Raw genomic sequence first — 48,810 nt, 5'->3', positions numbered from 1 at the left:
CGCCGGCCCCCAAAGGAGGCCGATGCCCCCAACCCGACGTCCATACGCCTTCTCTGCAAAGGCCTCATACGTGGCAGATCCTGCATCCAGGACAGCGTTTCGGCGATATCGAAATAGGGCTCGTGACGGCCCCACAGCATGAGCGCCGGCGGTTGCCATTTTTCTAGATAGCCGGCGATCGCATCGAAACGCGCGGCGTGGTTCTTATAATCGGCGATGAGCGCGCGGTGGGTCTCCATGCGGCCGGGAAGATTCATCACCCTCCAGTCCTCGACCCAGGGTTCGCCTTTGATTGTGGCGGCGACCTCCTCCGGCAGACCGCCCGTATATTGCTCGCGCGTGAATTCAAAGGTCAGGTCGGGGGTTGCGGCCGCTTCGTTCTCTTTTGTCGGTTCTGACCAGAACTTCAATGCGGCGTCCCACTGGGGCCCGAAGCCGGTACGATGTGCGTTTGCGTTCTGGATGATGAGGCCCGAAAGCAGCTCGGGCGCTTGCATGGCGATCTGCAGGCCCACAGCGGTGCCCAATCATGCACGTAGATGAAGCGACGCCCGATCACGAGGTGGGCCAGCAATTCGGAAATTGCCTCGCTGATCTCGGCGAAGGAGGGTGCCGGTGGAACATCGGACTGGCCATGGCCCGGGAGGTCGGGCGCGATCACATAGGCGACGCGCGCCAAGCCAGGGATTACATCGCGAAATGTTCGCGATGAGCTCGGAAAGCCGTGCAGGAGGAGCAAAGCGGGGTTGGATGGATCGCCCGCAGTGACGTAGGCAAGCTCGGTTCCACCGGAGAGACGCATTCGTCGTTGGGCGGGCGGGCTCATGTCGAGATTCCGTTTTGCTGTCTAGAACTGGAGTTCAACTCAGACGAGCGGCGCGAGTTCCCGAAGTTGCCGAAGAGCGTCGGCCGGTCTTCTCATGGTCGGGCTGTCCGCGCGGCGACCGGCCTGGGCGAGTACTGTTCTGAGATGCTTTTGGCGCACCAAGGACGAGGATGACGGTATCGCGACCTTGCGGCGACGAGGATTATCGCCGCCAGAAGGGCTTGGCGATCTCTGCCTCGACCTGCCGTCTCGTCAGACCGATATCGTCGATCAAATGAGGATTGTCCTTCGACATTTGCTCAAGTTCCCAGCGAAAGCGCTTCCGCTCGTCCCAGGCCGCGACAATGCTTCGCAGGGTCGCCAGGCTGTAGTGCCGACGCGACATTTCCGCTGGCTCCACGGGCGTTCCCGGCCGCGCTGCCTGATGCCGGACCGATGCAAGAGTATCGTTCATAGCAACCTCCATATGGTTTGAAGGTCCGGGGACCCTCGACCTGAAAGAGGCTGAATTCTGCAGGATACGAACAGCGTCGTAATTAAGCTCTCCCAAATAGTTCTCAAAACTTCCAAACGGGCTATAAATGCGCCGCATGCAGGGATCGCGCTTTGCCTTTGGTCCGTTCGTGCTTGATTCCGGTGCGGGAACGCTGCTTCGCAACGATGTTCCCGTTGCCGTTGGCTACCGCGGGCTAAAACTACTTGCGGCGCTCGTTGGACGGCCCGGCGAAATCCTTGAGAAGGCCGAGTTGATGGACGCGGCGTGGCCGGGCACCGCCGTCGAGGAAGGCAACCTCACCGTCCAGATCGCGCAGCTGCGCAAGCTGCTTGGTCCGGCCGCGGACGGCGGCGAATGGATCTCCACGGTTCCGCGCGTCGGCTACCGCTTCACTGGGGCCGTCGAACAGCTCGGTGGCGCGAAGCGAAAGCCTTTGCCGCTGCCCGATAAACCATCGATAGCCGTGCTGCCCTTCGTCAATCTCAGCAACGATCCCGAGCAGGAATCCTTCGCGGATGGGTTGACCGAAGATCTTATCACCGACCTGTCCAGGATCTCCGGCCTGTTCGTCATCGCACGCAACTCGGCCTTTGCCTACAAAGGAAAGGCGATGGCCGTGCGCGAGATCGCTGAGGACCTTGGCGTGCGCTATCTGCTGGAGGGGAGCGCAAGACGCGCTGCAGGGCGCGTGCGCATCAACGCCCAGCTGGTCGACGCGGTGAGTGGCGACCATCTATGGGCGGAACGCTTCGATCGCAGCCTGGAAGACATCTTTGCCGTTCAGGACGAGGTCACCGGCAAGATCGTGGAGGCGTTGCTCGGCCGGCTGCGCGCACCGCCGCCGCGCAACCGGCCCAAAAATCTCGAGGCTTACGATCTCTGCGTGCGGGCGCGCAAGCTGATGGATGATTCGCCGCAGACGGCGCGCGAAGCGCATCTGATGCTCACCCGCGCGGTTTCGCTCGATCCGGAATATGCCGAGGCCTATCGCTGGCTTGCCATAAACCACTGGATGGGATGGGTGCATTCCGGCGGACCAACCGGAACATCCCGTAGGGTTGCTTTGGAACTGGCGCGCAAAGCCGTGGCGATCGATCCCAACGATGCCGGCTGCCGCTGGGTTTTGGCTTACCTGCTTGCCTATGAGCGCAGCTTCGCCGAGGCGGATGCGGAATTTGCCAAGGCGATCGAGCTGGACCCGAACGAGGCCGATGCCTGGGCGGCGTTATCCGACATCGCGGTCCTGGCCGGACGGGTCGAGGAGGGCCTTGAGCACATTCGCAAGGCATTCCGGCTGAACCCGTTTCCGGCAAGTTGGTATTATCTGGCGCTCGGCCAGGCGCAATATGCGGCCGGCGCATACGAAGCCGCTGTGGAGACACTGCGCAGGGACGAGACTTATCGTACGAGCTCGCGCCGTTTCCTGGCGGCAAGCCTTGCCCAATTGGGCCGGCTCGACGAGGCGCGCGCAGAGGTCGAACTGTTCCTCGTCGGCAACCCGCATTTCACCACCCGCCACTGGGCCACGACGGAGCCATTCCGCGATGCCGCGACGCTCGAGCATTTCGTTGATGGCTTCCGCAAGGCCGGTCTTCCGGAGTGACGCGCCGGCGTGACCTCCTAAACGCTTTCGCACCGTTCGTGCGACCTATTCCTCAAAGCGACTCGTGGCGTCACGATCGCGCTCGTATCGTCTCGTGTGCGGAAACGGCGGCAACCAGGACTCGCCACGAATGATCCAGCTTTCGTAGGTCGGCATCAGTTGGTCAGGGGCATCCAGGGATCCCAGGTTCACTTCGATTTCGTCGGCGGTGCGACCGAAAATTGTAGAGCCGCAGCGGGGACAGAAAAACCGCCCGGCGTAGTCGCGCGTCTCGCCTTCGACCGTCACCGCATCCTGGGGGAACACCGCGGAAGCGTGGAAAAGGGCCCCATGATGCTTGCGGCAGTCGAGACAATGACAAATGCCGACCCGGTATGGGAGTCCCGACGCCACAATTCGGACGTTGCCGCACAGGCAACCGCCAGTGAATCGGTCCATGCTGCATCTCCTCCAAATCAAGCGGTCGGAATGGCTACAACGAACGGCATTGTCATTGCAATTGCCCCGCTGCGGGCGGGGAACGTCGTCTAGCGGGCCTCGCCGACCCTTGCCGCCCTCTTGTTGGAACGAATCGGTCCTTTCGCTCTTGACAAATATAATCGTCAAAGGCATTGACAGGAAAGCTTGTCAATGTGAGGGCTGCATGCTCGATATCGAGGTCATAGATCGGCCGAGCGCGGCCGCCGCCGCGTTGGAGCCGGTTCGGAGTCAGCTCCTCTCGGAACTGCGGGAGCCCGCCTCGGCCGCTGCCCTCGCCACACGCCTCGGTCTCAAGCGGCAGAAAATCAATTACCACCTGCATGCTCTGGAGGAGCACGGGCTTGTCCAAGTTGCAGACACGCGCAAGTGGGGTGGCTTGACCGAGCGGCTCATGGTGGCGAGCGCCACAAGCTATGTCGTCTCGACGAGCGCACTGGGTCCTGTCGGCGCCGATCCGGACCGCACCGCCGACCGCCTGTCGGCAAGCTACCTCATCGCGCTCGGCGCTCGGCTGGTGCGGGAGATCGGGGCCCTCCAGCGCGCTGCCACCGATGCCGGCAAGCGCCTGGCGACCTTGGCGATCGACACCGAAATCCGCTTCCGCTCCGCCGCCGACCGCGCCTCGTTCACGCGTGAACTGGCTGAGGCCATCACCACGCTGGCGGCACGCTATCACGACGAAACGGCGCCGCAGGGACGGTCCCATCGTCTTGTCGTGACGGCGCATCCTTCACCTTCCAATCCGCAAGGAAAGGACGTTCAATGCCAGTAAAAAAAGATTCTGCCGGCAATCGCTCGGTCGAGGCGCAAGTGGATGTCCCCGGTACACCGGAGGACGTCTGGAACGCGATCGCAACGGGACCTGGAATATCTCAATGGTTCGTGCCGAGCGAACTCGAAGGCCGCATCGGAGGAACCACCGTTTCGCATTTCGCTGCCGATGGAAGCATGGATTCTGTCGCCACCATCACGGCTTGGGAGCCGCCCAAGCGGTTTGTCGCAGAAGCACCGGGTCAGTCGGGAACGGTAGCGACGGAATGGACCGTCGAGGCGAAGTCCGGCGGGCTTTGCACCGTTCGCGTTGTCCATCGGTGGTTCGCGACTTCTGATGATTGGGATGATCAGTTCGAAGGCCACAGCTACGGATGGATCGCCTTCTTCCGCCTGCTCCGCCTCTACCTCACGCACTTTCCCGGGCAGCACGGCTCGGCTTTTCAGCTCTTGGTCCCGTCCTCTCAAGCTTTAGCCGATGCATGGCGAAAGCTGGTTGAACCCTTGGGCCTGGCGAATGCGACTGAACAACGGCGCGTGGCTTCGGACACGCGGGCATTCGAGGGTGTCGTCGAACGAACAGGGCCGCAGGACCATCCCGAGCTGGTGGTCCGGCTGGACCGGCCCGCGCCGGGCTTCGCGCACCTCTTCGCCTTGCCGATGGGCGGGATGACATTCCTGTCCGTGCGGTTTTTCCTCTTTGGCGACGATGCAGCGAGCGTTGCAAAACGGGAGGAGCCAAGGTGGCGAACCTGGCTTGAAAAGCACTTTCCAACTCCGAGCGAGTAGCGCTCCAGCGGAAACGTAGTTGTCAGTTTCATCAACGCTGCGCGGCATTAAATCTACCCTACAGCACACCCGCCATGGCAGCCGACGAAGCTTTCCGAGCTATGATTACCGTCTTAGTGCGGGCAGGCCGCTGTGGTGCTTTTGCGCAGTATGCTCCACTCCTGCAAGCAGATCATAGAGCCATGCCACACCCGCATCCATCATCGCGACCTTGGGAGCGACGGCGTTGAGCCGGAAGCCGGGCAACGGCAACGGGGCATCGAGGCTCAGGACGCCGAAACGCGCCGCATGCATGGTAACGAACCGCCGCGGCAGGGCCGAGATGAGATCGGTCTCGGCGATGACCGCAAGCGCGAACATGAAGTTGGGAACAGTCAACGCAATCCGTCGTGCCCGGCCTTGCTTGGCCAGCTGTTCATCCACGAAGCCATAAGGATCGCCACTGTGCGAGACCACCAGATGCTGCATGTCGCAGTATCGCTCCAGGGTCGGATCACGCGCGAACGGATGTCCAAGGCGCATGGCAATTACAAAGTCTTCTTCGTAGATGCAGCGCTTTTCGAAGCGAGGCGGGATGTCATCGGACGGAATGATCGCGATATTGATGGCGTGCGCCTCGAGATCGACAATCGCGCTTCGCCACACGCGGGCCGGAGAGGGCAAGAGCTGACGCACGCCGACGTCGATGCGTGGCGCAATCCGGCTGAGTTTGGCGAGAAGCGGGCGCAGGATCACGGCTGAGACACCGTCCGGCGCGCCGATTGCGAACCGGCGCACCGCCGTGGAGGGGTCGAAGGGTGCGGCAGTCGCCATGACGCTGCGCACGCGCGCCAGAATATCGGCGATCGGCGCGGCCAGTTCCGTCGCACGCGCCGTTGGCACGACGCCCTTGGGTGTTCTTAGGAACAGCGGATCATTGAGGAGCCGGCGCAACCGGCCGAGCCCGTGACTGACAGCCGATGGAGTCAGATTAAGCCGGTCCGCAGCCCGGCCCACGTGGTGCTCTTCGAGCACGGCCTCGAAGAGGACGAGGAGATTGAGATCGGCGCGTGAAAGATCAATTCCGTTCAGCATATTACTGAAATCATATCATTGGCTTCATCAAGATCAACATGCAATTTTGCCGGCTGAGCGGTGCATCGCTCGGACGAACGCAGCCTTGAGCGGGAAAACAGCCATGTCGGTGATGATGATTTCCGAGGTCGGCGGACAGTCGCCGCAAGGGTATGATGGCATGCTCGCCCTCGTGGGTGGCGCTTTGAGGCAGGCGCCGGGTTTCATCATGCACGTGTCGCACCCGGTGGCAGCCGGCTGGCCGATCGTCGAGGTGTGGAACTCCCAGGAAGACGCGACGCGCTTCTTCGCTGCTCATATCGCGCCGAATCTGCCGGATGGCATCCGGCCGAAGCTGTCCTTCCAGCCGCTGCACAGTCTTTTGAAGCCCTGACGGAAAATGCCGGCCGGTTGAAAGATGTGAGATCGCATCGGCTCGACCGACGCCAGCGGGCTGCGCCTGCGGATTGGTACAAACATAGGAGAAATTCTCATGCCAGTTTCACGACGTTCAGCACTCGCTGCAGCGGGCGCCGGTCTCGCGTCGCTTGGGATCACGAAAGCTACGAGCGACTCTGCCGTTGCCCATCAGGTCTCCATCGCCGACGAGGAGATTGCCAAGCTCATCAGGCAGACCGCCGAAGCCAACGCGGCGCTGATGCGCGGCGACATCGCCCGATACCGTGCGTTGATTGCGCTCACCGATGACTTCACGCTTATGTCGCCTTTCGGCGGAAAGCCGACACGCGGCGTGGAGATGACAAGCGAACGCTGGGAGGCAATGGGGCGTTTCTTCAAGAACGGCACGCTGGAACAAGAGCTGGTTCAAGCCTATGCCGCGGCCGACATGGTGGTTCTCGCGGTCATCGAGCGCGGCCGCGGCGAAGTCGGCGGTCTGCCGGCCCAGGACTGGCCGCTGCGCGTCACCTTGGTCTATCGCCGCGAAGGATCCGAATGGCGGCTCGCGCACCGGCACGCTGACCCGCTCGCCGGGGGTATCAGCCTGGAGCAGGCGGCGGCGCTGGCCCGCTGACCCGCCGCTGAGGGTCCACGCCAGACCAACGTTGCAATCTCCCAACGCTCTGACAGCTCCGCGCGTTCTGTTTCAGGCTGCCGTTTCGACCGGTAGGCCGGCGGCCTTCCATTCGGGATAGCCGTCCTCGAGCCGACGGACGAGGTAGCCCCGCTCCCGCAAGGCGGCGACCGCTTCGAACGACAGAACGCAATAAGGGCCGCGGCAATAGGCGATCACTTCCCGATCCGCCGGTAACTCGCCTAAGCGACGCTCCAACTCGGCCAGCGGGATGTTGAGGGCGCCTGGAAGATGCCCAACCCCAAATTCATCCTCGGGCCGCACGTCGAGAACCGTGACCATGCCGTCATGCAGCCTCGAGACGAGGTCGTCTCGCGACACCGGTTCCATCGCATCGCGAGCGCGGAAGTAGTCGGCCATGACGCGGCCGATTTCGGCCACGTTTCGCTCGCTGACGCGGCCGAGCGCCTTGATCAGCGCCACCACCTCGGCGTCGCCGGCGAGGCTATAGAGCACGTGCTTGCCGCGGCGCTGCGTCTCGACAAGCCGCGCCCGCCGCAGGATCTGCAGATGGCGCGACGTATTGGCGAAACTCAGATGGGCTCGCGCGGCGAGGTCCTCGACGCTGCGTACCCCTTGCGCCAGATGCTCCAGCAGCTCGAGCCGATGCGGATGGCCGAGCGCCTGGGCCACTTCGGCAAGGCTCGCATAGATCGCCTGTTTCGGTCCGGTGCTTGACACGGCTTCTCCTCAGTGAAACATTCAGCGGAATGATTGAATGTTATAGCCCTTCGTAGCGAGGCGCGCAAGACCATGATCCTCCGCCAGTTTCTTCACACCGATCCAGCCGGCGTCTCGTACCTGTTCGGTTGCCACAACGAGGCCCTCCTGATCGAGGACGAGGGCGCGTTCATCCGCTTCATGCTCGCCGAGATTCCGCCGGTACCGCCCAAGGCCGCGGCACTCCGGGCCGCCAATTCCGGCTTGGCTGCGGCGGCGGCCTGAGCCATGGAGGAAGCGGCATCGGTTCCAGGCAAGACGGGTTCATCCGTCAGGCTCGGCCTCAGGGAGAACTGGCCGCAATTCGCGCTGCTCGTCGTGATCAACGCCTTTGTCGGCGGCATGGTCGGGATAGAACGGACGGTGGTGCCGCTGATCGGATCGGAGGAGTTCCACGTCACATCGACGACGCTCATCGTCTCCTTCATCGTCAGCTTCGGCGTCGTCAAGGCCCTCGCCAATCTGGTCTCGGGCCAGCTTGCCGACGCCTGGGGCCGCAAGCGCGTACTCGTTTTGGGATGGCTGGTCGGCCTGCCGGTGCCGTTCATGGTCATCTGGGCGCCGACCTGGGAATGGGTGATTGCGGCCAACGCATTGCTCGGCATCAACCAGGGGCTCGCCTGGTCGATGACGGTGATCATGAAAGTCGATCTCGTCGGGCCGAAGTCGCGCGGCCTTGCCGTCGGCCTCAACGAGTTCGCCGGCTATCTCGCCGTTGGGGTGACGGCGTTGCTGACTGGCTATCTCGCCTCGCAATACGGACTTCGGCCAGTGCCGATCTATCTCGGCATCGGCTATGCGGTCATCGGTGCCGCACTGTCGATCCTGCTGGTGCGCGACACGCGCGACCACGTTCGGCTGGAGGCTTCATCCCACGCGCAGCAGGCCGCGCCGATCAGCTTTCGGCAGGTCTTCGCGCTCACCTCGTTCGGGGATCGCAACCTGTTCGCCGCCTCGCAGGCCGGCCTCGTCAACAATCTCAACGACGGCATGAGCTGGGGCATTTTCCCATTGTTCTTCGCTTCCTTCGGTCTCGGTGTCGAGCGCATCGGCATCCTCAAGGCGATCTATCCCGCGACATGGGGTATCTTGCAGATCGTCACAGGCCCCCTGAGCGATCGCTGGGGGCGCAAGGGCCTGATCGTCGCCGGCATGTGGGTTCAGGCCGCCGGTCTGTTTCTCACCGCGGCGACGCACCGGTTCGAGTGGTGGATCGTCGGCAGCCTTCTGCTCGGCCTCGGCACGGCAATGGTCTACCCGAGCTTGATCGCAGCCGTCTCCGATGCCTCGCATCCGACCTGGCGCGCTCGCTCACTCAGCGTCTACCGGTTCTGGCGGGATCTCGGCTACGCGATCGGTGCGCTCTCCGCCGGCCTCATCGCCGACAGCTTCGGGCTGTCATGGGCGATCGCATCGATTGCCGCACTGACGTTTCTCTCAGGAGTAGTCGTGGCTGTCGTGATGAGCGATGTCTCGCGCTCGTCTGCAGATCCGTCCTCAAGGAGGGCAACATGACAGCGGCAGATCGCTGCCCGAGCAATTGATCCGGCGCAAATTTCGCCACGCCTTTGGCTTACATTGAAATTTGACCGCGACCGGCGGTTTTCCGGCAGTAGGGAAAGAGCTGAAAGCATCTCCGGCCGCAGAGCCGCCAGCGAGTTGGAACGAGCTCTGCCGAGCCCCATGAGAGGAAGGAGGATATTATGACGTTGATTGCACTGATGCGCGCGGCCGCGCTCGCCGCCATTGTCGCCGCCATTGTCGCCGCCGGCGCGACGGCTATAGCCGCCGCGCAAACGACCGCAGCCGATCCGCACCATACGACGGTCGCGCAGGCGCCGTCTCCCGAGCCTGGAGGTATGGCGGGACAAGACCAAGGTGCACAGCCCGCTCAACCCGGCATGATGGGCCAGGGCATGATGGGCCAGGGCATGGGCCACGGCATGATGGGCGGCGGGATGATGCAGCCCGGCATGATGGGCGCAATGCCGATGATGCGCATGCGCGGGCACATGATGAAGATCATGTTCGCCATTGCCGACACGAACGGCGACAGCGCGCTTTCCTTCGAAGAGATCACCGCCATCCATAAGAGAATCTTCGATAAGGTCGACGCGAACAAGGACGGCAAAGTGACAACCGAAGAGGTTCAGGCATTTATGCGGGAATAGCCGCGCGCAAGCTGATTGCTGGGCACGACGGCCTCCGCGCGGCCGCGACGTTCGCCGCCGGAAAGGTGCGGGTATACCGACAAGCCGCGAACGAGGCTCCTGGGCATGACATCGATCTATCTCGACTACAACGCCAGCACGCCGATCGATCCTTCGGTCACGGCTGCCATGCGGCCATATCTGGATGAGGCTTTCGGCAATCCGTCGAGCGGCCATTGGGCGAGCTTGCCGGCGAAGGCTGCACTGGAGAAGGCCCGCAGCCAGGTTGCGGCGCTGCTCGACTGCGCACCCGACGAGATTGTGTTCACAAGTGGCGGCAGCGAGGCCAACAACCTGGCGATCAAGGGCACGTTCTTCGCGCTGAGGCACAAGGGCGAGCACATCGTCACCACCACGGTCGAGCATCCGGCCATTCTCGCCCCTTGCCGGTTCCTCGAGCAGCTCGGCGCGGCAGTGACCTATGTGCCGGTCGACAGCACGGGCCGGGTCGATCCCGAGGATGTGCGTCGTGCCGTCACGCCGCGCACCATCCTGATCAGCGTCATGCACGCCAACAATGAGGTTGGCACGATCCAGCCGATCGAGGAGATCGGTGCTATTGCGCGGGAGCATGGGGTCCGATTTCACACCGACGCGCGCAGTCGGTCGGCAAGATTGCAACCAAGGTCGACACGCTTGGCGTCGATTTGCTGACCATCGCCGGCCACAAGCTTTACGCGCCGAAGGGTGTCGGTGCGCTCTATGTCCGAGGCGGGCTCGGGCTCGAGCCGCTGATCCATGGCGCCGGGCACGAACATGGCCGGCGCGCCGGCACCGAGAGCGCCTTGCTCGCGGTCGGCCTCGGCGCCGCCTGTGCGCTCGCCGGCGACCTGGAGCCGATGGCGCGCGTCCGCGCGTTGCGGGATCGCTTTTGGGACGCGCTGCAGGAGAGTTTCGGCGACCGTGTCGCACTCAACGGGCACCCTCAGCACCGCCTTCCCAACACGCTCAGCGTTTCGTTCGTCGGCATGATCGGTGCCGAGGTGCTTTCGCGTCTCGAGGGCGTCGCGGCGTCGACCGGTTCGGCCTGTCACGCCGGCCGGGTCGAGCTCTCCCCAGTGCTCACGGCCATGGGCGTGCCCGAGAAGATCGGCATGGGCGCCGTTCGCTTCAGTCTTGGTCGAGCCACGACCGGCGCCGAAATCGACGCCATCGTGGATCGGCTTCGAGCCGTTGCGTCATAAGGCCTGTCGCGCCGGCGGCTCTTTCGCCGCTGCGGCTTCCTCTGGACTGAGGGCGCCCGGCCGGAGCTTGAACAGAATCAGCAGCGGCCCGGCGACGAAGATGGAGGAATAGGTCCCGGCGAGGATGCCGAAGATCATCGCGACCGTGAAGGACTGGATGACTTCGCCGCCCCAGATCGAAAGCGCCGCCAGCGCGAACAGCGTGGTCACGCCGGTCAGGACCGTTCGCGCCAGCGTCTGGTTCATCGACAGGTCGAGCAGCTCGGCAATCGGCATCCTTTTATAGCGGCGCAGGTTCTCGCGGACCCGGTCATAGACAACAACCGTATCGTTGATGGAGTAGCCGACAATGGTCAGGATCGCGGCTATCGAGGTCAAATTAAACTCTATGCCGGCGACGACATAGAAGCCGATCATCAGGATCACGTCGTGGAACGTCGAAATGATGGCGCCGAGCCCGAACTGCCATTCGAACCTGATCCAGATGTAGACGAGCATCGCCAGCAGTGAGGCGAGCACGCCCATTGTGCCGTTGAACGCGAGTTCGGAGGAAACCGTCGGACCGACAACCTCGATGCGGCGGAACTCGTAATCGGTTTCGAGTGCGCTTCTTACTTTTTCCACGGCGGATTGTTCGGCAATGTCGCCGCCCCCCTGGGTGCCGATGCGGATCAGCACGTCGCGGGTCGAGCCGAACTCCTGCACCTGCACCTCACCCAGTTCGAGGCCCGTCAGCCGCTGACGGATGTCGCCGATGTCGGCCTGCTGGCCCTTCGCCTGCACCTCGATGCTCGAACCGCCGCCGAAGTCGATGCCGTAGTTCATGCCGACCGTGAAGAACAGCACGGCCGAAGCGATCGACAACAGCAAGGACAGCGTGAAGGCGTATTTTCGGAATGCCATGAACGGCACGCGCGTGTCGTCGGGCACCAGCCGCATGACACCGTTGGGCATCGTTTTCGGCCGCTGCCGGCGAAGCCAGAACGCGACCAGCCAGCGCGTCAGCGTGAAGGCCGTGAACACGGTGGTGACGATGCCGATGGCGAGGGTGACGGCGAACCCCTTGATCGGCCCCGAGCCAAGGAAGAACAGGATGACGGCCGCAATCAGTGTCGTCACATTGGCGTCGACGACGGTCGCCAGCGCCTGTCTGAACCCGGAATCCATCGACTGCACGATCGAGCGCCCTTGGCGGTTCTCTTCGCGGACGCGCTCGAAGATGATGACGTTGGAATCAACCGCCATGCCCATCGTCAGCACGATGCCGGCGATGCCAGGCAGCGTCAGCGTCGCGCCGAGAATGGACAGGACGGCGATAATCAATGCGACGTTGGCCAGGAGCGCGATGTTCGCGATCAGTCCCAGTCGCCCATAGGCGAACAGCATGAAGCCGACGACCAGGAACCCGGCGACGATTGACGCGAACTGGCCCGCCTCGATCGAATCGCTGCCGAGGCTCGGACCGACGGTGCGTTCCTCGACGATGGTGAGGTCGGCAGGCAGCGCGCCGGCGCGCAGCAGGACCGCAAGGTCGTTCGCGCTCTCTACCGTGAAACTGCCGGATATCTGCCCAGTGCCGCCCAGGATTGGTTCGCGGATCTGAGGCGCGGAGATCACCTCGTCGTCGAGGATGATGGCGAACAGGCGCCCGACATTGGCCTGAGTAGCCTGACCGAAGCGGGTGGCGCCGCGGCCGTCGAAGCGAAACGAGACCACCGGCTCGTTGGTGCGCTGGTCGAAGGTTGCCTGCGCGTCGACGAGGTTTTCGCCGGAAACGATGATCCGGTTCTCGATCAGATGCGGAACCCGCGGCTCGTCCGTCGAATACAACACCGTCGAGCCCGCAGGCGGGCGGCCGGAGATCGCCTCCTCGACGGGAATCGACTGGTCGACCATCTGGAAGGTCAGCTTGGCGGTCTGTCCGAGGATATCCTTCAGCCGCTGCGGATCCTGCAGGCCCGGCACCTGGACCATGATGCGTTCCGATCCCTGGCGCTGGATGATCGGCTCGGTCGTGCCGAGCTCATTGACGCGCCGGCCCACCACCTCGATAGATTGAGTGAGCGCCGCGGCGATCCGGTAGTCGATCCCGGCTTCGGTCAGCGTAAAGCGCAGCAGGCCCGGTTCCGGCTCGGCCATCTCCATCTCGGTCACCGAGCCGCTCATGAAAAGGCCGGTCGAGATCGGCTGCGTCAATCTTTCGAGCGCGGTCTTCGCAGCTTCGATCTGGCCTTGGTCGCGAATGCGGACCTGGATGGAATTGGCGGTGCCGGTAAGCCCGGTATAGCCGATCTGGGCATCGCGCAGCGATGTGCGGACCTCGTCGCGGGCCGATTCGAGGCGTTCGTTGGCGAGATCCTGCCGATCGATCTGGAGCAGGATGTGCGAGCCGCCCTGCAGGTCGAGGCCCAGCGTCAGCTGCCGCTTTGGCAGCCAATTCGGCAGCGATGCCAGGGTGGAGGCGGGAACCAGGTTTGGAGCTGCGTACAGGATACCGGCCAGGACCGTCAGCCAGATGAGAATGGTCTTCCAGCGCGAAAAATGCAGCATGTTCTTGTCCGTTCAGCCCATATCGGGCGGAAACCGCCTCCGACAAGAGCTTTGGCGTTCCGATCGGCGAGCAACTCGACGAGAGCCCGGGAACGCGATGTGAAAGTTTTGGGAGTCGGCGGCCGCGGTCGCGCGGCCAGGATCATGCCGGGAGAAACGGAGGCGCGCGCGCATCAAAGGCGCGGATCGGCGACAGTTTCGCCCGGTCCTCAGACCCGATACCAATCGGTGCGGCTGACGCGGTTTCGAACGGCAGGCGCAAATCCGGGATAATGCAAACGGGCTTGCCGTTTCCCGCAATGGCAGGCGTTCCCGTCTTGAAACGGGAAGTCTCAGCTGCAACACGGCGCGCAATGTCGCGGACAAGGATGGTCGCGACCGGTTTGGACGCAGCGAGCCTCATTTGCTCTTTAGCTACATCATGTCCGACCTGGTCGGCTGTTGCCGCAGGAATGGTCCAGACCAAAAAGAGCAACGACGCGAGCAGCCGCAGACCAGCGCTCACGCTGAGCAGAACGCCGGGCCTAGCCCGTCTTCGGCCGCTTCGTCTCATCTCATCGGTATGGCTCTCATACACTGCGATTGATACGCTTTCGCCTTCTTTGCCTCAGTAAGCGGCAGGCCGCACTCTTTGTCTAACTACAGCACTTGCATTGCGAATTGAAGCGCACCTTTCACGAACTCAAAGGTCAAGTGTTGGCCGATGCGCTTCCGTTTCGACGAGGAGCACAAAGGAGGCGGCCGCTCCAGAGCACCACCCTTCTCGATGTAGCTTGATGCCTCGAACAGGGCTCATCTGCCTAGCTTCCCTGGCTTTCTCGGGGAACGTTCAGGCTGCGCGCCGGGACGCGGCCTAACGTGCCCACCTCCGACATTCCAGCCAGACCATTTTGGAGACGCTCATGGCCGACACCTGGTGGCGCACGGGCTGGCACGCGCCGGTCGATCGGCTTGATGGCGAAGGCTTATGACACCGAGGATCTCACCAACGGCCCAAAAAAGCCGATGATACGTGTTATTCGCTTCTGGCCAGCGTCGAGGAAGGCTATGTCCACACCCTCAGGGAAGGACGATGCATCAGGCATCGCAAACTTCCACGCAAAGCGTGCGATCCCATGATGAACATCCACGTCACTTGTCCGTAAGATGCGGGCACCGGGATGCTTGGCCAGAACTCTTGCGATGTGCGCGAGCAGTTCTTCCGCGCCAGTCGCATGGACTGCAGGATCCGTGTATGTCGCGCCATCGCTCCAGATCGGTAACAGCAACGCCCGCCGTCGCTCGGCGCTCTCATCGGACCAAGCAGCACAATACGAATCGATGAGAAGCGTCAAAGGCATTCTATCCCCCTATTGTAGATCACGGGTCTGCCTCGGCTCACACTCGCCTTCTTCGTTGCCGCAACCAGCTCATCGTTAAAGGCCCGCTGGCTGACGACAGGGCGCCTAAGGCCGAAAACTGCATAGTGAAAATCCGCTCAGCCAGTCACCCTTCCCGCAATCCAGGTCGGAGAGATCTCATCTGGATTTTCCCAGAAATTGCGATAACGCTGCAAAATCATCATGTAGGTGGCCAGCTGCAATCGCCCGTTGGAAGATCGCGTCGTAACCGTCCACCACAGAGCGGTCGATCTTGCGCGCCTCCATCAGCTCCAGGAGATGCTGGAATGCGCCGTAATGCGGGGAGATCGACGAGAGCGTCTCGTCGTCGCTGGCAAACCGGCCAGCATCCGTTCGCTTGATCAGGTCGGCGACAAGCCCGTCAATAACAGGCGCTATTGCGGTCCACTGCCGTCCCAACTCGCCGAGGTCGATCTCTTCGGCCTGACACACGGCGATCGCATGCAGCGTTCCAAACAGCGCGCCCCACATGAGCGCAAGCAGCGCGCTATCAAGTGCGTTCGCACGTCCCGGTTCTTCCCCGACATGCTGGACATTGCCGCCCAACGCACGAAACATCTCCTCGTTCGCGTCGAAAGCCTGCCTTGGCCCCGAGATCAGTATCGTCCCGGCATCTGTGCCAATGAAATCCGGCGTGGCCATGATCGCGCCATCGAGATAGCTGGCTCCGTGCGCAGCAAACCATTCAGCGGCTTCGCGTGCGCCATGCGGCGTTCCCGAAGTGAGTTCCACGATCAACTTGTCGCGAATGGCTGAAGCAACAGCATCGTCGCGCAGAACTGCGCTTGCCTGGTAGTCGCTTACGTTCACGATGATAATCTCAGCCGCATTGAGGGCTTCCAGGACGGACCCCGCGACAGTGGCGCCGAGCGCGGCCAGCGGTTCGGCCTTTTGTTTTGTCCTGTTCCAGACCGTCGTCCGATATCCCGACCGGAGCAGGGCGCGGGCGAGCGCTGATCCCATACGACCCGTCCCCACAACGCTGATTGAAAGCTTCATTACAATACCAATAGGTGCCAATTTTCGTCACGGGCAGAGGTATGTTGGAGTGAGTGGCGCGCACAATACGCACCTGGAGGTAAGTGGTTACCCAACGGTAAGGAGAGCATCATGAATAAGCCGACGGGCAATTGCGGCTTCGCAACCGCGATCAAGGCGATCGAAGGGAAGTGGAAAGTGGATATTCTTTGCGAGCTTGGAACGGCATCTCGCAGGTTCGGCCGATTGAGGCAGTCGATTCCGGCGATCAGTGAAAAGATGCTGACGCAGCAATTACGCGAGTTGGAGGCTGACGGGCTTGTGAACCGAGAAGTCTATCCGGGATCGCCGACTAAGGTCGTCTATTCGTTGACGGAAAGCGGAGCGGCGCTCAATGCTGGAGCAGAGGCGCTATGCCGTTGGGGTGAGCAATTCCCTTCCCGCACCGATGCTTAAGCATTGCTGTTCGCCACGCGAGTTGGACGTCGGCTTCATGGCGCTTCGCCCTCGGCCGGAAACAACGACAGCCAATAACGGGCGATGTCGTTGCGGCGCATGAAGGCGGCCTCCGGCCTGGACAGAACCGTCTCGATTATGCCTTCCAATGCCGCGGCCCGGTTGGGCTGGCCGGTCCATCGCGCATGGACGGCTATCGTCATCATGCGCCCGCCTTCTTCCCTGGCTTCCCTGATCAGGAAGTCCAGATAGGCTTCGACGTTGTCGACGAAGTCCTTGGGCGTCACATAGCCGGGGCTTACCAGATAGCGGCTGTCGTTCAAGGTCTTGGAATAGGGAATGATCAGAAGGCGCCCGTTCTGTGCCGGCACGAAATAGGGCAGGTCGTCGTTGCACGGATCTGAATCATACAGGAAGCCGCCTTCCTCGATCAGGATGTCGCGCGTGTTGACGCTGGGAAAGGAACGGCTGTTCCAGCCGATCGGCCGCTCGCCGAGCAGCTCGATGAACAGCGCGACGGCACGCTGCAGATGGTCGCGCTCCTCGTCACGGCTCAGGGTCCATTGTTCGGTCCAGCGCAGGCCATGGCCGAGCAGATCGTGACCCGATTGGCGCAGCCATGCCGTCACCTCCGGGTTGCGCCGCAGCGCCTCGGCACAGCCCGAGATCGTGGCGTGGACGCCGTGTCGCTCGAGCAGTCTGGCGATGCGCCAGATACCGACGCGGCTGCCATACTCGAAATGCGTTTCGGTACCGAGATCGCGGATGTCGGCCGGCGCCGACAAAGGATATTCGCCCCAGCCATCGGTATGGTCGTCGCCCTCGAACAGCGAATATTCCGACCCTTCCTCGTAGCAGACCACGAGATTGACTGCGACCAGACGTCCGTCCGGCCAGATGATCTGCGGCGGTCGCCGGCCGTAACCGACGAAATCGCGCGGCGGGCCATGGCGATGCTGGAGCTTCATGGCAGTATAACTCCTGGCGGGTTGCCGATCCGGGTCAGCGAGGAAATCGGGCTCGAAGGCCGGCGCGGAACGGCGAACCAGATCAGATTTACCCTTGGATCCAGGATTTCGCCACAACCAGACTGCAGCAAACCGTATGTCAATCCGCAGAACTCGGGATACAAGAATCCCGATCCACCATGCCAGGCGACAATGTCGGGGCCATCGCCCTTTGCGGGGGCGCCTGTCTGGTTTGGAGCTGCATCAGTACGGCGTTTGCATTGACGGAAGTCTGGAGGTGCTCAGCTGGCTGTCAGTCCGTGTGTGCGCCCAGGCGCCACAGCACTGACCGATTCCCGCTCGACCAGCGGGCATTCAAGCTTGGTAATGGGGTAGCGGCCGCGGCCGGGCGGTGCAGGGACTTCCAATTGCTCGATCGCCCATTGCCCCATCGCCATATGCGGCAGGATCGACGTCGTCAAAGGCGGGAACAGATGCCGGGCGATTTCCTCGTCGTCATAGCCGATCACCGAAATATCCCCAGGGATGTGCAAGCCGGCTTCCTTCAACGCTTCGTAGCAGCCGATCGCGGTGCGGTCGTTCTGGCAGAAGATTGCGGTCGGCCGATCCTTGAGTGCCAGAAGCTTGACTGTCGCGGCGTAGCCGGCGCTCGCCGACCAGTCGCCCTCGACCACCAGCTCCACATCGAACGGGATGTCGGCCGTCGCCAGTGCCCGGCGGTAGCCCTTCAGCCGATCCTGTGCCGCCTGCATCCATGGCTCGCCGGTGATGGTTCCGATGCGGCGGTGGCCATGGCTGATCAAGTGGCGGGTGGAACTCTGCCCGCCGGCGATTTCGCTCGGCACCACGGCGGGAAAGGCGTAGTCGGCGGTATAGCAATTGAGCAGGATGACCGGGATATCGAGGCCGTAGAGATAGTCGGGCGCGGTGATCTCGCGCGTAAAGATGGTCATGTAGATCAGCGCCGAAATACCCCGCTTGGTCAGTGCCGCAATCGCGCGCGGCTCCATGACGGTATCACCCAAAGTCTGCGCGACCAGCACGACATTGCCGGCATTCCACGAGGCCTGGCGCGCTCCTTCGATGGCGACGACGGCTTCGGGACTGGTCGCCAGTTGATCGACCGCGAAGCCGATCACCCCGTCCAGCCCCTCGAACGAGGCGATAGGGCTGCGAAGAGCAGAGAAGGCTGGTGGCGCATAGCCGAGGCCCCGCGCGGCCCCGATCACCCGTTCGCGGGTCTGCTGCGAGAGCCTTATGCCCGGCGTGTTGTTGAGGACGAACGAAACCGTTGCTTGCGAGCAGCCGGCGGCCCTGGCGATATCGGTCATGGTAACGCGACCCTTGGAGTTCTTGGCCGATGGCTTTCGGCGCCGGGCGGCTTCAAGGGGAGGATCGCGCAGATCCGTCGGTTCGCTCATGGCATTGTGTTCCAAATTCCCGGCTTGTCTAACCAGAGGTCGTCCTGGACGTCATAAAGACGGCAGGACGTCCGACGACGTTTCGCGTTTATAAACGAGCACTCGATTAATCATTATTATCATTCTGGTAGCCGAATGGCTAGCAGTGCGGGAGAGCAATACGCGGTCCTGAAAGATCGATTTCTCGGAATTGGGCCCAACTCAAGGCCTTTGGACGGCTTAACGGAGGCCTCCCTTCTCACACGGCAGGCAGCCATTCGCCGGCGGCACCAGAGGTTTCCAACCAGAGACTAATACTATTTACTAATAGGCGTGAGCATTCTAATGTCAATTTGTCATGCCCGGCTCGGGACCGAACGGGCCATGGCGGCAAGCAAGCGTGCTGCGCGGTATCGGTGGCACTCAGGCGCAGAGCAACGCCGCGCAATTACTGAAATGTCAGACAAATCCGACTATTTACGAACTGCCAATGAGTCTCTAGAGTTCAAATCGCGGCTGGAATGGTGCCGTTCTTTCGCTGCCATCACCCCTTGAGGAGGGGCGTCCAAGCCGCATTCGACAAGTTCAGATCAGCGAAAATGACTGAATCAAATGGGAGGTTGAACATGAAATCTGCGATACGAAATGCGTCCATCGCCGCCGCGGCCTTGGCGCTCGGTCTGTCCATCACTGCAATTGCCCGTGCCCAGGATAAACCGACGCTGGCCTTCGTCGTCAACGGCGCCTCCGATTTCTGGAAGGCGGCCGAAGCCGGTGTCAAGAAGGCGCAGGCCGAACTGCCCGGCTACAATCTGGAGCTCAAATATCCGGAGCAGTCGTCGGTTGCCATTCAGCAGCGGCTGATGGACGATCTGGTGACGGCCGGCGTCAAGGCCATCATGGTATCGGCCGTCGATCCCAAGACCTCGACCGACGGGCTCAACAAGATCGCCTCGGAGACGGCGCTGTTCACCACCGACAGCGACGCGCCGCAGACCAAGCGTATCGCCTATATCGGCTCATCCAACATCGATGCCGGCAAACAGGCGGCCGAGATCGCCAAGAAGGCGATGCCCGACGGCGGCAAATGCCTCGGCTTTGTCGGCTTGCTCGGCGCCGATAATGCCAAGGAGCGCATCGAGGGCATGAAGGAAGGGCTCGCCGGCACCAAGATCGAGCTGATCGACGTGCGTGGCGACGACATCGACCAGGCCCGCGCCAAGAAGAACGTCGAGGACGCGCTGGTCGCCAGCCCCGACGTCACCTGCATGGTCGGCTTCTATTCCTACAACACGCCGCGCATCTATGAAGCGCTGCGCGACGCCGGCAAGCTCGGCCAGATCACGGTTGTCGGCTTCGACGACGATCCGATCACGCTGGGCGGCGTCAAGGAAGGCACCGTTGCCGCCACCGTGGTGCAGCAGCCCTTCGAATGGGCCTACCAGGGCATGAAGCTGATGGCCGCCTATCTCGAGGGCGACAAATCGGGCATTCCGGAGAACGGCCTGATCATCATCCCGACCAAGATCATCGGCAAGGACGACGTCGACGCCTATGCCGCCAATCTGAAGGCAATGTCTGGAAACTGAGCGTCGTCGGCGCCGCCCCTCATCCGCCTGCCGGCACCTTCTCCCCGTGAAGAACGGGGTGAAGGGCAGTGGCTGCAATGCTGGCGACCCCCTTTCCCCGTTCTTTACGGGGTGAGGGTGAGGGGCAGCGCGACGCTGGCGTCACTGGCTCGCCTGTTATTGACGGGCTTGATCAGGCTCGTCAATCTGCGGGGAGGCCGACCCGCCAACTGCTGTCAGGCGTGATGAATTATTCCGACGCATCCATCGGCGTATCCGCGACTGCCCCGTTCCTCAGTCTCGAGGGAGTGCGCAAGACCTATCCCGGCGTGGTCGCGCTGGATGGGTTTTCGATGGAGGTCAGGCCCGGCGAGGTCATCGGCCTCGTCGGCGAAAACGGGGCCGGCAAGTCGACGCTGATGAAGATCCTCGGCGGCGTGACCACCCCCGACACCGGCACGATCACCGTCGACGGCGTCGCCCATGACGGGCTGACGGTCGAAGCCAGCATCGGTTCCGGCATCGCCTTCGTTCATCAGGAACTCAACCTGTTCGAAAACCTCGACGTTGCCGCCAACATCTTTTTCGGCCGCGAGCCGTTGCGCGCCGGTCCGCTCAGGCTGCTCGACCGCGCCAGGCTGCGCACGCTGGCGGCGCCGCTGCTCAAACGCGTGGGCGCCAATTTCTCGGCCGATACGCCGGTATCGACGCTGTCGCTTGCCCAGCAGCAGATGGTCGAAATCGCCAAGGCGCTGTCGATCGAGGCAAGGCTGGTGATCCTTGACGAACCGACATCGAGCCTGCCCCTTGCCGAAACCGACAAACTGCTCGATGTCATCAGAGCGCTGAAGGCTGAGGGGATCAGCGTCATCTTCATCTCGCACCGTCTTCACGAGGTCGAGCGGGTCGCCGATCGCGTCGTCGTGCTGAGGGACGGCAAGCTTGCCGGCACGCTGCCGAAGAGCGTCGTCAACCACGACCAGATGGTCAAGCTGATGATCGGCCGCATGCTGAAGCAGCGGGAGAAGGCCGCAGAATCGGCGCGCCCGCCCGGCACTGTCGCCCTGTCGGCCAAGGCCATTCGCACCAGCGCCTATCCAGACCGGCCGGTCGATCTCGGCGTCAGGCAAGGCGAAATCCTAGGGCTGGCGGGCTTAGTTGGCTCTGGCCGCACCGAGCTGGCGCGCGTGCTTTTCGGCATTGAGACGAGCCTTGGCGGCGCGCTCCAGCTTGATGGAAAAGACCTGGTTCTCGGTTCGGCCGCCGACGCTGTTGCCAACGGGATCTTCCTCGTCCCGGAAGACCGCAAGCTGACCGGCATCCTGCTCGATCTGTCGATTGCCCAGAATATTTCGCTTCCCAATCTGCCGGCGCATGCCCGGCGGTTCCTGGTTTCTGCCGGCGCCGAAGCCGTCACCGCCGAGAAGCAGAAACGCAATCTCGGCATCAAGGCACCGTCGGTGGCGACGCGCACCGGCACGCTATCAGGCGGCAACCAGCAAAAGGTCGTGCTGGCCAAGTGGCTTGCGATGAACCCCAAGGTGATGATCCTCGACGAGCCGACACGCGGCATCGACATCGGCGCCAAGGCCGAGATCTACGGGCTGATGCGCGCACTGGCCGATGCCGGTGTCGCCGTGCTGATGATCTCCAGCGACATGGAGGAGGTGATTGGCGTCTCTGACCGCATCGTTGTCATGCATGAGGGCCAGATCTCAGGCATTCTCGACAAGGAACAGTTCAGCCAGGAAAACGTGCTGCTGCTGGCCGTGGGCAAGCAGCCGAGATAGTTTTTTGTTTTGGTGCAGGTTCTGGTCGCAAAACCGTAGAACACTTTTGCGGAGCCTGCCTAGGCAGGGATTGGGAAGAAGACGATGAGCAAGAAAGATCTCGGCCTGCTGATCCTGATCCTTGTGGTGGGAGCGGTGGTGGCGATCATCAATCCGCGCTTTCTGCTGCCGATCAACCTCGCCAACACGTCGAACCTGATCGGCCTGTTCGGCATCCTGGCTATCGGCCAGGCCTTCGTCATCATCACCGGCGGCATCGAATTGTCGGTCGGCTCCGTGGTTGCGCTGCTCGGCGTCCTGTTCGTCGATTTCATCGCCACGCGCGGCATGGCATGGCCGGTCGCGCTGCCGCTGATCCTCGTGCTTGGCGGCATGATCGGGCTGGCACATGGCTGGCTGATCACGCGGCTCAAATTGCAGCCTTTCGTGGTGACGCTGTGCGGCCTCTTGATCTATCGCGGCGTCGCGCGGTTCTACACAGCCGACGGCACGGCGGGTTTTGCTTTCGGACAGAACTTTCCGGAGCTCGAGTTCCTGACCGCGGGGCGATCGTATGGCGTGCCGAACAGCTTCATAGCGCTGATCGTCATCGCCATCGTGATGTGGGTGGTGCTGCATCGTTCGGTGTTCGGCCGCTATCTCTACGCCATCGGCAAGAATGAGGAGGCGGCGAAATATTCCGGGATACGCACCGGCCGCGTTGTCATGGCGGCCTATGTCATCTGCGGTGTGCTGACGGCGCTGTCCGCGATCTACTTCGCCATGTACACGCGCTCGATCTCGCCGGCGAGCCACGGCCAGTTCTACGAACTCTATGCCATTGCCGCGGCAGTGCTCGGCGGCTTCTCGCTGCGCGGCGGCGAAGGCTCGCTGATCGGCGTCGTCCTCGGCACGGTTCTGCTGCAGGAACTCCAAAACCTCGTCAACCTGCTCGGCATCCCCTCCTCGCTCAACTTCGCGGTGATGGGCGGGGTGATCCTCATCGGCGTGCTGGTCGATCAGCAATGGGGCGTGTACCGGGAGCGGCGGCTGATGCTCGAGGCGACCCGCAAGGGCCTGGCTGGTGCGTCCGCGGAATAGCGGCTCCGCCTCTCCCTTCTCCCCACAAGGGAAGAAGGGAAGACGCAGCCTTAAATTAAGCCCGACATGTCGGAGAATGCCATGGCCTTGCGCAGCACATCGGCAAAGCGCTCGCCGGCCGCCTCACGCGGGCCGCTATTGTCGATCGAGGTGACGCCTGGCCCGGACAACGCCACATTGGCGCTGCGCGCCAGGCGCGCCAGCACTTCGCCGCGCGACTCGCGGCCACGCATCGCCAGTCGCTCGGCCAGGATTTCCGGCGATGCGGTGATCTCGACGACAGCCAGATTGGCATAGCGATGGCGCAGCGCCGGGATGATGGCGCGGGAGACATTGGCAATTGCGACGCGGCCATTGGCCACCGACCAGTCGACTTCAGCCGGGATGCCGTAACGCAGGCCATGCGCCTCCCAGGAGATGGCGAAGGCGCCGTCCGCTTCCGCCTCGACAAAGGCCGCGTCGGCGAGCGTGTCGTGATCCTCGCTCGTCGTGTCGCTCGGCCGGGAGATGACCCGGCGCACGAACTCCAGCCGGTTCTCGTCGGCAAACAGTGCCCGGGCATAGCCGATCACCGTATCCTTGCCGGCGCCGCTCGGCCCGACGACGGCGACGAAGACGCCGTCGCGGATCGGAAACGCAGCGGCGGACAATTCACGCTCGATCGACGCCGACACCATCACGCGACCCGCCGTCCCTGCCGCCAGACCGTGCGGACCACCGGGACGTGATCGTCGAGACGGACGCGAACCAGGTCGGCGCGCCGGCCCTGCTCGATGACGCCACGGTCGGCGAGGCCGACCGCCTCGGCCGGGTTCTTCGAAACCATGGCCACCGCCTGAGGCAGGGAAATGCCGCCGACTACGTCGCCGAGGAAAAAGGCCGACTGGATCAGGCTGAAGGGAATGTAGTCGGACGACAATATGTCGAGCAAGCCTTCGCCGGCGAGCGTGCGGGCCGAAACATTACCCGAATGCGAAGCACCGCGCATGACGTTCGGCGCGCCCATCAGCACCCCGAGCCCTGCCCCCTTCGAAGCTTTTGCGGCCTCCTTGGTGGTCGGGAACTCGGCGACGCGGACACCCTGTTCGATCGCCTCGTCGACATGGCCTGTCGTGGCGTCGTCATGGCTGGCCAGCACGATGCCGCGCTGATGGCAGGCGGCAGCGATGAAGGCGCGGTTCGGCCCCGAATTCGCCGCCGACTCCGCCATCCGCTTCTCGCAAAATTGCTGGAATTCGCGATCCGTCAGCTTCAGCTTGCGCTGGTAGTAGTAGGCATAGGTTTCCAAGTCGACGAACTGGCGCTGTCCCGGCGCATGGTCCATCAGCGACGCCAGCTTGATCCTGTGATCGCCATCGAAGTGGGCGAAGGCGGCGAGGCAATCCGGCGCCGAAACCTCGCAGCGCAGATGGATGAAATGGTCGGCCCGCAGCCGGTCCTGCTGGACGCTGTCCTCGATCGCATCGGCCAGCTTGCGCATGTCGGCCGAATTCATGTCGGCGTCGTCGTCCATGCCGACGCGCAAGGCGTCGAGCACGGTGGTGATGCCGGCGGTCGCCACCTGCGCGTCATGGGCGAGAACGGCGGCGATCGGGTTCCAGCGCACCTTCGGCCGCGGCGCGTAGTGGCCTTCGAGGTGGTCGGTATGAAGCTCGACCAGCCCGGGAATGATGAAATCGCCGCCCATGTCTTCGCCGGTCCGGCCTGCGCCGGCATCGATCCCGGCGATCAAGCCGCCGCGCAGCACGATCGAGCCTTCGACGATCTCGTCGGCAAGCACGATGCGGGCATTGTTGAGAACGGTCTCGGCGGTCATTTCAGGCAATCCTTGGAGCATTTTTGCAGCCAATTGAAACCAATTGGCGTCGCAAAAAGGCGGTTAAAACAAATAGTCATCTCAGGCAGTTCTTCTGGCCGGGCGGCGCCCGAGCGCGTGATGGGAAAGCACCATGAACGGGGCGCCAGGTTCAGTTTCGACAAACAGGGTAAGTGCGTCCACCGGCACCGGCCGTTGCAGGACCTGCGCAAACAGGCTGTCGATAGCTGCGCGAAGACGAGGGCTTTCCTGTGACGAGGCACGGCCGGATAGCGTCATATGGAACCGGAAGGTCTCGAAGACATAGGGATAGCCCCACTGGCAGAGATTGCGGAATTCATCCGGCTTCAGCGAATCAGGGCTGCGCCGTTCGATCTCAGCCTCGGTCAGCGGCGCGCGAAAACGGTCGAAGTCGCGCACAACGTCGTCGGCGAAGCGGTTGAGCGCCGGCAGCGGTCCTTCCGGCACCAGCGCGAAGAAGCCGTCGATCTGGCTGACGACCAGCCGTGGGATGGTTACCACCGGCGTCGCCAAGGCAAAATCGTCGAGCGCCGCGCGAAGCGCGGCTTCCGTTTCGTTCGAAGCCAGCCGGAAGGGCGCCTTCAGCGTCGCATGAAAACCGTAGCGGCGCGCCGAAGCGGTGTGGAACGCGACTTCCGCCGCCGACAACTCGCCCACGGCCTCGACCGGCCTCGTGGCGGCGCCGAACGGGTCGCGGCCGAGCCAATTGGCGGCGATCCGCGCCAGCGGTTCGTCCTGCCGGGGAGTGAAATAGATGGCGTAGCGCATCGAAAGTCCTCGTCAACTCCCGCTGCCATAGGCGATTTGCATGACGAAATGACGAAGCTGATGATCGCCCTGATAACAAAGTTGTTCAGGCGGGTCATTAGCCGACGATTTTTTCGCCTTGGGCCAGTTGCCGACCGGAAGGGAGCGCGATCAGGCCTTCATCAGCCATTCGTGCTCGGGCGCGTTGTGAAATTTCCACGTCCGCTTCGGCCCCGCCATGACGTTGAGGTAGTAGAGGTCATAGCCATGGCAGGCGGCGCAAGGATGATAGCCCTTGGGCACCAGCACGACATCGCCGTCCTCGATCGCCATCGTCTCATCGAGCGAACGAGCGCCAGTCCGGTCGGCATCGGTGTAGACGCGCTGAAAGGCAAAGCCCTGCGGCGGGTTGAGGCGGTGGTAGTAGGTCTCCTCGAGATAGGACTCGGCCGGCAGATTGTCCTGGTCATGCTTGTGCGGCGGATAGCTCGAGGTGTGGCCGCCCGGGGTGATGACCTCGACCACCAGCAAGGAGTCGGCCGGCTTGCCCTCCGGCAGGATGTTCGTGACATAGCGCGTGTTGGTGCCCTTGCCGCGAACCTCCTGGCCGAGATCCTTCGGCGCAATGACGCGGACCGGCAGGCCGCCGCCAAGCCCCGGCGCCGAGCAGACCGCGAGTTCGAGATCGGTGTCTGATGTCACCGACCAGTCAGAGCCCTGCGGCACATAGACCGACCACGGCTTGCCTTCGAAGGGCGACATGCGTTCGCCGAGCAGGCCGAGATCCTTGCCGCCGGCCGTCGCCTTGCCCTTGCCGGTGATGAACACCAGGCAGACTTCACGGTTCGCAGTTTGCCCGGAGGCTGTTCCGCCTGGCCGCAATCGATGCAGATCGAAACCGACATAGGTCCAGCCGGCGTTTTGCGGCGTCACATGGGCGACGCGGCCATGGCCCTTATCGGCCTTAACCAGCAGTTTCGACATCGCGCTTCATTCCTTTGGTTCGGTATCGGCCGAAGCCTTGCCGCCGTCGGCCGGCTTATAGAGATAGAAGAACTGCCAGACGGCATAGCCGGCGAAGCCGAGCGCGATCATGCCCCAGAACGGCGCGCCGGTGGCAAACTCGACCACGGCCCAGCCCAGGCAGACCGCTACGATGGCAACGCGTCGCCACAAGGGCCGGAAGAACGGATGCTCGGAGTCCTTCATCGGATCAGCCCCCGCATCGGATCAGCCCTTCGCCGGGAATACTGCATTCAAGCATTGGGGAAGCCCTGTGTTTCAACGGTGTAACCGGCAGCCGTCATCACCCGCATCAATTCCTTGTAGCCGACTTGCGCCATCTTGAACGGCGGATTCGTCTTCGGGTCCTGCTCGGCCTCGACGACGAACCAGCCTTCATAGCCGTAGTTCGCCAGCCTTTCCACGATGACGCCAAAATTCAGCGAACCGTCTCCCGGCACCGTGAAGGCGCCGAGCGCCACGGCGTCTAGGAAGGATTGCTTCTGGCGGTCGAGTTTCTCGATCACCTCCATGCGTATGTCTTTCACATGCACATGGTTGATGCGCCGGTGATGCTTGTCGATGGCGCGCAGCACGTCACCCCCGGCAAAGGCCAGGTGACCGGCATCGAGCAGCAAGGGGATGCCTTCTCCCGAAAAGCGCATGAAGGCATCAAGCTCCGGCTCCGTCTCGACCACCGCTGCCATATGATGGTGGTAGGAGAGCGGCATCCCCTGCTCGGCGCACCATTCCCCGAACTGCGTGAGGCGCTTCGCATAGGCTTTCATCTCGTCGTCCGAAAGCCTGGGCTTGGTGGCGAGCGGCTTCGAGCGGTCGCCCTGGATGGAGCGGCCGACCTCGCCGTAGACGATGCAAGGCGCGTTCACCGCCTTGAACAGATCGATCATCGGCTGGATGCGATCCTTATTCCTGGCCATGTCTTCGTCGACCAGCGTACCGGAGAACCAGCCACCGCAAAGCGTGACGTCGGCCTCTTTCAGGATCGGCAGCATGATCTCCGGGTCACTGGGAAAACGGCGGCCCATCTCCATGCCGGTGAAACCTGCCGAACGCGACTGGCGCAAGCACTCCTCCAGCGAGACGTCATCGCTGAGTTCCGCAAGATCGTCGTTCCACCATGCAATGGGGGACATGCCCAGTTTGGCTTTCAAGTCGTCACTCCAATGTCAGTTCGTGTCCACCCTCCCCCTTGTGGGGAGGGTCGCTGCGAAGCAGCGGGGTGGGGGTGCGGCGCCCGACCCCCACCCGGACCTTCGGTCCGACCTCCCCACAAGGGGGAGATAGGGGCTTGGCAGCGCCGACATCAATCTCCAATCTTCTGCATCTGCCGCTTTTCATCATAGGCTCTGCGCGCCGCATTCACTTGCGGCCGTGTCGAGACTTCCGGCACGGCAACGTCCCACCAGCTTCCACCGGCTTCGGTCGAAACCAGCGGATCGGTGTCGATGACCAGCACTGTGGTCCTTGTATTCTTCTTCGCTTGCGCCAGCGCCGTTTCCAGCCCGGCGACCGACGAAACCTTCTCGGCGATGGCGCCGAGGCTTACCGCATGCGCCGCGAAGTCGATGTCGGGCAATATCTCGTGGCGTGCGTCCTTCAGCAGATTGTTGAAGTTGGCACCGCCGGTCGCCATCTGCAGCCGGTTGATGCAGCCATAGCCTCTGTTATCGAGCAGCACGATGGTCAGCTTGAGGCCGAGCATGACCGAGGTCGCGATCTCGGAATTGAGCATCAGATATGAGCCGTCGCCGATCATCACGACGACCTCCTCGTCGGGCTTCGCCATTTTGACGCCGAGCCCGCCAGCGATCTCGTAGCCCATGGTCGAGAAGCCGTATTCGGCGTGGTAGGAGCCGGGCGCGCCCGCCTGCCAGAGCTTGTGTAACTCGCCGGGCAGGCCGCCGGCGGCATGCAGCAATATCACGCCGGAGCCCATGGCGCGCTGCACGGCGCCGATCACTTGCGCGTCGGACGGGTAGGCGGCATTGGTCGACGCCGTCACCTTGTCTGCATCGGCCTGCCAGTCCTTCTTGCCCCTGGCCGCATTGTCGGTCCAGGCAGCCGGCGCCTTCCAGCCGTTCAGCGCCGCGTCAAGCTCGGCGAGCCCTTCCGCCGCATCGGCGACCAGCGGCAGCGCCTGGTGTTTTCCCGCATCGAAAGGCTGGACGTTCAGCCCGATGATGGTCTTGCCGGAATTCTTGAACAGCGCCCACGAGCCGGTGGTGAAATCCTGCAGCCTGGTGCCGACGGCAAGCACGACGTCGGCTTCTTCAGCCAGCCGGTTGGCCGCCGAAGTGCCGGTGACGCCGACCGCCGCCATGTTGAGCGGATGATCGTCCGGCAGCGAGGATTTACCGCCCTGCGTCTCGCAGACCGGGATGCCGGCGCCTTGCACCAGCTTCGCCAATTCGCCGGAAGCCTGCGAATAAAGCACGCCTCCGCCGGCAATCACCAATGGCTTCTTCGCGCCCTTCAGCGCCGCCACCGCGGCCGCCAATTCCCTACGGTCCGGACGCGGCCGGCGCTGGTTCCAGACCCGTTCGGCAAAGAAGCTCTCGGGGTAGTCATAGGCCTCGGCCTGCACGTCCTGGCAGAGCGCCAAGGTCACCGGTCCGCATTCGCCCGGATCGGTCAGCACCTGCATGGCGCGATTGAGCGCCGGGATGATCTGCTCGGGCCGGGTGATGCGGTCGAAATAGCGCGACACGGGCTTAAAGCAGTCATTGACCGTCGCCGTGCCGTCGGAGAAATCCTCGGCCTGCTGCAGGACAGGGTCGGGGATGCGATTGGCGAAGACATCGCCGGGCAGAAACAGGACAGGCAACCTGTTTACATGCGCAAGTGCTGCCGCCGTCACCATGTTGAGCGCGCCGGGGCCGATCGAACTTGTCGTCGCCATGAAGCGGCGACGGAAATTGGCCTTGGCGTAGGCGATCGCCGCATGCGCCATCGCCTGTTCGTTGTGGGCGCGGAAGGTCGGCAATTCGTCACGCACCTGGTAGAGCGCCTCGCCGATACCGGCGACATTGCCATGGCCGAAGATCGCCCAGACGCCGCCGAAGATCGGCATTTTTTTGCCGTCGATCTCGGTCATCTGGCGGGCAAGAAAGCGGGTCAGCGCCTGCGCCATCGTCAGGCGGATTGTCTTGGTCATCTTGTTTTCCTCCGCAGTCCTAATGCCGCGCCTTCTATGCTGCTTTGCGGCCGCGCGCGGCAAGCCATGCCTCGGTTAGTCTCTCGAAGCGCGACGCCATGTCGGCCACTGCCTCGTCGTCCGACATCTTGCCCGCAAGCCACTGTTCGGCCGCGTTGATGAAGATGGTGCGTCCGACGGCGAAGCCCTTGACGATGGGCGCTTTGGCGGTGGCAGCGAAGGCCGCTTCCAGCTCGTCCTGCGGCGCTTCGAGGCCGAGCAGCACAACCCCACGGCACCACGGATCGTTCTTCAGGATCACCGCCTCGATCTTTGCCCAAGCCCCGGCCGAAGCCTGCGGTTCGAGCTTCCACCAGTCGGGCTTGATATCGAGCGCATAGAGTTCCTCCAGCGCGCGCGGGATCGTCGTGTCCGTGAGCTCGCCGTGCTTGCCGGCGATGATCTCGATGAGAAGTTCTCTTCCCACTTTCCGCGCGGCCTCGAACAAGCTTTTGAGCTTCTGCTGCTGCTCGGTCTTCAGCGGCTCCGGGTCGTCGGGGTGATAGAAGCACAGGCACTTGATGCAATGGTCGACCGGCCACTCGATCAATTGCGAGCCGATGTCCTGCGAGAATTCAAAACGAAGCGGCCGCGATCCCGGCAGCTCGACCGGCCGGCCGAGCCAGGCGAAGGAATGGCGGGCAAATTCGAACATCGCCTCGCGGCCGTATTTCTCGTCGAGCAGCATGCCGTAACCGGCGCGGCCGGCGGCAACCTTTGCCGCCGCCTTGACCGTCAGCACCTTGAAATCATGGATGCGCGACGGATCGGCGCCGGCTTTCGCGGCGACATCGTCAAGCTGGATACGGTGGTCGCAGGCCAGCGCCATCAGCGAGGGAATGACGCGCCGGCGCGTCGTCGCCCAATGGATATGGTTGATCGCCTCGTCCTTGCGCAACGCCAGATGCCTGCTGCCGTTCTTCAGGAAGAACTGCAATTCCTCGAAGGTCGGGTATTCCGGCGCGCAGAGCAGCCGCGACACCGCGAAGGCGCCGCAGGCATTGGCCCAGGTCGCCGCCGTCGCTAGGCTTTCCTCTCCGAGCCAGCCGCGCAGGAAGCCCGACATGAAGGCATCGCCGGCGCCGAGCACATTATAGACCTCGATCGGAAAACCCTTGCCGACAATGCCGTCTTCGAGATCGTCGCTGATCGGCCCGTCATAGACGATGCAGCCCATGGCGCCGCGCTTCAGCACGATAGTGGCCTTGGACAGCGAGCGGATCGTCTTCAACGCGCTGAGGCAATCGTCAGTGCCGGAGGCGATCATGATCTCTTCTTCGGTGCCGACGATCAGGTCGCAGTCGGGCAGCACCGTCTTCAGCCGGGCGGAGACCCGGTCGGATTTCACGTAGCGCTCGAACCCTTCGGCATGGCCGGCAAGGCCCCAGAGATTGGGGCGGTAGTCGATGTCGAACACCACCTTGCCGCCATTGGCCTTGATGGCGCGGATCGCCTTGCGCTGGGCGGCATCGCTGTTGGGCCGCGAAAAATGCGTGCCGGTGACGACGATGGCGCGCGCCGAGGCGATGAACGCTTCGTCGATGTCCTCCTCCGCCAGCGCCATGTCGGCGCAGTCGCTGCGATAAAAGATCATCGGCGAGACGCCTTCGTCCTCGACCGACAGCAGCACCAGCGCGGTCAGCCGGTCCGGGTCGGTCTTGAGGCCGTCGACCGAAACCCCTTCGCGCGTCAGCTGCTCGCGGATGAAGCGGCCCATCTGCTCGTCGCCGACGCGAGTGAGCAGCGCCGAGCGCAGGCCGAGCCTCGCCGTGCCGACCGAAATGTTGGCCGGACAGCCGCCGACCGACTTGGCAAAGGAGGTGATGTCCTCCAAGCGCGAGCCGATCTGCTGGCCATAGAGATCGACCGAGGCGCGGCCAATGGTGATGACGTCGAGCGGCGCATGTTTCGCGTCCATCGCTTCGCCCATTCGAACCTCCCATCAGCCTTGTTGTCTTGGGGTACACGCGCGAGCGGCAGCGTGGCGCCGGTAATATGAAATAATAATTCCAATCCATAGTCAATATGGAACGCGCATTCCTTTGTTGAAAAGTAGCCTGTCAGGCCTTGCGCTTGCGGCCAGCGTCGCGCCGCTTCTCGCCAACCGCAACGGTCAGCGCCATGGCCAGCGCCATCGTCGCTGACAACGAGCGGAAGCCGGCGAAATCGGCCTCGGCGACCTCGAACCAGACCTTGGCGAACTGGGCGAGCGGCGAAAAGGAACTGTCTGTGATCGCCACGATCGGAACGCCTTGCTCGGAAATGACGCGCGCCTCGTCGATTGCCGCCGGGGCATAGGGTGAGAAACTGATGGCGATAACGGCATCTCTGGGCGAGGCAAAGCTGATCATCTCGGCGTTGAGGCCGGCGGCCGATTCGATCAGCTGGTTGCGGATCTTGAGCTTGCCCAGCGCATAGGCGATGTAGGAGGCGACCGGATACGAGCGGCGCTTGGCCAGCACATAGATGGTCTCCGCCTTTGCCAGCAAGGCGATCGCCTCTTCGAAATGGTCTTCGTTCAACCTGCCTGAAATATCATTGAGCGAGGTGCTGGCCGCGGCGACGAAGCCGTCGAAGATCGCCCGGTGACCAGCGCCTTCCTCGGCCTTGGCGCGCAATGCCGCCAGTCTTTCGTCATAGGACGAATTGCGCTCACGCAGGCGCTCGCGAAACACCAGCTGCAGACTGGTGAAGCCGTCGAAGCCGAGCTGCTGGGCGAAGCGGATCAAGGTCGAAGGCTGGACGCCGGCCGAAGCGGCGATGCTGGCGGCCGTGCCGAAGGCAATGTCGTCAGGATTGTCGAGCGCATAGGCGGCGATCTGCGCGATACGCTTGGGCAGGCTATGGCGCCGTTCCAGGATCGTCGTCCGCAGCGTCTCGAAATCGCGGGGCACCCGTTCGTCCATCGTCGCTCCGCCCAGGCTCATCAGTCGATGCCGTGTGTGCCCCATCATAGCGAGCCTGTGCAAGAAGGCCATAAAAAATGAGGCATGCGTTCCATTTCTGGATAAAATGGACTAATTCATCCACACAATCTTTCTGGCGACGGAGACAAGGGAAATGGTCGGAGTCGGTCTTATCGGCACGGGCTTCATGGGCAAGTGTCACGCCATCGCCTGGAACGCGGTCGGCACCGTCTTTCCCGACGTGGCCAAGCCAAGGCTGGTCCATCTCGGCGAGGTCAATGAGGATCTTGCCAAACGTCGTGCCAGCGAATTCGGCTTCGCCAGGGCTTCCGGCGACTGGCGTGCCGTCGTCGATGATCCGGATATCGATATCGTCTCGCTGACCACGCCCAACCAGTTCCACCCGGAAATGGCCATCGCCATCCTCGAAGCCGGCAAGCATCTGTGGTGCGAAAAGCCGATGGCGCCGAGTTTTGCCGAGGCGCAAGCCATGGCGGCGGCGGCGCAAAAGTCCGGCAAGGTGGCCGCTCTCGGCTACAACTACATCCAGAACCCGGCCATCCGCCATATCGGTGCGCTGCTCGACGAGAAAATCATCGGCGAGGTCAACCATCTGCGCGTCGAGATGGATGAGGATTTCATGGCCGACCCGGAGGCGCTGTTCTTCTGGAAGCACGAGGCGGCGTCCGGTTACGGCGCGCTCGACGATTTCGCCGTGCATCCGCTGTCGCTGGTCGCCGTGCTGTTCGGCCGCGTCGCCCGCGTGATGTGCGATATGGCAAAACCCTATGCCGATCGCCGCGTTGCGTCGGGCGGGCGCCGCGCGGTCGAGACCTACGACATCGCCAGCGTGCTGATGCATCTCGAAAACGGCATTGCCGGCACGCTGCTGGTCAATCGTTCGGCCTGGGGCCGCAAGGGCCGGATCGCCATCCAGATCTTCGGCTCGAAGGGCTCGATCCTGTACGACCAGGAGCGGATGAACGAGTTCCAGCTCTACCTCACATCAGACCGGCCGACCGAGCAAGGCTATCGCACTATCCTGGTGGCGCCGCATCACAAGCCCTACGACGCCTTCCTGCCGGCACCCGGCCACGGTCTCGGCTTCAACGACCTCAAGATCATCGAATGCCGGGAACTTTTGGCGCGGCTTGCCGGCAAGCCGGCGCGCATCATCGATTTCGACGAAGGACTCGAAATCGAGCGCACCGTGCATGCCATGGCGCGCTCGTTCGAGGAAAAGCGCTGGGTGGATGTTAGATAGCTCAACCTGGAAGCCGGCGACGCATCAGTTGCCGGCGGTTGTGGCGTTGATCTCCCACCCGTCCACCCAGAGCTGCCGCAGATCATCGCCTTCGCCCTTGAACCATAGGCCTGTCGGCTGGCAGTCATCGATGCGGTCGCTGCGGAAATTGCGGATGGCCTGGCGGAGTTCGCACCATGCGACGATGTTGGCGGTTTCGGCATAGTAGATGAGGGCGATCGGGCGGATGATGCGTTCGGTCGCCCGGCCCGCTTCATCGCAATAGGAGAGGTCGAGCTTTTCCTCGTCGCGGATGGCGCGGCGAACCAGCGCCAGATCGACTGCCGAGGCCGAAGGTGCTGCGAATCCCCAGGCATGCAGGGCGTTGGCATCGAGCGTCTGGCGCAAAGGCGGCCGCACCGCGCCGGCGATCTTGGCGCTGACGCGCTTGGCCGCCTGCTTCAGCTCGCTGTCGCCGGTGCGCTCCAGCAACGCCAGCGACAACACGATCGCCTCCATCTCCTCGATCGAAAACATCAGCGGCGGCAGGTCGAAGCCGGGGCGCAGGATATAGCCAATGCCGCGGCCGCCTTGGATCGGCACACGCATCGCCTGCAAAGCGGCAATATCGCGATACCGAGCGCATCGTCACTTCCAGACGCTCGGCAATCATTGCCGCGGTCACCGGCTTTCTGGCTAGCCGCAGGATCTGGATGATCTCGAACAGACGCGACGCCTTGCGCGATTCACTCAACCTCGAAGGCAACTGACAACACCCCGTCAGTTGGGATCACCTATAGGGCGGCTTATCGGTTTGAAAATCAACAGGTTCCGCTGCGGCTTTGCGGCGCCAGACGGCAGGCAACTGACATGAGCTACACGGAAAACCTCTGGCTGTTCTTCATTCTCCTGTTCGGCATTATCGCCGTGCCGGGCATGGACATGCTGTTCGTGCTTGCCAATGCGCTGACCGGCGGACGCGACAGAGGATTGGCGGCGACCGGCGGCATCATGCTGGGCGGCATGGTGCATACGCTGAACGGCGCGGTCGGCGTCGGCCTGCTGATGCATTTCGTGCCGATCCTGTTCAAGCCGCTCCTGATCGCCGGCGCCGCCTATATGGCCTTCATCGGCATTACTCTGATGCGCAGCTCCATCACCGTCGGCGATAACGCGCCCGCCGGCAGCCGCACTGCCTGGAAGGCGTTTCGCCAAGGGCTGGTGACCTGCCTGATCAATCCGAAGGCCTAGCTTTTCGTCCTTGCCGTCTATCCGCAGTTCTTGAAGCCCGCCTACGGTCCGATCTGGATGCAGGCAACCGTCATGGGGTTGCTGACGGTCGTCACCCAGGCCGCCATTTACGGCGGGCTTGCGATCACCGCCGGCCGCAGCCGTAACCTGCTGGTCGCCAATCCGCAGGCGACCGCTTTTGCCGGCCGGGCGGCCGGGTTATTGCTGTTCGCCGTCTCGGTGTTCACTGTCTGGGAAGGACTCAGCGCGGCGTGATCCGCCGGGGAACGCCGCGCTGCCGTGTTTCAGCACCCTTGCCACAAGAGGAGCGCGTCAGGCGGCCCCCGGACGGCTTGATATCATTGCGCGTCGCGCTGACCGGCGCCGCTCGACGGCGTCGGCAAGGCCGTGCAGCACCGTCTCGGTGGTTGCCCAGTCGATGCAGCCATCGGTGATGCTCTGGCCATAGACCAGCGGCTTGTTGGGCATGACCTCCTGCCGGCCGGCGACGAGGTTGCTCTCGATCATGACGCCGATGATGCGCGCGTCGCCTGCTGCGACCTGGCCCGCCACGTCAGCCGCCACCGTCGGCTGGTTCTCAGGCTTCTTGTTGCTGTTGGCGTGGCTGACATCGATCATCAGCCGAGGTGCTACCCCGACCCGACCGAGCTCCGCGCAGGCGGCAGCTATGCTCGTTGCGTCATAGTTCGGCACAATGCCGCCGCGCAGGATGACGTGGCAGTCCTCGTTGCCGGTGGTCGTCGCGATGGCGCTGCGCCCGCCCTTCGTCACCGCCATGAAATGATGCGGCTGGGCGGCGGATTTCACCGCCTCGGCGGCGATCCGCAAATTGCCGTCGGTGCCGTTCTTGAAGCCGACAGGGCAGGACAGGCCGGATGCGAGTTCCCGATGGATCTGGCTCTCTGTCGTGCGCGCGCCGATCGCCCCCCAGGCAACGAGGTCGGCAATATATTGCGGAGTGGCCATGTCGAGGAATTCGGTCGCCGCCGGAAGGCCGAGATTGTTGACGGCGGAGAGCACGTTGCGGGCCAGCCTCAGTCCCTTGTCGATATTGAAGCTGCCGTCCAGGTCGGGATCGTTGATCAGGCCCTTCCAGCCGATCGTCGTGCGCGGCTTCTCGAAATACACGCGCATCACGATCTCCAGCCGGTCCGACAGGCTCTCTCGAAGCGTCGCCAGACGGTTGGCATAGTCTACGGCAGCGGCCGGATCGTGGATCGAGCAGGGGCCCACGACGACGATCAGCCGATCATCGGCGCCGGTCAGCACGGCGTGGATCGCGTTGCGTGACGCGGTAACGGTCCGCGTGGCCGTCAGCGTGCGCGGTATCTCCCGCATCACCTGGTCCGGCGTACTCAATTCCCTTATTTCCTTGACCCGAAGATCGTCGGTGGTGGTCAACACGGCTTTCTGCTCCTGATTGGGAGACCTGCCGGCTGAAACAAAAAAGCCGCCAGGTCTGGCGGCTGTTCGGATTTTGATGCTCCAATCTTCAGATCGAGCGCAATCCTCCCGCCGCCAGCGAGCTGCCGTAGCTAAAGTACCAGAACGAGGCGGTCAGGTGGATCATGCCAGCCCTATAGCCGAAGCCGGGGCGCTTGTCACGCCCTGATGCTACTCTGCGCCCGCTCCGGCAACGTTCTGGTCGTAATCGACCAGCGATCCGGTCATGACGCCCGACTGCGGGCTGACCATATAGCTGATCAGCCGGGCAAGCTGGTCCGGCTTCACCAACTGGCCCATCGGCTGCGCGGCCTCGGCCTTTTCCAGCCAGTCGTCGGGTGCCGCGTGCCATTTCTTCTGCACGATGTCCTCGCCCTCGGTGTCCATCCAGCCAGGCAGCACCGCGTTGCAGCGGATGCGATTGCTGCGATAGGCGTTGGCGACATTCTTGGTCAGCGTCATGAGAGCGCCCTTGCTCGACGAATAGGGCGTCAGGAACGACTGGCCGCAATGCGCCGACATCGACAGCACGTTGACAATCGAGCCAGGCGCCTTGCGGTCGAGCAGGTGCGCCACCAGACCCTGCATCAGGAAGAAGGGGCCGCGCACATTGGTCTGGAAGATCTGGTCGAATGTTTCCTCGGAGGTCTCGACCAGTGATCCGCGGGCCGAGGTGGCGGCGGCGTTGACCAGCGCGTTGACGGTGCCGAAATGAGCGATCGCCGTTTCGACGGCCCGCTTGCAGTCGGCCACTTGGGCGACATCGGCGCTGATGAAAATCGCGTCGACGCCCGACTTCTTGAGGGTGGCGACGGCCTTGTCGCCCTTCTCCTGCGAGCGTCCGATTAGCGCCAACGCCCGGCAGCCCTCATCGGCCAGCGCCTCGGCGACGGCGAAGCCGATGCCTTGCGCGCCGCCGGTGACGAGGGCGCGTGTTTCGGAATTGCGACCGGCGGAACCGTTCATCGCCTTGCTCCTGTGCTTGATGTTGCTTCAGATGGTCTTGTCGAGGCGGACGGTCTTGCCGTCCCTGGCCGATTTTAGCGCCGCGTCCGCCAGCCGCAGCGCGACGAGCCCATCCTTGCCGCTCGGTGCGGCCTTGTTGCCTGAAGTCGCCGCCGCGATGAAGGCGGCGATCTCGTTGGCATAGGCGTCGAGGTAGCGGGTCATGAAGAAGTCGTGCAGCGGCGGGCGCGTATAGCCTTTCTCATTGGCCAGTTCGATCGACACCGGCCGCTGGTTCTCGGCCGCGACCATGCCTTTCGAGCCATGCACCTCGATGCGCTGGTCGTAGCCATAGGTGGCGCGCCGCGAATTGGAGATGATGCACTGCTTGCCGGAGGCGGTTTCGAGGATGACGCTGACGCTGTCGAAATCGCCGGCCTCGCCGATTTGTCTGTCGACCAGCACCGAGGCATGGGCGCTGACCGCCACCGGCTCCTCGCCGAGCAGGAAGCGCGCCATGTCGAAATCATGGATGGTCATGTCGCGGAAGATCCCGCCCGAGCGGCCGATATAGTCGAGCGGCGGCGGGCCGGGATCGCGCGACGTGATGGTCACCATCTCGACGGTGCCGATGGCACCGTCGTCGATCGCCTTGCGCACGGCGGCGAAATGCGGATCGAAGCGGCGGTTGAAGCCGACCATCAAAGTGGCGCCGGCCTTGTCGACCACGGCCAGGCATTCTTCCACTCTGCCGGCGTCGAGGTCGATCGGCTTCTCGCAGAAGATTGCCTTGCCGGCCTTGGCGAACTGCTCAATCAGATCGGCATGGGTGTCGGTCGGCGTGCAGATGATGACCGCATCGATATCCCCGGCTTTTTCGATTGCCTCGATAGTGCGTACTTCTGCGCCATAGGCCGACGCCAGCTCCGTCGCCGCCTTCTCGAAGGCATCGGCAACTGCGACCAGTCTGGCCTGCGGATTGGAACCGACGGCACGGGCGTGGACCTTGCCGATGCGGCCTGCACCAAGAAGAGCGAAGCGGAGAGACATGGGATTTCCTTTGAGGATTGTTCGAAATGGAAGTGCGTCTTTACTGCACCGTTCACGGCAAGGCGCAGTAGATTTTCTTATTGCAGTTGCTCGGCGACGGGCCGATGACCCGCCGCGCCGGCATTCGCCTTAGGCCGCAAGTTCTGCCTCCCCGGTCTTGGCGCCGGTGATGTATGAGACGACGTCGTTGCCGTCGGTGTCCTGCTTGCGCAGATTGGCGACGATGCGGCCGCGTCGGAAGACGACGATGCGGTCGACCAGATCAAACACCTGGCGCATGTTGTGACTGATCAGGATCAGCGGCTCGCCATTGGCTTTCAGCGTGCGGATGATGTTTTCGACCTGCATCGTCTCCTGCACACCAAGTGCTGCCGTCGGCTCGTCCATGATGATGAGCTTGGACGCAAAAGTCGCGGTTCTGGCGATTGCCACGCACTGGCGCTGGCCGCCCGACATGTGGCGGATGGTGTTGGAAAGGTTGGGAATCTTGACCGCCGTGCGGATCAGCGCTGCCTCGGTCGCCTTACGCATGAACTTGCGATCGAGGATCGAGAACGGCCCGAGATTGAAAAGCACCTTTTCGCGGCCGAGAAACAGGTTCGACGGCACGTCGAGATCGTCGGCGAGCGCAAGGTTCTGGAACACCGTTTCGATGCCCGCCTCGCGCGCGGCGATCGGGCCGGCGAAGTTCACTTCCTTGCCGTCGAACCAGACCTTGCCGCTGGTGCGCTGCTCGACGGCCGTGATCTGGCGCACGAAGGTCGATTTGCCGGCGCCGTTGTCGCCCATGATGGCGACATGCTCGCCCTTGCGCAGTTCGAAGTTCGCGCCTTCGAGCGCATGCACGCCGCCATAGTATTTGGTCAGGTTTTCGGTCTTCAGGACGATGTCTGACATGATCAAGCCCTCATTGCCCGCAGGCGCTGGCGCCACTGATCGAGAACGACTGCGCCGATGATGATCACACCCTTGACCATCTCCTGGTAGTAGGCGTCGAGGCGCAGGAAGGTGAAGCCGGAGATGATGACGCCGAAGATCAGCGCACCTATCACCGTTCCGATGATCGAGCCGCGGCCGCCAGACAGCGAGACGCCGCCGATGACCGCCATGGCGATCGCGTCTAGCTCGTACATCACGCCCATGCCGGCCTGAGCGGTGAGGTTCTTGGAGCTCAGCACCACGGCAGCAAGCGAGGCAAGGATGCCGGCAATGACGAAGACGAGGATCTTGTGGTTCTGGACATTTATGCCGGACATGCGGGCGGCGTCCTCGTTGGAGCCGATGGCATAACAGTGCTTGCCGTACCTGGTGTATGACAGGATCAGCTGGAACAAAATCGCCAGCGATATGAAGATGATGACCGGCATCAGCCCCTTGCCGATGGCGGCGAAACTTTCGGTGGGAAACGAGATCGGCTGCCCCTTGGACCACCATTTGGCGACGCCGCGCGCGGTGACCATCATGCCAAGCGTGGCGATGAACGGCGGAATGCGGGTGTAGGCGACCAGCGTGCCGTTGATCAGGCCCGCCAGCAGCCCGCAGCCGATCGCGACAAGCACCGGCACGATCACCGGCAGGTCGGTCCAGCCCTGCTCGATGAACATCGCCTTGGGGTTAGGGTTGCCGTTGACCGTCGCCACCTGGGCGAAGCTCATGGCGATCATCGCCGTGGCGCCGACGACCGAACCAGAGGAAAGATCGATGCCGCCGGAAATGATCACTTGCGTCACGCCGATGGCGATGATGCCGACGATCGATACCTGCAGGATGATGATCTGCAGGCGCGCCTCGTTGAAGATCGTATCGACATTGGCGCGGGTGTTGAACAGGAAGCTGTCGCCAAGAAAGACGCGGCCTATCAGCTCGAAGGCGCCGACGAGGATGATGAGCGCCAGGAAAACGTTGAATTCGGCAGGCCATGTGCGCTTCTTCGCATCATAGCTGAGTCCGCCGACGCCATGGGTTGTCTGTGCCAAATCTTGATCCTCCATCAGCCGCAGTCGCCCTCCCGCCGGCTGTTTCGGCGATAAGGGAAAGGAGGAGCGGCGCCTTTTTGTTTTTTCGACATCGGATTCTCAAACCGGTCCGATGCTCTGCCGCGCCGCTCCCTATCGAAAAACGGGTCCTCTGCCTCAGTTCTTCTGCAGGAACTTCTCGATGTTTGCCGGCGTGACCAGCTGGAAGGGGATGTAGACCTTCTGTTCAACCGCCTCGCCCTTGGAAAGCTTGAGCGCCGCGTCCAGCGCCCCGGCACCCTGGCCGGCCGCATCCTGGAATACGGTGACGTCGAGATCGCCCGCCTGCATCGCGGCAAGCGCGTCCTGAGTGGCGTCCACGCCGCCGACGACAACCGACTTCATGTCGATGTTGGCAGCCTTCATGGCCTGGATCGCACCGATGGCGCTTTCGTCATTGTTGGCGATCACACCGTCGAACGGCTTGCCGGTCGACAGCCAGTTGGTCATTAGGTTCTGCGCTTCCTCGCGTTTCCAGTTCGACGTCTGCTTGTCGATGATCTTGATGAAGCTGCATTCCGGAGTGGCGATCACATCGTCAATGTCCTTGGTGCGCTGCACCGCGGCCTGGTTCGACAGCTCGCCCATGATCACGTAGACATTGGCCTCGGTCTTGCCGGCTTCCTTGAACAGGCGGCAGACTTCCTGGGTCTCGAGAGTGCCTGACTCAACCTCGTTCGAGGCGACGAAGGCCTGGTTGTCCGGCAGTGTGTCGACATTGACCGGCTCGCGGTTGACATAGACCAGCGGAACATTGGCCGCAGCGGCGGCGTCCGACATTGCCTGGGTGGCCGAGGTGTCGACCGGATTGACGATGATCGCGTCGACGCCCGAGGCGACAAAGTTCTTGATCTGGTCGAGTTGCTTGGCGACGTCGTTCTGCGCGTCCTCGACCTGCAGCTCCACGCCGTCCATGCCCTTGGCCTGCTCGATCATGCCGTTGCGCAGCACGGTGAGAAAATTGTCGTCGAACAGCGCCATTGACACGCCGATTTTGGCAGCGAGGGCGGACGAGCTCATCAGCGCCAACAATGCGGCGCCCAACAGCAGTTTCTTCATTTTATCTCTCCTCCACAGAATTGGTGTCCGGCTGCACCGATCTACCCGGAATCCCCGATCTCCAGGGGAATCTCTCCCGATTGCCATCTCCGTTCCCGATGGCGATTTCCGCGCTGGCTGGAACGCCAAGTCCTCTGCTTGAAACAGATGTTCCGGAACGAAAGAACCAAAATACCTATCTGGTGAAATATTTATTCCATTCCGCCTGCGGGCGTCAAGGAGATTCCGAAATCGGATGGCGGATTTTCGGACAACGCGGCTGAGCGCCGGCAAACCTTCTGCAAGAATCCATCAGGCTGATGGTTCACATCATTGCCGATGCATCGTGATGCCCGATCTGAACCTGGATGCATTGGCTGAGCCTAGATGTTTTGCCCGAATCTAGATGTTTTCCGGCAGATAGATGTCGAAGGGCAGGAAGGTCTGGCCCGGCGCGTTGGCAGCGCCTGCCTCGATGGCATGCGCCATCAGATCGACAAGCTCGCGGCATAGTGCTGCCAGCGGCGTCGAAATCACCATGGTCAGGATGTTGTCGGCGAGCGCCGCGCGCGACTCGGCGTTGATCTCATTGCAAACCACCACCGGCATATTTACGGGCCTCGCTGCCCTGAGCGCGGAAACCGCGCCTTCCATGCCGCCGCCGGCGACGTAGCAGCCGGCAAGATCCGGGTACCGCGCCAGAAGATCGATCATCGCATCATAGGTCACCTGGTTGGCTTCCAGGTTGACCAGCGTCTCCATCACCGTGAATTCCGGCGCATGCTCGCGGAAAAATGATCTGAAGCCGATCTCGCGTAGCTCATGGCCATGGAAGCGATGGCTGCCGACAAAAAGCGCTACCTTGCCAGGCTTCCTCGCCGCCCTGGCGATCATCCAGGCCGCGGTACGACCGACCTTGCGGTTGTCGAGGCCGACATAGCCCTCGCGGATGCCGGCGGCAAAGTCGGATAGCAGGGAGAAGACGGGTTGCCCCCTTGCCTTCAGGGTCTCGACGGCTGCCGTCAGCGTCGGATGGTCCGGACCGACAAGGGCGACCGCCCTGGATTTCGCCGCCAGCTTGCGCATCTGGGCGGCGATCTCGTCGGGGGCCAGCGAACTGGCGAAATCGATGGTTGTGACGCCGCGGAAGCGCTGCGATTGCGACACCGCCAGTTCGAGTTCCCGCGCGAAATCGCTGTAGAAAACATCATTGCCCCTCAGCAGCAGAAAGCCGAGCCGATATTCCGGCAGTTCCTGGCGCATCCGCTGCTTGATTAGCCCGGCGGCGTGGTAGCCGATGCTGGTGGCGGCCTCATAGACGCGGCGCGCGGTTTCCTCGCGCACCGGCAGGCGGTTGTTCAGCACCCGGTCAACGGTGGCGACGCTGACGCCGGAGGTGCGCGCCAGATCGGTGATGGTCGGCCGTTTTGCCATGGCTGTCTCTCCGCTTGCCAAATTGGTTTACATTATTCTGATGGAAAATGATAGAAACCATCTTTGTGATATTGAGCCTATCATGGCTTGGCGTTACTTCTAGGCTTCGAGGCCTGCAACCACGGCCTGGTCATTGACCGTGCGGATTGCAGGACGCTGGTGGAGGCACTCTCATGGACGCAATGTTGAACGCAGCACCGTCCCGGCGCGACTACAGCCTGATCGGCCGCGCCGTCGAGACCGGGCTGGCGGCGGCCGAATGGTATCATACCGACATCCCGCGCAAGCAGATGAAGGAGCTAATGCAGCGCTCCGACGGCCCGGCGATCCGCGACACCATCATCTGGCTCGCCGTCCTGATCCTTAGCGGCGCAGGCGGCGCCTGGTTCTGGGGTACCTGGTGGTGCGTGCCGTTCTTCTTCGTCTATGGAGTCCTTTACGGCTCTTCCACCGATTCCCGCTGGCACGAATGCGGTCACGGCACCGCGTTCAGGACGCAGTGGATGAACGACGTGATCTATCAGCTCGCCTGCTTTATGATCATGCGCAATCCGGTGACCTGGCGCTGGAGCCATACCCGGCATCACACCGATACGATCATCGTCGGCCGCGATCCAGAAATCGCGGTGATGCGCCCACCGGACCTGTTGCGCGTCGTGCTCAATTTCTTCGGCATTGTCGATGCCTGGCATGCCATGAGCGACATGGTGCGCAATGCGGCCGGCATCATCAGCCCGGCCGAAAAGACCTTCATTCCCGAGCAGGAGCAGCCAAAGGCTATCCGCATTGCCCGCATCTGGACCGCGATCTATGCCGCGACCATCGTGCTGGCAATTTATAGCGGGTCGTTCCTGCCCTTGATGCTGGTCGGTCTGCCCCGGCTTTACGGCGCCTGGCATCATGTCATGACCGGCCTGCTGCAGCATGGCGGCCTCGCCGAAAATGTCGTCGACCATCGCCTCAACAGCCGCACCGTCTACATGAACCCGATCAGCCGCTTCATCTACTGGAACATGAACTACCATGTCGAGCACCATATGTTCCCGATGGTGCCCTACCACGCGCTGCCCAGGCTGCACGAGATGATCAAGCACGACCTGCCAGCGCCGACGCAGTCGATCCTGGCCGGCTATCGCGAGATGGTGCCTGTCTTCCTGCGCCAGCTGCGCAATGAAGACTATTTCCTCAAGCGCGAACTGCCGCCGACCGCGAAGCCCTATCGCGAGGAATTTCACAACGACAACGATGCTGTCGCGGCAGCAGCGGAATGATATGCGCCCATGCCGAGCAACATGCCGGGCAAGCTGACCAAGCAAAATTCTGCCGGGGAGGACTGATGAGCGACTGGGTCGAAGCCTGCGATGCCGGAGACATCGACGAAGAGGACGTGATGCGGTTCGACCATGGCGGCCGCACCTTCGCCATCTATCGCAGCCCCGACGACGAATATTTCGCGACGGACGGTCTTTGCACGCATGAGAAGGTGCACCTGGCCGACGGGCTGGTGATGGACGACATCGTCGAATGCCCGAAGCACAATGGCCGCTTCAGCTACAAGACCGGGGCGGCGAGGGGTGCGCCGGTCTGCGTCAATCTCAGGACTTATCCGGTCAAGCTCGACGCCGGCAAAATCCTCATTCGGATCGGGTGACGGTGATGACGAAGGGGATGGTCATCATCGGTGCCGGCGAATGCGGTGGACGGGCTGCCTTGGCGCTGCGCGATCTCGGCTATGACGGGCCGGTGACGCTGGTCGGCGACGAGCCGCATCTGCCCTATGAGCGGCCGCCGCTGTCGAAAGACGCGATGGCCGGCGACGCGCCCGAGATCAAGGCGATCGCCAGCGATGAAATACTGGCCGAGAGGTCGATCCGGCATATCCATTCGGTTCAGGCGGTGGCGATCGATCGCGCCGCGCATCTCGTGCGCCTGTCGGATGGCTCGGTCCTGCCTTACGACAAGCTCTTGCTGGCGACCGGCTCAACCCCGCGTAAGCTGCCGATGCCGGGGCTTGGCGCGCGCTGCGTCTACCTCCGGACCTTCAATGACGCGCTGGCCATTCGCGCGCATCTCAGCGCCGGAAACCGTATCGCCATCGTCGGCGGCGGCTTCATCGGTCTTGAGCTCGCCGCCGCGGCACGCAGGCTGGGGGCCACGGTCACCGTCATCGAGGCGCAGCCGCGGATCCTGATGCGCGGCGTGCCGGCCGAGATCGCCAAAATCATCCACGAGGCGCATGAAGCCGAAGGCGTCAAAATCCTGTGCGGCGACGGCATCGCGGCGATCGCCGACGACGGCGCCGGGGTGCGCATCGCGCTTGCCGGCGGAAAGGACATCGTCGCAGACCTGGCAGTGATCGGCATCGGCGCCGTGCCGGTGACCGGACTTGCCGCGGAAGCGGGGCTGACGATCGACAACGGCATAGCTGTCGATGCCGAGCTTCGCACCAGCGATCCGGACATCTTCGCCGCCGGCGATTGCTGCTCGTTTCCGCTTGCCGTCTATGGCGGCCGGCGCGTGCGGCTGGAAGCCTGGCGGAACGCGCAGGAGCATGGCGCGCTTGCGGCCAGGAACATGCTTGGCGCCGGTGAAAGCCACGCGGCGGTGCCATGGTTCTGGTCGGATCAATACAGCCTGACCTTGCAGATATCAGGCCTGTCGGACGAGGGCAGCAAGGTTGTGCGCCGCGACCTCGACGATGGCGCCTTCATCCTGTTCCACCTCGCCGAGGACGGCAGGCTGGTCGCGGCGAGCGGCATCGGCCCAGGCAATTCGGTCGGCCGCGACATAAGGCTGGCCGAGATGCTGATCGCCAAGAGGGCAAAGCCGGCGCCTGAGGCGCTCGGCTCGCAAACGATCAAGCTGAAGTCGCTGCTGGCGGCGTGAGCCGCGGCGGGTTCCCCGAACTATTGGAAGAAATGACGGAACGCGCCCAGACGAAGGCACGCTCTGTCTTTGTCAGGCAATCAGCAGGCCTCCATCCACAACCAGAATTCCACCTGTCGTATATGGATTGCGCATTGCGAAGATAATCGCATCCGCCAAATCTTCCGGCTGTCCAAAGCGGCGAGCGGGCAGCGAGGTTTCAGCCCACTTGGCACTTTGCTCACGGCGTGCGCTGTTTATAGGCGTATCCACCAGCCCTGCCATGACCACGGTCACGCGAACGGGTGAAAGCTCCCTGGCAAGCGCCTTGCCGAAACCCGGAATGGAAGCACCTTCAGCGGCAAGAAGGGAGAACCCCATAGCGGGAGGGCGGACCGCCGCCGCGCCGCACATCATCACGATCGAGCCAGTGGGCGAAAGGCGATGCGCTGCAGCCTGCACGACTGTGAAGTAACCTCGCATCTTGTCGAAGCTGCGTTCGACATCCTCATCCGTCAGATCGGCGAGCGGCTTTGCCCGCGCCAGTTCGTCGGCGACTGCAGTGAGGACCAGATGGTCAATTGTGTCGTAATCGGCAAGGGCATTCGCGACGCCAACCGCATCGCGCATATCGGCTGCATGAAGCCGCACATGTCCCGGCATGCCTTCTGATGCGCGTTGGAGCTTCTCCATGGAGCGGGACATCATAACGACCTCCGCGCCGCGGGCCGCCACCTCCCAAGCCACGGCATGCCCGATTCCCGAGCTCGCGCCGACGACAACCACCCTCTGTCCTTCCAGGTCACGCTCCATGTTGATGTCCAGCTATCGGCTCTTGAAAAGAGTGGAATAAGGTTCGGTGTTGATAAGAAGGATCACGCACTGCTTTTCCGACATACAGGCATCGGCATGCATCTGGTCTGCCTTCTGGGTCCAATATGATCCGGGCTGCAGCTCGATGTATCGGCCCTCACCCGTTTCCGGCACCCAGTGGCTCCAGGTGCCCTCAATGACAATGCCCTGATAGTCTGCCGTATGTGCATGTATCGGTGCTTGCCATCCCCCCGGGACTTTCAGCAGCGTTCCAGCCGGACCCACATCGCGCTTGCCCCATAAGGGGCCCAGCCGGTGGGGCTGGTCAGGCATTTCCTCATAATACGGCACCTTCTCAACGGGCAGGTATGTATTCTCCAGGGCGTAAGTCTGAGACGGCAGGATAATAACCGCGGCTACCGCCGCCACGAGCTTTGGAAAAGACACTGACATCTCCCTCAATGTTGCCACGTTGCCACGAATCTACTGGCAGCAGAGAAGAGCCTATTGTGGAATGCCGGACGAACAATGATACTGCGTCCGAGATGTATGCTCGATCATCCAATTCTGCCGATCCTGTCGTCCATCTTCTTGGACAGTTCCTGCGTGATCTCAGGCCAGCGGAAGCGAGTTACTGCCGGGCCGAGGTAACGCGGCCTTGGGGCATCGGCCTGCAATTCCAAAAGGGAATTCGCTTCCATTTCGTCGCCGAAGGCAGCTGTTGGGTGCTTATCGAGGGGTCTGAACCAGAGCGGCTGGACCAGGGCGATGTCGTGCTCCTGCCACATGGCACCAAACATGTCATCGCCGACGACCCTGAGAGCGCGGTGACCGATCTCGCCCTCTTGGGGCCAAGACAGATATCCGGCACAAGCTATTCCCTCAACACCGGCGGCGGGGGTGCCCGATCCCTCATTTTCTGCTGCACCGTGGATTTCGAGGAACCGCTGGCCGATCGATTGATTGGGACCATGCCCGCAAAACTTGTGCTTCGGGAGGGACCGAACCGCACCCGATCTCTCGGCATGCTGCTGGAGGTAATGGCGGCGGAGATGGCGGAAGAAAGCGTCGGCTCGGCCACAATAATGGCCCGTCTGGCCGATGCGGCCATCAGCATCATTGTTCGCGATTGGGCCAGGGATAGCGATGATCATCGCCGAGGCTGGCTCGCTGCGCTGCGCGATCGAGGACTTGGCCCCGCCCTGCTCGGCATCCATACGAGACCGGGGGAAAACTGGTCTCTGGCCCGATTGGCGAGAACTGCGGCCATGTCGCGGTCGACCTTCGCCGAACGTTTTTCACATGTGCTTGGGGTATCGCCGGCCCGCTATGTGCTCGAATTCCGAATGCGCGAAGCAAAACGCCTGCTCCTTGACCCGAGCCTGACGATCCCAGCCATCGCCGCGCGCCTGGGATATGCTTCCGAAGCCGCTTTCAGCCGTGCCTTCAAGCGGACCACAGGAAACCCTCCTGGGCAACTTAGGCGCTTACGAACGGCTTCCGAAGTGAGGCGCGAACCCCGAGCCTAGAGCCTTTCGCATTTAGGTTGACTTGTATCCGGCGTTTTCGATGTAGTTTCGGCATTCCAGTGG

At 62.7% G+C, this 48,810-nt stretch carries 46 protein-coding genes and 4 pseudogenes; 19 read left to right on the top strand and 31 right to left on the bottom strand.

All coding sequences use genetic code 11. The annotated features are described in order from the left end of the window. The 3 genes and pseudogenes from ACWUKX_RS27525 to ACWUKX_RS27515 form a co-directional block, all read right to left on the bottom strand. Positions 1-515, bottom strand: a pseudogene (locus tag ACWUKX_RS27525) (hypothetical protein); the annotation flags it as partial. Beyond that, positions 407-802, bottom strand: coding sequence for an alpha/beta fold hydrolase (locus tag ACWUKX_RS27520; RefSeq protein WP_456009846.1), 396 nt, complete (start codon positions 800-802; stop codon positions 407-409). The gene ACWUKX_RS27520 and the pseudogene ACWUKX_RS27525, both read right to left, overlap by 109 nt. A 226-nt stretch (positions 803-1,028) precedes the next feature. Further along, positions 1,029-1,280: a DUF1127 domain-containing protein gene (locus ACWUKX_RS27515; RefSeq protein WP_456009843.1), complete on the bottom strand. Its 252-nt coding sequence runs from the start codon at positions 1,278-1,280 to the stop codon at positions 1,029-1,031. 136 nt (positions 1,281-1,416) lie between these two features. Here ACWUKX_RS27515 and ACWUKX_RS27510 point away from each other — a divergent pair, with 136 nt between their 5' ends. After that, entirely contained in the window at positions 1,417-2,925 is a 1,509-nt protein-coding gene (locus ACWUKX_RS27510; protein WP_456009845.1) for a winged helix-turn-helix domain-containing tetratricopeptide repeat protein, read from the top strand. 45 nt (positions 2,926-2,970) lie between these two features. On the opposite strand, the gene ACWUKX_RS27505 is transcribed toward ACWUKX_RS27510, so the two are convergent. Further along, entirely contained in the window at positions 2,971-3,363 is a 393-nt protein-coding gene (locus tag ACWUKX_RS27505; RefSeq protein ID WP_456009842.1) for a GFA family protein, read from the bottom strand. Between the two features lie 205 nt (positions 3,364-3,568). Between ACWUKX_RS27505 and ACWUKX_RS27500 the strand changes: the two genes are divergently transcribed. Further along, positions 3,569-4,177, top strand: coding sequence for an ArsR/SmtB family transcription factor (locus ACWUKX_RS27500; RefSeq protein ID WP_128342312.1), 609 nt, complete (start codon positions 3,569-3,571; stop codon positions 4,175-4,177). Next, positions 4,168-4,965, top strand: coding sequence for an SRPBCC family protein (locus ACWUKX_RS27495; protein ID WP_456009841.1), 798 nt, complete (start codon positions 4,168-4,170; stop codon positions 4,963-4,965). Before ACWUKX_RS27500 ends, ACWUKX_RS27495 begins: the two co-directional genes overlap by 10 nt. A gap of 105 nt (positions 4,966-5,070) precedes the next feature. On the opposite strand, the gene ACWUKX_RS27490 is transcribed toward ACWUKX_RS27495, so the two are convergent. Then, positions 5,071-6,039 carry a LysR family transcriptional regulator gene (locus ACWUKX_RS27490; RefSeq protein ID WP_456009840.1) on the bottom strand — a complete coding sequence of 323 codons (969 nt, stop codon included), beginning with the start codon at positions 6,037-6,039 and terminating at the stop codon, positions 5,071-5,073. Positions 6,040-6,142: 103 nt separating this feature from the next. On the opposite strand from ACWUKX_RS27490, the gene ACWUKX_RS27485 reads away from it, so the two are divergent. Further along, positions 6,143-6,412: a hypothetical protein gene (locus ACWUKX_RS27485; protein WP_456009839.1), complete on the top strand. Its 270-nt coding sequence runs from the start codon at positions 6,143-6,145 to the stop codon at positions 6,410-6,412. A gap of 99 nt (positions 6,413-6,511) precedes the next feature. Further along, positions 6,512-7,051 (top strand): YybH family protein, encoded by a 540-nt coding sequence (locus ACWUKX_RS27480; protein ID WP_456009838.1) that lies wholly within the window; start codon positions 6,512-6,514, stop codon positions 7,049-7,051. 72 nt (positions 7,052-7,123) lie between these two features. Here ACWUKX_RS27480 and ACWUKX_RS27475 read toward each other — a convergent pair whose 3' ends face one another. Then, positions 7,124-7,792 carry an ArsR/SmtB family transcription factor gene (locus tag ACWUKX_RS27475; protein WP_456009837.1) on the bottom strand — a complete coding sequence of 223 codons (669 nt, stop codon included), beginning with the start codon at positions 7,790-7,792 and terminating at the stop codon, positions 7,124-7,126. A gap of 72 nt (positions 7,793-7,864) precedes the next feature. On the opposite strand from ACWUKX_RS27475, the gene ACWUKX_RS27470 reads away from it, so the two are divergent. The 4 genes and pseudogenes from ACWUKX_RS27470 to ACWUKX_RS27455 all read left to right on the top strand — a co-directional run bounded on the left by ACWUKX_RS27470 (position 7,865) and on the right by ACWUKX_RS27455 (position 11,225). Further along, positions 7,865-8,056 carry a hypothetical protein gene (locus ACWUKX_RS27470; protein WP_206073324.1) on the top strand — a complete coding sequence of 64 codons (192 nt, stop codon included), beginning with the start codon at positions 7,865-7,867 and terminating at the stop codon, positions 8,054-8,056. Positions 8,057-8,059: 3 nt separating this feature from the next. Continuing rightward, entirely contained in the window at positions 8,060-9,346 is a 1,287-nt protein-coding gene (locus ACWUKX_RS27465; RefSeq protein ID WP_456009836.1) for an MFS transporter, read from the top strand. 206 nt (positions 9,347-9,552) lie between these two features. Further along, on the top strand, positions 9,553-10,002 hold the full coding sequence (locus ACWUKX_RS27460) for an EF-hand domain-containing protein (protein ID WP_456009835.1): 450 nt from the start codon (positions 9,553-9,555) through the stop codon (positions 10,000-10,002). 105 nt (positions 10,003-10,107) lie between these two features. Next, positions 10,108-11,225, top strand: a pseudogene (locus ACWUKX_RS27455) (cysteine desulfurase family protein). Here ACWUKX_RS27455 and secDF read toward each other — a convergent pair. The 4 genes from secDF to ACWUKX_RS27435 all read right to left on the bottom strand — a co-directional run bounded on the left by secDF (position 11,220) and on the right by ACWUKX_RS27435 (position 16,174). Beyond that, positions 11,220-13,775, bottom strand: a complete 2,556-nt coding sequence (gene secDF / locus ACWUKX_RS27450; protein ID WP_456009834.1) for a protein translocase subunit SecDF — start codon at positions 13,773-13,775, stop codon at positions 11,220-11,222. The pseudogene ACWUKX_RS27455 and the gene secDF overlap by 6 nt on opposite strands. A gap of 142 nt (positions 13,776-13,917) precedes the next feature. After that, positions 13,918-14,280, bottom strand: a complete 363-nt coding sequence (locus tag ACWUKX_RS27445) for a hypothetical protein (RefSeq protein ID WP_455838720.1) — start codon at positions 14,278-14,280, stop codon at positions 13,918-13,920. A 460-nt stretch (positions 14,281-14,740) separates the two neighbouring features. Next, positions 14,741-15,109: a hypothetical protein gene (locus ACWUKX_RS27440; RefSeq protein WP_456009833.1), complete on the bottom strand. Its 369-nt coding sequence runs from the start codon at positions 15,107-15,109 to the stop codon at positions 14,741-14,743. 183 nt (positions 15,110-15,292) lie between these two features. Then, complete coding sequence (locus ACWUKX_RS27435) at positions 15,293-16,174, bottom strand: NAD(P)-dependent oxidoreductase (RefSeq protein WP_456009832.1); 882 nt, start codon at positions 16,172-16,174, stop codon at positions 15,293-15,295. A 111-nt stretch (positions 16,175-16,285) separates the two neighbouring features. Here ACWUKX_RS27435 and ACWUKX_RS27430 point away from each other — a divergent pair, with 111 nt between their 5' ends. Beyond that, the gene (locus ACWUKX_RS27430) at positions 16,286-16,609 is read left to right on the top strand and encodes a winged helix-turn-helix transcriptional regulator (protein WP_029347356.1); all 324 of its coding nucleotides are present in this window, start codon (positions 16,286-16,288) and stop codon (positions 16,607-16,609) included. A gap of 35 nt (positions 16,610-16,644) precedes the next feature. Here the strand turns inward: ACWUKX_RS27430 and ACWUKX_RS27425 are convergent, their stop codons facing one another. Then, the gene (locus ACWUKX_RS27425) at positions 16,645-17,577 is read right to left on the bottom strand and encodes a polysaccharide deacetylase family protein (RefSeq protein ID WP_456009831.1); all 933 of its coding nucleotides are present in this window, start codon (positions 17,575-17,577) and stop codon (positions 16,645-16,647) included. 281 nt (positions 17,578-17,858) lie between these two features. Further along, positions 17,859-18,998: a LacI family DNA-binding transcriptional regulator gene (locus ACWUKX_RS27420; RefSeq protein WP_456009830.1), complete on the bottom strand. Its 1,140-nt coding sequence runs from the start codon at positions 18,996-18,998 to the stop codon at positions 17,859-17,861. 605 nt (positions 18,999-19,603) lie between these two features. Between ACWUKX_RS27420 and ACWUKX_RS27415 the strand changes: the two genes are divergently transcribed. From ACWUKX_RS27415 to ACWUKX_RS27405, 3 genes are all read left to right on the top strand, one after another. Beyond that, the gene (locus ACWUKX_RS27415) at positions 19,604-20,566 is read left to right on the top strand and encodes a sugar-binding protein (protein ID WP_029347363.1); all 963 of its coding nucleotides are present in this window, start codon (positions 19,604-19,606) and stop codon (positions 20,564-20,566) included. 224 nt (positions 20,567-20,790) lie between these two features. Further along, positions 20,791-22,335, top strand: coding sequence for a sugar ABC transporter ATP-binding protein (locus ACWUKX_RS27410; protein ID WP_456009829.1), 1,545 nt, complete (start codon positions 20,791-20,793; stop codon positions 22,333-22,335). A gap of 84 nt (positions 22,336-22,419) precedes the next feature. Next, positions 22,420-23,415, top strand: coding sequence for an ABC transporter permease (locus ACWUKX_RS27405; protein WP_456009827.1), 996 nt, complete (start codon positions 22,420-22,422; stop codon positions 23,413-23,415). Between the two features lie 50 nt (positions 23,416-23,465). Here ACWUKX_RS27405 and phnN read toward each other — a convergent pair whose 3' ends face one another. The 9 genes from phnN to ACWUKX_RS27360 all read right to left on the bottom strand — a co-directional run bounded on the left by phnN (position 23,466) and on the right by ACWUKX_RS27360 (position 33,121). Next, positions 23,466-24,095, bottom strand: a complete 630-nt coding sequence (gene phnN / locus ACWUKX_RS27400) for a phosphonate metabolism protein/1,5-bisphosphokinase (PRPP-forming) PhnN (protein ID WP_456009826.1) — start codon at positions 24,093-24,095, stop codon at positions 23,466-23,468. Next, positions 24,092-25,231, bottom strand: a complete 1,140-nt coding sequence (locus ACWUKX_RS27395) for an alpha-D-ribose 1-methylphosphonate 5-triphosphate diphosphatase (RefSeq protein ID WP_456009825.1) — start codon at positions 25,229-25,231, stop codon at positions 24,092-24,094. Before ACWUKX_RS27395 ends, phnN begins: the two co-directional genes overlap by 4 nt. An 81-nt stretch (positions 25,232-25,312) precedes the next feature. Then, positions 25,313-26,020, bottom strand: coding sequence for a DUF1045 domain-containing protein (locus tag ACWUKX_RS27390; RefSeq protein ID WP_127208900.1), 708 nt, complete (start codon positions 26,018-26,020; stop codon positions 25,313-25,315). 150 nt (positions 26,021-26,170) lie between these two features. Then, on the bottom strand, positions 26,171-26,983 hold the full coding sequence (gene iolB / locus ACWUKX_RS27385; RefSeq protein ID WP_456009824.1) for a 5-deoxy-glucuronate isomerase: 813 nt from the start codon (positions 26,981-26,983) through the stop codon (positions 26,171-26,173). A gap of 6 nt (positions 26,984-26,989) precedes the next feature. Then, the gene (locus ACWUKX_RS27380; RefSeq protein WP_029347375.1) at positions 26,990-27,208 is read right to left on the bottom strand and encodes a DUF3329 domain-containing protein; all 219 of its coding nucleotides are present in this window, start codon (positions 27,206-27,208) and stop codon (positions 26,990-26,992) included. Positions 27,209-27,255: 47 nt separating this feature from the next. Continuing rightward, positions 27,256-28,173 (bottom strand): myo-inosose-2 dehydratase, encoded by a 918-nt coding sequence (iolE, locus tag ACWUKX_RS27375; protein WP_456009823.1) that lies wholly within the window; start codon positions 28,171-28,173, stop codon positions 27,256-27,258. Positions 28,174-28,325: 152 nt separating this feature from the next. Continuing rightward, positions 28,326-30,176 carry a 3D-(3,5/4)-trihydroxycyclohexane-1,2-dione acylhydrolase (decyclizing) gene (iolD, locus tag ACWUKX_RS27370; RefSeq protein WP_456009822.1) on the bottom strand — a complete coding sequence of 617 codons (1,851 nt, stop codon included), beginning with the start codon at positions 30,174-30,176 and terminating at the stop codon, positions 28,326-28,328. Between the two features lie 34 nt (positions 30,177-30,210). Next, positions 30,211-32,145: a bifunctional 5-dehydro-2-deoxygluconokinase/5-dehydro-2-deoxyphosphogluconate aldolase gene (locus tag ACWUKX_RS27365; protein ID WP_456009821.1), complete on the bottom strand. Its 1,935-nt coding sequence runs from the start codon at positions 32,143-32,145 to the stop codon at positions 30,211-30,213. Positions 32,146-32,275: 130 nt separating this feature from the next. Then, positions 32,276-33,121 carry a MurR/RpiR family transcriptional regulator gene (locus tag ACWUKX_RS27360; protein ID WP_065011680.1) on the bottom strand — a complete coding sequence of 282 codons (846 nt, stop codon included), beginning with the start codon at positions 33,119-33,121 and terminating at the stop codon, positions 32,276-32,278. Positions 33,122-33,275: 154 nt separating this feature from the next. Between ACWUKX_RS27360 and ACWUKX_RS27355 the strand changes: the two genes are divergently transcribed. Further along, positions 33,276-34,385: a Gfo/Idh/MocA family protein gene (locus tag ACWUKX_RS27355; protein WP_456009820.1), complete on the top strand. Its 1,110-nt coding sequence runs from the start codon at positions 33,276-33,278 to the stop codon at positions 34,383-34,385. A 24-nt stretch (positions 34,386-34,409) separates the two neighbouring features. Here ACWUKX_RS27355 and ACWUKX_RS27350 read toward each other — a convergent pair. Next, positions 34,410-35,118: pseudogene (locus tag ACWUKX_RS27350) on the bottom strand (helix-turn-helix transcriptional regulator). Between the two features lie 116 nt (positions 35,119-35,234). Between ACWUKX_RS27350 and ACWUKX_RS27345 the strand changes: the two are divergent. Further along, positions 35,235-35,870 (top strand): annotated as a pseudogene (locus ACWUKX_RS27345) (LysE family translocator). A gap of 57 nt (positions 35,871-35,927) precedes the next feature. On the opposite strand, the gene ACWUKX_RS27340 reads toward ACWUKX_RS27345, so the two are convergent. The 7 genes from ACWUKX_RS27340 to ACWUKX_RS27310 form a co-directional block, all read right to left on the bottom strand. Next, positions 35,928-37,019: a 3-deoxy-7-phosphoheptulonate synthase gene (locus ACWUKX_RS27340; RefSeq protein WP_456009819.1), complete on the bottom strand. Its 1,092-nt coding sequence runs from the start codon at positions 37,017-37,019 to the stop codon at positions 35,928-35,930. Positions 37,020-37,229: 210 nt separating this feature from the next. Beyond that, positions 37,230-38,024, bottom strand: coding sequence for an SDR family oxidoreductase (locus tag ACWUKX_RS27335; RefSeq protein ID WP_456009818.1), 795 nt, complete (start codon positions 38,022-38,024; stop codon positions 37,230-37,232). Between the two features lie 27 nt (positions 38,025-38,051). After that, the gene (iolG, locus tag ACWUKX_RS27330) at positions 38,052-39,053 is read right to left on the bottom strand and encodes an inositol 2-dehydrogenase (protein ID WP_287330863.1); all 1,002 of its coding nucleotides are present in this window, start codon (positions 39,051-39,053) and stop codon (positions 38,052-38,054) included. Positions 39,054-39,182: 129 nt separating this feature from the next. Then, positions 39,183-39,950, bottom strand: coding sequence for an ATP-binding cassette domain-containing protein (locus ACWUKX_RS27325; protein ID WP_029347391.1), 768 nt, complete (start codon positions 39,948-39,950; stop codon positions 39,183-39,185). Between the two features lie 2 nt (positions 39,951-39,952). Then, positions 39,953-41,029, bottom strand: coding sequence for an ABC transporter permease (locus tag ACWUKX_RS27320; RefSeq protein ID WP_065011676.1), 1,077 nt, complete (start codon positions 41,027-41,029; stop codon positions 39,953-39,955). A gap of 156 nt (positions 41,030-41,185) precedes the next feature. Further along, complete coding sequence (locus ACWUKX_RS27315; RefSeq protein WP_456009817.1) at positions 41,186-42,127, bottom strand: sugar ABC transporter substrate-binding protein; 942 nt, start codon at positions 42,125-42,127, stop codon at positions 41,186-41,188. Between the two features lie 381 nt (positions 42,128-42,508). Beyond that, the gene (locus ACWUKX_RS27310) at positions 42,509-43,540 is read right to left on the bottom strand and encodes a LacI family DNA-binding transcriptional regulator (protein WP_456009816.1); all 1,032 of its coding nucleotides are present in this window, start codon (positions 43,538-43,540) and stop codon (positions 42,509-42,511) included. A 173-nt stretch (positions 43,541-43,713) separates the two neighbouring features. Here ACWUKX_RS27310 and ACWUKX_RS27305 point away from each other — a divergent pair, with 173 nt between their 5' ends. The 3 genes from ACWUKX_RS27305 to ACWUKX_RS27295 all read left to right on the top strand — a co-directional run bounded on the left by ACWUKX_RS27305 (position 43,714) and on the right by ACWUKX_RS27295 (position 46,426). Continuing rightward, the gene (locus ACWUKX_RS27305; protein ID WP_456009814.1) at positions 43,714-44,811 is read left to right on the top strand and encodes a fatty acid desaturase family protein; all 1,098 of its coding nucleotides are present in this window, start codon (positions 43,714-43,716) and stop codon (positions 44,809-44,811) included. Positions 44,812-44,876: 65 nt separating this feature from the next. Beyond that, positions 44,877-45,191 (top strand): MocE family 2Fe-2S type ferredoxin, encoded by a 315-nt coding sequence (locus tag ACWUKX_RS27300; RefSeq protein WP_455839705.1) that lies wholly within the window; start codon positions 44,877-44,879, stop codon positions 45,189-45,191. A gap of 5 nt (positions 45,192-45,196) precedes the next feature. Further along, entirely contained in the window at positions 45,197-46,426 is a 1,230-nt protein-coding gene (locus ACWUKX_RS27295; protein ID WP_456009813.1) for an NAD(P)/FAD-dependent oxidoreductase, read from the top strand. A 72-nt stretch (positions 46,427-46,498) separates the two neighbouring features. Here the strand turns inward: ACWUKX_RS27295 and ACWUKX_RS27290 are convergent, their stop codons facing one another. Next, positions 46,499-47,218: an SDR family oxidoreductase gene (locus ACWUKX_RS27290; protein WP_455839703.1), complete on the bottom strand. Its 720-nt coding sequence runs from the start codon at positions 47,216-47,218 to the stop codon at positions 46,499-46,501. A gap of 12 nt (positions 47,219-47,230) precedes the next feature. Further along, positions 47,231-47,665, bottom strand: coding sequence for a DUF4437 domain-containing protein (locus tag ACWUKX_RS27285; protein WP_456009812.1), 435 nt, complete (start codon positions 47,663-47,665; stop codon positions 47,231-47,233). 14 nt (positions 47,666-47,679) lie between these two features. Here ACWUKX_RS27285 and ACWUKX_RS27280 point away from each other — a divergent pair, with 14 nt between their 5' ends. After that, on the top strand, positions 47,680-48,747 hold the full coding sequence (locus tag ACWUKX_RS27280) for an AraC family transcriptional regulator (protein WP_456009844.1): 1,068 nt from the start codon (positions 47,680-47,682) through the stop codon (positions 48,745-48,747). The last annotated feature ends 63 nt before the right edge of the window (positions 48,748-48,810 follow it).

It is taken from the genome of Mesorhizobium sp. f-mel (assembly GCF_053850215.1).
This window is presented reverse-complemented; position numbering and strand designations above follow the sequence as displayed.

What these genes read in the sequence shown, in the direction of transcription:
- ACWUKX_RS27460 (WP_456009835.1), top strand. Translation starts at nt 9,553, where the DNA reads ATGCGCGCGGCCGCGCTCGCCGCCATTGTCGCCGCCATTGTCGCCGCC.
- ACWUKX_RS27465 (WP_456009836.1), top strand. Translation starts at nt 8,060, where the DNA reads ATGGAGGAAGCGGCATCGGTTCCAGGCAAGACGGGTTCATCCGTCAGG.
- iolG (WP_287330863.1), bottom strand. Translation starts at nt 39,053, where the DNA reads ATGTCTCTCCGCTTCGCTCTTCTTGGTGCAGGCCGCATCGGCAAGGTC.
- ACWUKX_RS27325 (WP_029347391.1), bottom strand. Translation starts at nt 39,950, where the DNA reads ATGTCAGACATCGTCCTGAAGACCGAAAACCTGACCAAATACTATGGC.
- ACWUKX_RS27395 (WP_456009825.1), bottom strand. Translation starts at nt 25,231, where the DNA reads ATGACCGCCGAGACCGTTCTCAACAATGCCCGCATCGTGCTTGCCGAC.
- ACWUKX_RS27490 (WP_456009840.1), bottom strand. Translation starts at nt 6,039, where the DNA reads ATGCTGAACGGAATTGATCTTTCACGCGCCGATCTCAATCTCCTCGTC.
- ACWUKX_RS27360 (WP_065011680.1), bottom strand. Translation starts at nt 33,121, where the DNA reads ATGGACGAACGGGTGCCCCGCGATTTCGAGACGCTGCGGACGACGATC.
- ACWUKX_RS27425 (WP_456009831.1), bottom strand. Translation starts at nt 17,577, where the DNA reads ATGAAGCTCCAGCATCGCCATGGCCCGCCGCGCGATTTCGTCGGTTAC.
- ACWUKX_RS27435 (WP_456009832.1), bottom strand. Translation starts at nt 16,174, where the DNA reads ATGAAGCTTTCAATCAGCGTTGTGGGGACGGGTCGTATGGGATCAGCG.
- ACWUKX_RS27515 (WP_456009843.1), bottom strand. Translation starts at nt 1,280, where the DNA reads ATGAACGATACTCTTGCATCGGTCCGGCATCAGGCAGCGCGGCCGGGA.
- iolD (WP_456009822.1), bottom strand. Translation starts at nt 30,176, where the DNA reads ATGACCAAGACAATCCGCCTGACGATGGCGCAGGCGCTGACCCGCTTT.
- ACWUKX_RS27505 (WP_456009842.1), bottom strand. Translation starts at nt 3,363, where the DNA reads ATGGACCGATTCACTGGCGGTTGCCTGTGCGGCAACGTCCGAATTGTG.
- ACWUKX_RS27305 (WP_456009814.1), top strand. Translation starts at nt 43,714, where the DNA reads ATGGACGCAATGTTGAACGCAGCACCGTCCCGGCGCGACTACAGCCTG.
- ACWUKX_RS27415 (WP_029347363.1), top strand. Translation starts at nt 19,604, where the DNA reads ATGAAATCTGCGATACGAAATGCGTCCATCGCCGCCGCGGCCTTGGCG.
- ACWUKX_RS27405 (WP_456009827.1), top strand. Translation starts at nt 22,420, where the DNA reads ATGAGCAAGAAAGATCTCGGCCTGCTGATCCTGATCCTTGTGGTGGGA.
- ACWUKX_RS27420 (WP_456009830.1), bottom strand. Translation starts at nt 18,998, where the DNA reads ATGAGCGAACCGACGGATCTGCGCGATCCTCCCCTTGAAGCCGCCCGG.
- ACWUKX_RS27480 (WP_456009838.1), top strand. Translation starts at nt 6,512, where the DNA reads ATGCCAGTTTCACGACGTTCAGCACTCGCTGCAGCGGGCGCCGGTCTC.
- ACWUKX_RS27280 (WP_456009844.1), top strand. Translation starts at nt 47,680, where the DNA reads ATGTTGCCACGTTGCCACGAATCTACTGGCAGCAGAGAAGAGCCTATT.
- ACWUKX_RS27470 (WP_206073324.1), top strand. Translation starts at nt 7,865, where the DNA reads ATGATCCTCCGCCAGTTTCTTCACACCGATCCAGCCGGCGTCTCGTAC.
- iolB (WP_456009824.1), bottom strand. Translation starts at nt 26,983, where the DNA reads ATGTCGAAACTGCTGGTTAAGGCCGATAAGGGCCATGGCCGCGTCGCC.
- ACWUKX_RS27520 (WP_456009846.1), bottom strand. Translation starts at nt 802, where the DNA reads ATGCGTCTCTCCGGTGGAACCGAGCTTGCCTACGTCACTGCGGGCGAT.
- ACWUKX_RS27335 (WP_456009818.1), bottom strand. Translation starts at nt 38,024, where the DNA reads ATGAACGGTTCCGCCGGTCGCAATTCCGAAACACGCGCCCTCGTCACC.
- ACWUKX_RS27485 (WP_456009839.1), top strand. Translation starts at nt 6,143, where the DNA reads ATGTCGGTGATGATGATTTCCGAGGTCGGCGGACAGTCGCCGCAAGGG.
- ACWUKX_RS27390 (WP_127208900.1), bottom strand. Translation starts at nt 26,020, where the DNA reads ATGCGCTACGCCATCTATTTCACTCCCCGGCAGGACGAACCGCTGGCG.
- ACWUKX_RS27365 (WP_456009821.1), bottom strand. Translation starts at nt 32,145, where the DNA reads ATGGGCGAAGCGATGGACGCGAAACATGCGCCGCTCGACGTCATCACC.
- ACWUKX_RS27380 (WP_029347375.1), bottom strand. Translation starts at nt 27,208, where the DNA reads ATGAAGGACTCCGAGCATCCGTTCTTCCGGCCCTTGTGGCGACGCGTT.
- ACWUKX_RS27430 (WP_029347356.1), top strand. Translation starts at nt 16,286, where the DNA reads ATGAATAAGCCGACGGGCAATTGCGGCTTCGCAACCGCGATCAAGGCG.
- ACWUKX_RS27510 (WP_456009845.1), top strand. Translation starts at nt 1,417, where the DNA reads ATGCAGGGATCGCGCTTTGCCTTTGGTCCGTTCGTGCTTGATTCCGGT.
- ACWUKX_RS27500 (WP_128342312.1), top strand. Translation starts at nt 3,569, where the DNA reads ATGCTCGATATCGAGGTCATAGATCGGCCGAGCGCGGCCGCCGCCGCG.
- ACWUKX_RS27310 (WP_456009816.1), bottom strand. Translation starts at nt 43,540, where the DNA reads ATGGCAAAACGGCCGACCATCACCGATCTGGCGCGCACCTCCGGCGTC.
- ACWUKX_RS27290 (WP_455839703.1), bottom strand. Translation starts at nt 47,218, where the DNA reads ATGGAGCGTGACCTGGAAGGACAGAGGGTGGTTGTCGTCGGCGCGAGC.
- ACWUKX_RS27295 (WP_456009813.1), top strand. Translation starts at nt 45,197, where the DNA reads ATGACGAAGGGGATGGTCATCATCGGTGCCGGCGAATGCGGTGGACGG.
- ACWUKX_RS27355 (WP_456009820.1), top strand. Translation starts at nt 33,276, where the DNA reads ATGGTCGGAGTCGGTCTTATCGGCACGGGCTTCATGGGCAAGTGTCAC.
- ACWUKX_RS27410 (WP_456009829.1), top strand. Translation starts at nt 20,791, where the DNA reads ATGAATTATTCCGACGCATCCATCGGCGTATCCGCGACTGCCCCGTTC.
- ACWUKX_RS27300 (WP_455839705.1), top strand. Translation starts at nt 44,877, where the DNA reads ATGAGCGACTGGGTCGAAGCCTGCGATGCCGGAGACATCGACGAAGAG.
- ACWUKX_RS27315 (WP_456009817.1), bottom strand. Translation starts at nt 42,127, where the DNA reads ATGAAGAAACTGCTGTTGGGCGCCGCATTGTTGGCGCTGATGAGCTCG.
- secDF (WP_456009834.1), bottom strand. Translation starts at nt 13,775, where the DNA reads ATGCTGCATTTTTCGCGCTGGAAGACCATTCTCATCTGGCTGACGGTC.
- ACWUKX_RS27495 (WP_456009841.1), top strand. Translation starts at nt 4,168, where the DNA reads ATGCCAGTAAAAAAAGATTCTGCCGGCAATCGCTCGGTCGAGGCGCAA.